Source organism: Psychroserpens sp. BH13MA-6, assembly GCF_052983595.1.
This window is the reverse complement of sequence record NZ_JBRJGE010000006.1, coordinates 1-57,671: the sequence shown is the minus strand read 5'-3', so window position 1 is coordinate 57,671 and position 57,671 is coordinate 1. Positions and strand designations below refer to the sequence as shown.

The 57,671-nt window shown below is 36.7% G+C and carries 44 protein-coding genes (1 of these 44 running past the window's edge); 39 read left to right on the top strand and 5 right to left on the bottom strand.

What is annotated here, in order from left to right; genetic code table 11:
* The 11 genes from ACU8DI_RS12515 to queG form a co-directional block, all read left to right on the top strand.
* Window positions 1-2,892, top strand: the 3' portion of a protein-coding gene (locus ACU8DI_RS12515; protein WP_447113124.1) for a TAT-variant-translocated molybdopterin oxidoreductase. The gene continues 249 nt to the left of window position 1, outside the view; 2,892 of the gene's 3,141 nt are visible here — the last part of the coding sequence; its start codon lies beyond the left edge, outside the window; its stop codon occupies window positions 2,890-2,892.
* A 33-nt stretch (window positions 2,893-2,925) separates the two neighbouring features.
* Complete coding sequence (nrfD, locus tag ACU8DI_RS12510) at window positions 2,926-4,656, top strand: NrfD/PsrC family molybdoenzyme membrane anchor subunit (protein WP_447113123.1); 1,731 nt, start codon at window positions 2,926-2,928, stop codon at window positions 4,654-4,656.
* A 9-nt stretch (window positions 4,657-4,665) separates the two neighbouring features.
* Window positions 4,666-5,196 (top strand): DUF3341 domain-containing protein, encoded by a 531-nt coding sequence (locus ACU8DI_RS12505; RefSeq protein ID WP_447113122.1) that lies wholly within the window; start codon window positions 4,666-4,668, stop codon window positions 5,194-5,196.
* 95 nt (window positions 5,197-5,291) lie between these two features.
* Entirely contained in the window at window positions 5,292-5,873 is a 582-nt protein-coding gene (locus ACU8DI_RS12500; protein WP_447113121.1) for a c-type cytochrome, read from the top strand.
* A gap of 22 nt (window positions 5,874-5,895) precedes the next feature.
* Window positions 5,896-7,284 carry a quinol:cytochrome C oxidoreductase gene (locus tag ACU8DI_RS12495; protein ID WP_447113120.1) on the top strand — a complete coding sequence of 463 codons (1,389 nt, stop codon included), beginning with the start codon at window positions 5,896-5,898 and terminating at the stop codon, window positions 7,282-7,284.
* Window positions 7,285-7,312: 28 nt separating this feature from the next.
* Window positions 7,313-8,374, top strand: coding sequence for a cytochrome c oxidase subunit II (locus ACU8DI_RS12490; protein ID WP_447113119.1), 1,062 nt, complete (start codon window positions 7,313-7,315; stop codon window positions 8,372-8,374).
* 27 nt (window positions 8,375-8,401) lie between these two features.
* Window positions 8,402-10,192 (top strand): cytochrome c oxidase subunit I, encoded by a 1,791-nt coding sequence (locus ACU8DI_RS12485; RefSeq protein WP_447113118.1) that lies wholly within the window; start codon window positions 8,402-8,404, stop codon window positions 10,190-10,192.
* Between the two features lie 69 nt (window positions 10,193-10,261).
* Window positions 10,262-11,284 carry a Holliday junction branch migration DNA helicase RuvB gene (gene ruvB, locus ACU8DI_RS12480; RefSeq protein WP_447113117.1) on the top strand — a complete coding sequence of 341 codons (1,023 nt, stop codon included), beginning with the start codon at window positions 10,262-10,264 and terminating at the stop codon, window positions 11,282-11,284.
* Between the two features lie 45 nt (window positions 11,285-11,329).
* Window positions 11,330-12,661 (top strand): cytochrome P450, encoded by a 1,332-nt coding sequence (locus ACU8DI_RS12475; protein WP_447113116.1) that lies wholly within the window; start codon window positions 11,330-11,332, stop codon window positions 12,659-12,661.
* 147 nt (window positions 12,662-12,808) lie between these two features.
* Window positions 12,809-14,146 carry a cytochrome-c peroxidase gene (locus ACU8DI_RS12470; protein WP_447113115.1) on the top strand — a complete coding sequence of 446 codons (1,338 nt, stop codon included), beginning with the start codon at window positions 12,809-12,811 and terminating at the stop codon, window positions 14,144-14,146.
* A 64-nt stretch (window positions 14,147-14,210) separates the two neighbouring features.
* Window positions 14,211-15,203 (top strand): tRNA epoxyqueuosine(34) reductase QueG, encoded by a 993-nt coding sequence (gene queG / locus ACU8DI_RS12465; RefSeq protein ID WP_447113114.1) that lies wholly within the window; start codon window positions 14,211-14,213, stop codon window positions 15,201-15,203.
* Here queG and ACU8DI_RS12460 read toward each other — a convergent pair.
* Window positions 15,184-16,227: a LacI family DNA-binding transcriptional regulator gene (locus ACU8DI_RS12460; RefSeq protein WP_447113113.1), complete on the bottom strand. Its 1,044-nt coding sequence runs from the start codon at window positions 16,225-16,227 to the stop codon at window positions 15,184-15,186. The genes queG and ACU8DI_RS12460 overlap by 20 nt on opposite strands.
* Before the next feature lie 167 nt (window positions 16,228-16,394).
* Between ACU8DI_RS12460 and ACU8DI_RS12455 the strand changes: the two genes are divergently transcribed.
* The 27 genes from ACU8DI_RS12455 (at window position 16,395) to tsaB (ending at window position 51,377) form a co-directional block, all read left to right on the top strand.
* Complete coding sequence (locus ACU8DI_RS12455) at window positions 16,395-19,028, top strand: TonB-dependent receptor domain-containing protein (RefSeq protein WP_447113112.1); 2,634 nt, start codon at window positions 16,395-16,397, stop codon at window positions 19,026-19,028.
* A gap of 139 nt (window positions 19,029-19,167) precedes the next feature.
* On the top strand, window positions 19,168-20,472 hold the full coding sequence (locus tag ACU8DI_RS12450) for an MFS transporter (RefSeq protein WP_447113111.1): 1,305 nt from the start codon (window positions 19,168-19,170) through the stop codon (window positions 20,470-20,472).
* Window positions 20,465-21,640: a fructofuranosidase/invertase gene (locus ACU8DI_RS12445; protein ID WP_447113110.1), complete on the top strand. Its 1,176-nt coding sequence runs from the start codon at window positions 20,465-20,467 to the stop codon at window positions 21,638-21,640. Before ACU8DI_RS12450 ends, ACU8DI_RS12445 begins: the two co-directional genes overlap by 8 nt.
* Before the next feature lies 1 nt (window position 21,641).
* On the top strand, window positions 21,642-22,589 hold the full coding sequence (locus ACU8DI_RS12440) for a carbohydrate kinase family protein (RefSeq protein ID WP_447113109.1): 948 nt from the start codon (window positions 21,642-21,644) through the stop codon (window positions 22,587-22,589).
* Between the two features lie 129 nt (window positions 22,590-22,718).
* Complete coding sequence (locus tag ACU8DI_RS12435) at window positions 22,719-25,022, top strand: NADP-dependent malic enzyme (RefSeq protein ID WP_447113108.1); 2,304 nt, start codon at window positions 22,719-22,721, stop codon at window positions 25,020-25,022.
* Window positions 25,023-25,079: 57 nt separating this feature from the next.
* Window positions 25,080-25,661: a Holliday junction branch migration protein RuvA gene (gene ruvA / locus ACU8DI_RS12430; protein ID WP_447113107.1), complete on the top strand. Its 582-nt coding sequence runs from the start codon at window positions 25,080-25,082 to the stop codon at window positions 25,659-25,661.
* A gap of 3 nt (window positions 25,662-25,664) precedes the next feature.
* Complete coding sequence (gene sov / locus ACU8DI_RS12425) at window positions 25,665-33,143, top strand: T9SS outer membrane translocon Sov/SprA (RefSeq protein ID WP_447113106.1); 7,479 nt, start codon at window positions 25,665-25,667, stop codon at window positions 33,141-33,143.
* Window positions 33,144-33,204: 61 nt separating this feature from the next.
* On the top strand, window positions 33,205-33,585 hold the full coding sequence (gcvH, locus tag ACU8DI_RS12420) for a glycine cleavage system protein GcvH (protein WP_447113105.1): 381 nt from the start codon (window positions 33,205-33,207) through the stop codon (window positions 33,583-33,585).
* A complete protein-coding gene (locus tag ACU8DI_RS12415) occupies window positions 33,557-33,940 on the top strand; it encodes a VanZ family protein (RefSeq protein WP_447113104.1) in 384 nt (127 codons plus the stop codon). The genes gcvH and ACU8DI_RS12415 overlap by 29 nt, the downstream gene beginning before the upstream one ends.
* A 65-nt stretch (window positions 33,941-34,005) precedes the next feature.
* Window positions 34,006-34,731 (top strand): energy transducer TonB, encoded by a 726-nt coding sequence (locus ACU8DI_RS12410; RefSeq protein WP_447113103.1) that lies wholly within the window; start codon window positions 34,006-34,008, stop codon window positions 34,729-34,731.
* Window positions 34,732-34,847: 116 nt separating this feature from the next.
* A complete protein-coding gene (locus ACU8DI_RS12405) occupies window positions 34,848-35,645 on the top strand; it encodes an energy transducer TonB (RefSeq protein ID WP_447113102.1) in 798 nt (265 codons plus the stop codon).
* Between the two features lie 116 nt (window positions 35,646-35,761).
* Window positions 35,762-37,876, top strand: coding sequence for a gliding motility protein RemB (locus ACU8DI_RS12400; RefSeq protein ID WP_447113101.1), 2,115 nt, complete (start codon window positions 35,762-35,764; stop codon window positions 37,874-37,876).
* Window positions 37,877-38,010: 134 nt separating this feature from the next.
* Entirely contained in the window at window positions 38,011-38,868 is an 858-nt protein-coding gene (gene cyoE, locus ACU8DI_RS12395) for a heme o synthase (RefSeq protein ID WP_447113247.1), read from the top strand.
* Complete coding sequence (locus ACU8DI_RS12390; protein WP_447113100.1) at window positions 38,869-39,450, top strand: cytochrome c oxidase subunit 3; 582 nt, start codon at window positions 38,869-38,871, stop codon at window positions 39,448-39,450.
* A 138-nt stretch (window positions 39,451-39,588) separates the two neighbouring features.
* Complete coding sequence (locus ACU8DI_RS12385) at window positions 39,589-40,587, top strand: cytochrome c oxidase subunit 3 (RefSeq protein ID WP_447113099.1); 999 nt, start codon at window positions 39,589-39,591, stop codon at window positions 40,585-40,587.
* Between the two features lie 19 nt (window positions 40,588-40,606).
* On the top strand, window positions 40,607-41,047 hold the full coding sequence (locus ACU8DI_RS12380) for a cytochrome C oxidase subunit IV family protein (protein ID WP_447113098.1): 441 nt from the start codon (window positions 40,607-40,609) through the stop codon (window positions 41,045-41,047).
* Between the two features lie 67 nt (window positions 41,048-41,114).
* On the top strand, window positions 41,115-41,831 hold the full coding sequence (locus tag ACU8DI_RS12375; protein WP_447113097.1) for a hypothetical protein: 717 nt from the start codon (window positions 41,115-41,117) through the stop codon (window positions 41,829-41,831).
* A gap of 6 nt (window positions 41,832-41,837) precedes the next feature.
* Window positions 41,838-42,596, top strand: a complete 759-nt coding sequence (locus tag ACU8DI_RS12370; RefSeq protein ID WP_447113096.1) for an SCO family protein — start codon at window positions 41,838-41,840, stop codon at window positions 42,594-42,596.
* A gap of 5 nt (window positions 42,597-42,601) precedes the next feature.
* A complete protein-coding gene (locus ACU8DI_RS12365) occupies window positions 42,602-43,150 on the top strand; it encodes a DUF420 domain-containing protein (protein ID WP_447113095.1) in 549 nt (182 codons plus the stop codon).
* Between the two features lie 2 nt (window positions 43,151-43,152).
* Window positions 43,153-43,392: a hypothetical protein gene (locus tag ACU8DI_RS12360; RefSeq protein ID WP_447113094.1), complete on the top strand. Its 240-nt coding sequence runs from the start codon at window positions 43,153-43,155 to the stop codon at window positions 43,390-43,392.
* Between the two features lie 121 nt (window positions 43,393-43,513).
* Entirely contained in the window at window positions 43,514-44,215 is a 702-nt protein-coding gene (locus ACU8DI_RS12355; protein ID WP_447113093.1) for an ABC transporter ATP-binding protein, read from the top strand.
* On the top strand, window positions 44,208-45,452 hold the full coding sequence (locus ACU8DI_RS12350) for an ABC transporter permease (RefSeq protein WP_447113092.1): 1,245 nt from the start codon (window positions 44,208-44,210) through the stop codon (window positions 45,450-45,452). The genes ACU8DI_RS12355 and ACU8DI_RS12350 overlap by 8 nt, the downstream gene beginning before the upstream one ends.
* 1 nt (window position 45,453) lies before the next feature.
* Window positions 45,454-46,713, top strand: a complete 1,260-nt coding sequence (locus ACU8DI_RS12345; RefSeq protein ID WP_447113091.1) for an ABC transporter permease — start codon at window positions 45,454-45,456, stop codon at window positions 46,711-46,713.
* Between the two features lie 22 nt (window positions 46,714-46,735).
* A complete protein-coding gene (locus ACU8DI_RS12340; protein ID WP_447113090.1) occupies window positions 46,736-47,896 on the top strand; it encodes an efflux RND transporter periplasmic adaptor subunit in 1,161 nt (386 codons plus the stop codon).
* A gap of 50 nt (window positions 47,897-47,946) precedes the next feature.
* A complete protein-coding gene (locus ACU8DI_RS12335) occupies window positions 47,947-49,389 on the top strand; it encodes a TolC family protein (protein WP_447113089.1) in 1,443 nt (480 codons plus the stop codon).
* Between the two features lie 3 nt (window positions 49,390-49,392).
* Entirely contained in the window at window positions 49,393-50,691 is a 1,299-nt protein-coding gene (locus ACU8DI_RS12330; protein WP_447113088.1) for an efflux RND transporter periplasmic adaptor subunit, read from the top strand.
* A 14-nt stretch (window positions 50,692-50,705) separates the two neighbouring features.
* Window positions 50,706-51,377, top strand: a complete 672-nt coding sequence (gene tsaB / locus ACU8DI_RS12325) for a tRNA (adenosine(37)-N6)-threonylcarbamoyltransferase complex dimerization subunit type 1 TsaB (protein WP_447113087.1) — start codon at window positions 50,706-50,708, stop codon at window positions 51,375-51,377.
* Here the strand turns inward: tsaB and ACU8DI_RS12320 are convergent.
* From ACU8DI_RS12320 to ACU8DI_RS12305, 4 genes are all read right to left on the bottom strand, one after another.
* The gene (locus ACU8DI_RS12320; protein ID WP_447113086.1) at window positions 51,374-52,186 is read right to left on the bottom strand and encodes a mechanosensitive ion channel family protein; all 813 of its coding nucleotides are present in this window, start codon (window positions 52,184-52,186) and stop codon (window positions 51,374-51,376) included. The two genes, tsaB and ACU8DI_RS12320, sit on opposite strands and share 4 nt — an antisense overlap.
* 110 nt (window positions 52,187-52,296) lie before the next feature.
* Window positions 52,297-53,001 (bottom strand): hypothetical protein, encoded by a 705-nt coding sequence (locus tag ACU8DI_RS12315; RefSeq protein ID WP_447113085.1) that lies wholly within the window; start codon window positions 52,999-53,001, stop codon window positions 52,297-52,299.
* Between the two features lie 191 nt (window positions 53,002-53,192).
* Window positions 53,193-53,393 (bottom strand): dodecin family protein, encoded by a 201-nt coding sequence (locus tag ACU8DI_RS12310; RefSeq protein ID WP_447113084.1) that lies wholly within the window; start codon window positions 53,391-53,393, stop codon window positions 53,193-53,195.
* Between the two features lie 58 nt (window positions 53,394-53,451).
* The gene (locus tag ACU8DI_RS12305) at window positions 53,452-54,357 is read right to left on the bottom strand and encodes a NifU family protein (RefSeq protein WP_447113083.1); all 906 of its coding nucleotides are present in this window, start codon (window positions 54,355-54,357) and stop codon (window positions 53,452-53,454) included.
* A 329-nt stretch (window positions 54,358-54,686) separates the two neighbouring features.
* Between ACU8DI_RS12305 and ACU8DI_RS12300 the strand changes: the two genes are divergently transcribed.
* Window positions 54,687-57,671: choice-of-anchor L domain-containing protein (locus tag ACU8DI_RS12300; protein ID WP_447113082.1), on the top strand; the 2,985-nt coding region annotated here is incomplete at its 3' end.

Sequence of the window (57,671 nt, the reverse complement as noted above, 5' to 3'; positions counted from 1 at the left end):
CAACCAGAATCTATTGTGCCTGGTGTCGCGAACTATTACGCAACGACCATAGCTGATGGATTTGATTTTTCAAGTGTTTTAGTTAAAACACGTGAAGGTCGTCCTATCAAAATTGAAAACAACAACTTAGCAAAAACACACAATGGTGCTAATGCAAGAGTGAACGCTTCTGTTTTAGGATTATATGATAGCTTAAGAGTAAAAGGCCCTATGAAAGGTGGCGATGCCATTTCTTGGGAAACTTTTGATGCTGAAACCAATCAAGCCTTAACAGATGTGATGAACGCTGGAAAAGAGATTGTGTTGTTAACGCAAACTTATGCCAGTCCGTCAACATCTAAATTGATTTCTGAATTCAAAGCGAAGTACGGTAATGTGCGTCATGTCATTTATGATGCTGTTTCAGAATCGGCTGCATTAGATGCTTTTGAAGCCAAATATGGCACACGCGGATTAGCGGATTACGATTTTTCTAAAGCGATGACCATTGTATCAGTAGGAGCAGATTTCCTTGGCGATTGGCAAGGCGGTGGTTTTGATGCTGGGTATGCGCAGGGACGTGTTCCAAAGAACGGAAAAATGTCGCGTCACATTCAGTTTGAATCTAATATGTCTTTGACAGGTTCAAATGCAGATAAACGAGTACCTCTTACTCCAAGTCAACAAAAACAAGCTCTAGCTAAGTTATATAGTATGGTTGTTGGTGGTTCTGTTACGACAGATCTTCCTGCACCAATCAATGAAGCCGTTCAAAAAGCAGCTTCTGAATTAAAAAGAGCTGGAAGTAATGGCGTTTTAGTAACCGGAATTCAGGATGTTAATGCCCAAACAGTAGCTTTAGCCATTAATGAAGCTCTTGGTAGTAAAGCATTTGATGCTTCTAAGCCAATTTTAACAAGACAAGGTAGTAATGCCGCTGTAACAAAGTTGGTCTCAGATATGAAGGCTGGTCGTGTTGGTGGTATCATCATGAGTGGTGTAAATCCGATGTATACCTTGCCTAACGCTTCAGATTTTGCTGAAGGATTAAAGAAAACAGATGTATCCATCGCTTTCTCAATGAAAGCAGATGAAACGGCTTTAGAAGCCCAATATATTGCTGCAGCGCCTCACTATTTAGAATCTTGGGGTGATGTAGAACTTAAAAAAGGACATTACAGTTTAATACAACCAACTATTCGTCCGTTATTCGATACACGCCAATTCCAACAAGCGTTATTAAAGTGGACTGGAAGTGATCAAAACTATCGCGAATATATTAAGGAAACTTGGGGAACAGGTATATTATCTGGTTCAACATTCAATAAGGCCTTACAAGATGGAGTTTATGTAGGAAGTATTGCTACAGAAACTATGGATACGGCCGATACGGTAGCAGCATCTGAAGTTCCTGAAGAATTACAAACGCCTGCTAATTCAGCTGGAAGCGCTGCAAGAGCTTTAGCATCTTCAGCGAAATCTGAAGGGATGGAATTGTCTTTATATACTAAAGTTGGTATGGGAGATGGTCAACAAGCAAATAACCCTTGGTTACAAGAGTTTCCAGATCCTATTACAAGAACCTCATGGGATAACTACATGACGATTTCTTCAGCAGACGCGAAAGACTTAGGTCTCATTAATGAGCATGTAGCAACAGGTGCATTGAATGGTAGTTATGCAGAAGTTACTGTTAATGGTGCGTCTATTACTGTGCCTGTGATTATTCAACCTGGACAAGCGAAAGGTTCCGTTGGAATTGCTTTTGGTTATGGTAGAAGTGCAGGACTGAAAGATGAAATGATGACAGGTGTTAATGCTTATAAATTATATCAAAACTTTAACACCGTACAGAACGTTACGATTAAGAAGGCTGCTGGAATGCATGAATTTGCATGTGTGCAATTGCAGAATACCTTAATGGGACGTGGTGATATTATCAAGGAAACAACACTTGATATTTACAATAAATACGATAAAGAAGACCATAAACATGGTTGGAATAAGACGCCTGTGGTGTCGCTTAATCACGAAGAAACAAAAGTAACTTCTGAGAAAGTTGATTTATGGGATGAGTTTGACCGATCAATTGGACATCACTTTAACCTATCAATTGATTTAAATGCCTGTACAGGATGTGGTGCATGTGTGATAGCTTGTCATGCTGAAAACAATGTACCAGTTGTAGGTAAAGAAGAAATTAGACGTAGCCGTGATATGCACTGGTTGCGAATTGATAGATACTATTCTTCAAATGATACATTTGAAGGTGATAATACGAAGAAAGACGAGTTTTCTGGTCTTTGGGGAGAAAAAGGATCCTTGGATGGGTTTGGTGAATTGGAAAATCCAGCAGACAATCCACAAGTAGCTTTTCAACCTGTGATGTGCCAGCACTGTAACCATGCGCCTTGTGAAACTGTTTGCCCTGTAGCGGCAACATCACATGGTCGTCAAGGTCAAAACCATATGGCTTATAACCGATGTGTCGGTACACGTTATTGTGCAAATAACTGTCCGTATAAAGTGCGTCGTTTCAACTGGTTCTTATATGCTCAAAATGATGAGTTTGATTATCATATGAATGATGATTTAGGGCGTATGGTATTGAACCCAGATGTGACAGTACGTTCACGTGGTGTGATGGAAAAATGTTCTATGTGTATTCAAATGACACAAAAGACTATTCTGGATGCCAAACGTGATGGAAGAGCCATTAAGGATGGTGAATTCCAAACAGCTTGTTCAGCAGCTTGTAGCAGTGGTGCGATGGTGTTTGGAGATATTAATGACAAAGACAGTAAAGTTACAAAGCTTAAAGAAGATGATCGTATGTATCACTTATTAGAGAGTGTAGGTACTAAGCCAAATGTGCAGTATCAAACGAAGGTGAGAAATACAACTGAAGCATAAAAAGAATTAATTAAGAAACAATTATAATAGATTATGGCGTCTCATTACGAAGCACCTATTAGAAGACCCTTAGTTACAGGAGAAAAATCATATCACGATGTATCGGTGGATGTGGCAGCGCCTGTGGAAGGAAAAGCAAATAAATCTTGGTGGATAGTTTTTGGAATTTCACTAGTAGCTTTCCTTTGGGGAATTGGGTGTATTATCTATACAATTTCTACAGGTATTGGAACCTGGGGATTAAACAAGACTGTAGGTTGGGCTTGGGATATTACTAACTTCGTTTGGTGGGTTGGTATTGGTCACGCAGGAACACTGATTTCTGCGGTATTATTACTATTCCGTCAAAAATGGAGAATGGCAATTAACCGTTCTGCAGAAGCAATGACAATTTTCTCAGTAGTGCAAGCAGGTTTGTTCCCAATTATTCACATGGGTCGTCCTTGGCTAGGCTATTGGGTATTGCCAATTCCAAACCAGTTTGGATCATTATGGGTTAACTTTAACTCACCGTTACTTTGGGATGTATTTGCAATTTCAACGTACTTATCAGTGTCATTAGTATTCTGGTGGACTGGTTTGTTACCTGATTTTGCGATGATTCGTGATAGAGCTGTGAAACCTTTCCAAAAGAAAATTTACTCATTATTGAGTTTTGGATGGTCTGGACGTGCCAAAGATTGGCAACGTTTTGAAGAAGTATCATTGGTATTAGCTGGACTAGCAACACCATTAGTACTTTCTGTGCATACCATTGTATCTTTTGACTTCGCCACGTCGGTTATTCCTGGTTGGCATACAACGATTTTCCCACCTTACTTTGTGGCTGGTGCGATTTTCTCCGGATTCGCAATGGTAAATACGCTTCTTATCATCATGAGAAAAGTATGTAGCCTAGAAGATTATATTACAGTACAACATATCGAATTGATGAATATCGTCATTATGATTACGGGTTCTATTGTTGGTGTGGCTTATATTACTGAGTTGTTTATCGCTTGGTATTCTGGTGTGGAATATGAACAATACGCCTTCCTTAACAGAGCAACAGGTCCTTACGCTTGGGCTTACTGGATGATGATGTCTTGTAACGTATTTTCACCTCAATTCATGTGGTTTAAGAAATTAAGAACGAGTATTATGTTCTCATTCTTTATTTCCATAGTAGTGAACGTAGGAATGTGGTTTGAGCGTTTTGTAATTATTGTAACATCATTACATAGAGATTACTTACCATCGTCATGGACGATGTTTCAACCAACCTTTGTTGATATAGGAATTTTTATTGGAACCATCGGATTCTTCTTTGTATTGTTCTTATTATATGCGAGAACATTCCCTGTGATTGCGCAAGCGGAAGTAAAAACCATCTTGAAATCATCAGGTGAGCGTTATAAGAAAATTAGAGAGCGTGGTGATAGCTTAGTTGGAACAGGAGCAGATGCTAGAACATCCGTATTGAAACTTGAAGAAGAAACGACCGCTGTCAAACCAGAGCAAGACAAATCTGAAAAATTAGATAATTTACTGAAGGGTGTTGGTAAATTTGATCCGAACACACAAACGGCCGATGATCTGAAAGTGATCAATGGTATTGGACCGAAAATGGAAGAAGTTCTTAATAGTATCGGAATCTATACCTACGCGCAAGTAAGTAAAATGACAAAAAGAGAATACGACTTGTTAGACGACATTACAGGTTCTTTCCCTGGAAGAGCTGAACGTGATGATTGGTCTGGTCAAGCTAAAAAATTAATAAACTAAAACTAGTACATGGAAGCTTCAAAAGTAATTCACGCTATTTATACAGATGACGATGTTTTAATGGCAGCCGTAAAAAAGGTTAAGTCTGAACGTCATCATATTGAAGAGATATATACCCCTTTTCCAGTACACGGATTAGACAAAGCCATGGGATTGGCACCAACGAGAATAGCTATTGCATCTTTCTTGTACGGTTGTGTTGGTTTAACCGTAGCAATCACGATGATGAATTTCATCATGATTCAAGATTGGCCACAGAATATAGGTGGAAAACCAAGTTTTAGCTACATTGAAAATATGCCCGCTTTCGTACCGATTATGTTTGAGTTAACGGTATTTTTTGCAGCGCATTTAATGGTGATAACGTTCTATTTAAGAAGTAGAATGTGGCCATTCAAAAAAGCTGAAAATCCAGATCCAAGAACAACAGATGACCATTTTTTAATGGAAATTCCAGTTCATGGTAATGAAAACGAATTAACCGATTTGTTAAAAGAAACAGGAGCGGTTGAAATTAATTTAATTGATAAAGCGCATTAACAGTCCAACTAATAAAACAGTTTTGATTTACTTACAAGTAGCATTCAAACTGTTTTAAAATAAGGACTGACAAAAAGATAAATAGACATCTACAAATGAAAAGCTTATTTAAAATAACTATAGTATTGATGGTATTTGCAAGTGTAGTTGCTTGTAAAAAGGATACAAGACCTAACTATCAATTCATGCCTAACATGTACGAACCTGTAAGCTACGAAGCTTATCAAGAAGCACGTATAGAAGTTGATGGAGAAGAATTGTTGTCCAATAACATGGAAGCACAATTACCTGCAGAAGGTTCCATTCCAAGAGGTGGTCATATGCCTTTTGAAATTGAGAACACTCCTGAAGGTTATGACTTGGCTAAGGCAACTTTAACAAGTCCGTTAGACTCTATGCAAATTGATAAAAATAGAGGCGGACAATTGTATGATATATACTGTGGGATTTGTCATGGTAAAAAGGGTGATGGTCAAGGTACGCTTGTAAAACGCGAAAAGATTTTAGGTGTTCCTAGCTATGATGATGCAGGAAGAGCTATCACAGAAGGAAGTATATATCACGTCATTTACTATGGAAAAAATTCCATGGGATCCTACGCGAATCAACTGAATGAAGAAGAACGTTGGCAAGTGACAGATTATGTATTGAAGTTAAAGGCAGATTTAGAAAAATAAGATATTAGTTAAAGATTATATAATGGAATACAAAATTTCAAATAGACTAAGATTAACTGCTATTGTTTTAATGATTGTTGGAGCACTCGGTGTGGGATACGGCTTCGCGACATCCAATAAATCATTTGAAGAAGTAGAGACGATGTTGGCTAATGAATCGCATGGCGGAGGCCACGGAGACACAGCTGGACACGATGCTGAGACGCATGATACTCACGCAAAAACTGAAACACATGCAGATGAAGCACATGGCGAGGCTACTGGTCATGCAGACATGGATGAACATACCAAACACGTGAATCACGTTATGCATTCTGTGCATAGCAGACCTTGGTCTGCTCTTTATGTAGCAGCCTTTTTCTTTTTCATGATTGCCTTAGGCGTACTAGCTTTTTATGCGGTTCAATATGCAGCGCAGGCAGGATGGTCTCCACTGCTTTTGAGAGTTATGGAAGGCATTACATCTTACATGTTACCAGGTGCATTGATCGTGTTGTTAATTGCAGCATTATCTCACTGGATAGGTCATGATGCCATTTTTAATTGGATGAATCCTGATATGGTCAATCCTGATAGTGACAAATTTGATGAGCTTGTTCATGGTAAGAAAGGCTGGTTAAATTTCTGGGGCTTCATTATTAGAGGCTTGATATTTGTTGGAGGATGGTATCTTTACAGACACTTTTCTCGTAAGTTTTCTTTGGCACAGGATAAGGCAGATGACAACAAAAACTTTAAAAAGACTTTTCGTATTTCAGCAGCATTCCTAGTATTTTTCCTTTATACAGAATCTATGATGTCTTGGGATTGGATTATGAGTGTAGACCCACACTGGTTCAGTACACTGTTTGGATGGTATGTATTAGCTGGAATGATGGTATGCGGTATCACGGTAATCGCTATGATTACCATTTATTTGAAATCAAAAGGCCTATTGCCAAAAGTTAACGATAGTCATATTCATGATTTAGCGAAATTTATGTTCGGTTTTAGTATATTTTGGACTTATTTATGGTTCTCTCAATTTATGCTTATCTGGTATTCGAACATTCCAGAAGAGGTAACTTACTTTGTATCCAGATTTGAAGATTACCAGTTGCCATTTTTAGGTATGGTTGCGATGAATTTCGTATTCCCATTGTTGGTATTAATGAATAGTGATTATAAACGTATTCCATGGTTTGTAATCATGGCTGGTATTGTGATTCTAGTAGGTCATTATATTGATATATTCAATATGATTATGCCTGCAACAGTAGGAGATCAATGGTTTATTGGAATTCCTGAAATAGGATCTATCATGCTATTTGCAGGACTATTCATTTTCATAGTCTTTACGGCATTGACTAAGGCGCCATTAGAACCAAAACGTAATCCGTTCATAAAAGAGAGTGAACATTTCCATTATTAATAAGAATATATAAAGAACAGAAACGACAATGACTGCTTTTTTAACAATTATAATAGTACTTTTCATAGCTGTTGCAATTTGGCAAATGGTTAAGATTTTTGATTTGGCTCAAGTAGGGACAACAAATAATCAAGTAGCTACAGATAAAGACAACAGAATTAATGGCTATTTAATGATGGGATTTTTAATCTTCATTTATGCCATCACCATTCTTTCTTTTTGGTATCTAGGCGATTTACCATTGATGTCCAATTCAGCTTCGGAGCATGGATCGGAAATAGATAACTTGATGATTATTTCCATGGTTATCATTTTTATCGTACAAACGTTTACACAGTTTTTATTACACTATTTTGCTTATAAGTACAAAGGTGAAAAAGGACGTAAGGCATTATTTTATGCTGATAACAATACATTAGAGGCTATTTGGACGTTTATTCCTGTGATTGTTTTGGCTGGTCTTATCATCTACGGATTGTTCACTTGGACGAGCATCATGAATATTGACGAAAGCGAAGATCCTATGGTGGTGGAATTATACGCACAACAGTTTAACTGGAAGGCTCGTTATGCAGGTGAAGATAACACCTTGGGTATGGCTAACGTGAGATTAATTGATATTGATCGTGCTAATATCTTAGGTCTTGATGAATCTGATCCTAATGCGGATGATGATGTTATAACGACCGAATTACATTTACCAGTTGGTAAACCCGTCTTATTCAAAATGCGTTCTCAAGATGTGTTACACTCTGCTTACATGCCTCACTTTAGAGCTCAAATGAACTGTGTTCCGGGGATGATTACGCAATTTGGTTTTACACCAACAATTACAACGGCTGAAATGCGTCAAAAAGAAGACATTCAAGAAAAAGTGGCTCATATTAATGAATTGCGACTTGAAAATAAAGAAGAGATAGAAGCTAAGGGTCAAGAATTGAATTATGAATTTGATTATCTATTGCTGTGTAATAAGATTTGTGGAAAATCACATTACAACATGCAAATGAAAATAATTGTTGAAACTCAAGAAGAATATGATGCTTGGATTAAGGAGCAGAAAACATTCAAAAACTCTTTAACTAAATAATAAAGATTTAAAAAAAGAAATTAGATTATGTCAGCACACGCAGATACTCACGCACACGACGACCACGGACATCATCATAAAGAGACTTTTGTAACTAAATACATATTTAGTCAAGATCACAAGATGATTGCCAAGCAATACCTTATAACAGGTACAATCATGGGAGTCATTGGTGTTTTGATGTCAATTATGTTCCGTATGCAAATTGCATGGCCAGAGCAGCCTAATGTGCTTTTTGAAGCACTCTTAGGTAAATGGGCACCAGAAGGTGTTATGGATGCCGATATTTATTTGGCACTCGTAACCATCCATGGTACAATCATGGTATTCTTTGTTTTAACAGCAGGATTAAGTGGTACATTCAGTAACTTATTAATTCCGTTGCAAATTGGTGCTCGTGATATGGCATCTGGGTTCTTAAACATGATTTCGTACTGGTTGTTTTTCCTCTCTAGTGTGATCATGGTCATTTCATTATTTGTGGAAGCTGGACCTGCGGCTGCTGGATGGACAATCTATCCGCCATTAAGTGCCTTGCCTATGGCTCAAGGAGGATCTGGTATGGGTATGACCTTATGGTTGGTATCTATGGCGATATTCATCGCTTCGTCATTATTAGGATCACTAAACTATATCGTAACGGTGATTAATTTACGTACAAAAGGTATGTCCATGACAAGATTGCCATTAACGATTTGGGCATTCTTTGTAACGGCTATTATTGGTGTGGTTTCTTTCCCAGTGTTATTATCAGCAGCATTGCTTTTAATTATGGATAGAAGTTTCGGAACATCCTTCTTTTTATCGGATATATTTATTCAAGGGGAAGTGCTACATTACCAAGGTGGTTCACCAGTATTATTTGAACACTTATTCTGGTTCTTAGGTCACCCTGAAGTGTATATTGTATTGTTACCTGCATTAGGGATAACTTCCGAAATTATTGCTACCAACTCGCGTAAACCAATTTTTGGATATCGTGCTATGGTAATGTCTATACTAGCCATAGCATTCCTTTCTACTATTGTTTGGGGTCACCACATGTTTATTTCAGGTATGAATCCATTTTTGGGATCAGTATTTACATTTACAACCTTATTAATTGCGATTCCATCAGCAGTTAAGGCATTTAACTATATAACCACACTCTGGAAAGGAAACCTTCAGATGAATCCAGCCATGCTGTTTTCAATCGGATTGGTATCAACCTTCATTACCGGAGGACTAACAGGAATCATTTTAGGTGATAGTGCCCTAGATATTAATGTGCATGATACGTATTTCGTAGTGGCGCATTTCCACTTAGTAATGGGTATATCCGCATTGTATGGAATGTTCGCCGGAATTTATCATTGGTTCCCAAGGATGTTTGGTCGCATGATGAACAAGAATCTCGGGTATTTGCATTTTTGGGTCACAGCCATCTGTGCCTATGGGGTATTTTTCCCAATGCACTTTATAGGAATGGCAGGTTTACCTAGACGTTACTATACCAATTCTAACTTCCCGTTATTTGATGACACGGCGAATGCGAATGTAGTGATTACAATGTTCGCAATCATTGGTGGTATTTTCCAATTAGTATTCTTATGGAACTTCTTCTCTTCTATGTTCTACGGAAAGAAATCAGAACAAAACCCATGGAACTCTAACACCTTGGAATGGACAGCACCTGTAAAGCATATGCATGGGAACTGGCCTGGAGAAATTCCTCATGTACATCGTTGGCCATATGATTACAGTAAGCCAGGACATGATGAAGATTTTGTGCCTCAAAACATCCCATTGAAAGATGGAGAAGAAGAATTACAACACTAATTCTCTTATGAAAAATATAGAAAAGCCTTTCGGATAAATCGAAAGGCTTTTTGTTTATATTTGTGTTATATGAACGAAAACCTAGATCCTACAAACGACCAATTTTCTCCTGAAGAACTGGATGTTGAAAAGAAATTAAGACCCTTGTCCTTTGATGATTTTACGGGTCAGGATCAAGTCTTGGAAAATCTTCAGATATTTGTTCAAGCGGCAAACGGTAGAGATGAGGCCTTAGATCATACCTTGTTTCATGGACCTCCTGGTTTAGGTAAGACAACCTTGGCCCATATATTGGCTTGCGAGCTCAATGTTGGGATTAAAGTAACTTCTGGTCCCGTTTTAGATAAGCCTGGCGATTTGGCTGGATTATTGACTAATTTAGATGAACGTGATGTCTTGTTTATTGATGAAATTCATCGATTGAGCCCAATCGTTGAGGAGTATTTGTATTCAGCGATGGAAGATTATAAGATCGACATCATGATTGAGACCGGTCCGAATGCTAGAACGGTTCAAATTAACTTAAATCCGTTTACCTTAGTTGGAGCTACGACGCGCTCCGGACTTCTCACCTCACCTATGCGTGCCCGTTTTGGAATTCAAAGTCGTCTACAATATTATAATACGGAGTTACTCACTACCATTGTACAACGTAGTGCATCCATTTTAAATGTTCCTATATCCATGGAAGCTGCTGTTGAGATCGCTGGAAGAAGTCGTGGCACACCAAGAATAGCCAATGCGCTTTTACGTCGAGTTCGTGATTTCGCTCAAATAAAAGGGAATGGCAGTATTGATATCAAAATTGCAAGGTTTGCTTTGGAAGCACTGAACGTGGACGCTCACGGATTAGACGAAATGGATAACAAAATATTAGCGACCATCATCGATAAATTTAAAGGTGGTCCCGTAGGAATTACCACATTGGCGACTGCTGTAAGTGAAAGTGCTGAAACCATTGAAGAAGTATATGAACCTTTCCTGATACAGCAAGGGTTTATCATGCGGACTCCAAGAGGACGAGAGGTTACTGAACAAGCTTACAAACATTTAGGGAAAGTCAAAGGCCCTATTCAAGGTGGCTTATTTTAGGAAACTGTAAAATCTTTTTTAGGGTTATTTCAAGAGTCAAAAACTATGCAAAACACGAAAGAAATACCAACGGTTCCCTTATCAAGATTCTTAAAGCACTCTCTCAATATTTTAAAAAACCCGCTACCATTTCATCATGACAATTTCACGAAGCTTGGTGATAGTTTTAAACTCAAAATAGGGTTTCGTTCTTCAGTCTTTTTTTCAAGGGATGCTGGTTTAGCTGAATACGTCCTTCAGAAGCATCAAAAAAATTATGTCAAATCTAAAATTCAAACGGAAGATTTGGTCAAATATGTTGGTAAAGGTTTGCTTACTTCTGAAGGTGAGCATTGGAAGAGACAACGAAAATTAATTCAACCAGCTTTTCATAAAAAACAGCTGAAACAATTATTGACATCCATCCAAAATGCCATACTAACAGAATACCAAAGCATCTCTATTAACGAAAGCATTGATATATTTCCTGTGTTCAATGATCTCGCATTTCAAACAGTAGTAAAGTCCTTATTCAGCAGTCATATCGAACAAGATAAAATCAATCGATTGCAATATATCACTGAGACGGCACAAAAAATGTTAGTAAAAGAATTACGCCAGCCGTATTTAGGTTGGTGGTTTAAATCTAGTGGTAAGATTAAAGCGCACATGCAACTTACTCAGGAGGCAAGAGACATTTTAAAACAAATAGTAAATGAGAGAAGAGCTTCAAATATAAAGGCTAATGATTTATTAGATATGCTGTTGGAAGCTAGGTACGACGATGGTAACGCTATGGACGAAGAGCAGTTGATTGATGAAATATTGATTCTGTTTACGGCAGGTCATGAAACCACGTCGAATGCATTGACCTTTACTTGTCAGCTTTTAGCCTTGCATCCAGAGTGGCAAGAGTCTATTTATCAGGAAACGAAACAGCTTAAAAGTCAAGGGCTTGATACAATGGCATCGATTATGGCATCAAAAGCATGTCAGCAAGTTCTCGAAGAGTCTATGCGATTGTATCCACCTGCCTATTTTATAGATCGTGTCAATATATCGGATGATGATTTTAACGGGATGCAATTTAAGGCAGGTTCTAATCTATTGTTTTCTATTTATGAGATCCATCGTCACCCAAAATTATGGGCGCAACCCAACCAATTTATGCCTCAAAGATTCGCTGATGGTGAACGTCAATTTTCGTCGCAGTATTTTCCGTTTGGTGCTGGCCCAAGAAAGTGTATTGGTAATAACTTTGCGATGTTCGAAATGATTATGGCTATTAATGAGTTGGTTTCTCAATTTAAATTTAAACCAAATTTTAATACCATAGAAATAACACCACTTATCACATTAAAGCCGAAAAATGCACAGATCACATTTCAAAAACGTTAAAAACTAAAGAAGGAATGACATGATGTTATTCATCTAACTTTCTTGTATCATCAAGTTTTCTAAACCGATAAAAGCGGTGTTTATCTATTTTTTTTACTGGTTGATTTTAAATTTTCTACTTTCCACATCAAACCTAACTCAATCAAAATGAAAAGTTTATCATGGCCATTAGCGCTTTTATTAACCTTGTTCTTTCTGACGTCTTGTGCCTCAGATGATGATTACGTACAAGTTCCTAGTCAGAGTTTACTAGAAGACAGACTTATAGAGCTTTACGGTTCCAAGGCGGCCTTAATTTTGCCAACTACCAACGATCTAAGTTTAATTCCAAGCGATTTTAACAATCCAATTACTGAAGAAAAGGTAGCCTTAGGGAAACTGCTGTTTCACGAAACGGGTCTGGCCACCAACCCCAATATGGAAGGTGGTATGAACACCTATTCTTGTGCAAGCTGTCATCATGCTGATGCCGGATTTCAAAGTGGAATCATTCAAGGGATTGGTGAAGGCGGAACAGGTTTTGGACTTCATGGTGAAGGGCGAATTAAAGATGCACTTTATCTAGATGCAGACTTAGATGTACAACCTATTAGATCACCTAGTGTTCTTAATGTGGCGTATCAAGATGTCATGCTGTGGAACGGACAGTTTGGAGGTGTTGGAACCAATGAAGGTACTGAGGCTGTATGGACTGTTGGAACGCCTAAAGAAACGAATACCTTAGGGTTTGAAGGTGTAGAAACACAAGCTATTGCTGGTATTGATGTACACCGATTGGTAATTGATTATGATTTTATTTTTAATTCGGAATACAAAGAATTATTTGACGCGGCTTTTCCAGGCACTGAACCTGAAGAGTGTTACACAAAAATAAATGCGGCTTTAGCCATTGCAGCCTACGAAAGGACCTTACTTCCTAATCAAGCGCCTTTCCAACGTTGGTTGAATGGCGATGAAGCGGCTATGGATGCCGATCAAATTGAAGGTGCTCGTTTGTTTTTTGATGAAGCTAAATGCTTTACATGTCATTCAGGTCCTGGACTCAACGGTATGGACTTTCACGCACTCGGTATGAAGGATCTAGAAGGTGAGAATGTGTTTAATGCAATTGATGATGCCACCAAACGAGGACGAGGAGGATTTACAGGCAACCCAGAAGATGATTACAAGTTTAAAACACCACAATTGTATAATTTAAAGGATGTAGGCTTTTTTGGTCACGGTGGAAGTTTTCAAACTGTACGAGATGTGGTTGAATATAAAAATAATGCTGTTAAAGAAAATACAAGCGTACCAGAAATTGCCTTATCTTCAGAGTTTACACCTTTAAATTTAACAGAAGATCAAATAGACCTCATTACTTTATTTTTGGAAACAGCGCTCTATGACAATAATCTGCAACGCTATGCTCCCGAAAGTTTACCTACTGGTATGTGCTTTCCAAATGCAGATGCGCAGTCATCAGCAGATATGGGTTGCAATTAATTTCAAAAATCAAATTCATTGGAATAAAATATCTCAAGTTTAATGAATATGTTTAAATTTGAGTGTGAACAGAACCGAACAAACAATACTTATCAAAACCGAAGCGCAACGCCTCGGTTTTTTGTCTTGTGGTATCAGTAAAGCAGCATTCTTAGAAGTGGAAGCACCACGACTTGAAAAGTGGCTTAAGAATCATGCGCATGGTGAAATGCATTACATGGAAAATCATTTTGATAAGCGCCTGGATCCCACAAAATTGGTGNATCATGCGCATGGTGAAATGCATTACATGGAAAATCATTTTGATAAGCGCCTGGATCCCACAAAATTGGTGGAAGGTTCAAAAAGTGTGGTGTCTTTACTATTAAATTATTTTCCATCTGAGATTCAAAATTCAGATAGTTATAAACTTTCAAAATATGCCTATGGTACAGACTACCATTTCGTTATCAAAGATAAACTTAAGCAACTCCTCAACTTTATAAAAGACGAAATAGGCGATGTGCACGGCAGAGCATTTGTAGATTCTGCACCTGTGTTAGATAAGGCTTGGGCGGCAAAATCAGGCTTGGGATGGATAGGTAAGCACAGTAATTTACTCACTCAAAAAGTTGGTTCTTTTTATTTTATCGCAGAATTAATTATCGATTTAGAATTGGATTATGACCATCCGGTTACGGATCATTGCGGCTCCTGTACAGCTTGTATTGATGCATGTCCCACACAAGCGATTACTGAACCATATGTGGTAGATGGTAGTAAATGCATTTCTTATTTTACAATAGAATTGAAGGAAAATATTCCTTCAGAATTTAAAGGGCAATTTGACGATTGGATGTTTGGTTGTGATGTGTGCCAGGATGTTTGTCCGTGGAATCGTTTTTCTAAGTCACACAATGAGCCTTTATTTAATCCGCATCCAGAATTATTAGCGATGTCGAAAAAAGATTGGGAAGAGATTACCAAGGACACCTTTAATAAAGTCTTTAAAAAATCAGCGGTTAAACGAACAAAGTTTGAGGGGCTAACCCGCAATATTAAGTTTTTACAAGATTAGTTTTTGTTGAATTCCTTTTGATGAGACCAGTATCTAATTCTATGATTTTAGGATGAAATTCTTTTCCTTTTTTTATAGCTTTTAACTCTTTGTGTAATTGCTTAAAAGCCATTTTACCCATTTGATATCCAGGTTGATCAATTGTTGATAGTGACGGTGTAATTGCAGATGACATAAACCAGTTACTAAATCCAACAATAGAAATATCTTCAGGGATTTTAACACCGCGTTGATTAAATTCTGTGATGGCTCCAATAGCGACCATGTCTGTATTGATAAATATACCATCTACATCATCATGGTCTTCCAACAATTGCGCTGCATTCTGTTTCCCTTCTTCAAAACTCATATCGCTACAATCACAGATATATACTAAAGTGGGATCGTAAGGTAAATTATTATCTAATAATGCTTTTTTATATCCCAAAAATCGGTCAATTGAATTTTGTGGAAGCAACGGACCTCTGAAATGGGCAATACGTCTGCAACCAGTATCTATGAGATGTTGTGTGGCTGTATAGGCTGCTTTTCTATCGTCAATAATCACTTTAGAACAATTGACGATTTTAGCTATTTTATCGAACATAACAATAGGCTTGTCCTGAGCTATCACGTCTGTAATATGTTTAAAATCAGACGTGCCATTGGCGAGAGATATTAAAATACCATCGACATGCTTACTGAGCAATAAATCGATTTGTTTTTTTTCGAGTTCATAGGATTCATTGGATTGTAAAATAATAACCAAATAGCCTTTTTTTTCGGCTTGTGCTATGATGCCTTTAATGACTGTGGAAAAAAAATGATGGACAACTTCTGGAATAATAACACCAATGGTTTTAGATTCTCGTGTTCTTAAATTTACGGCAAATGAATTGGGTCTATAGTTTAATTGAGCAGCAGTCTCTCGCACTTGACGTCGGGTTTTTTTACTCACGTCAGGATAATCTTTTAAAGCCTTTGATACTGTAGTTATTGAAATATTTAAGGTTTCAGCAATTTGTTTTAAGGTTACTGGCTTCACATTTTTAGGATTTAGTACTTAAAATTACAAATTAAAATCACAAATCGAAAACGTTTTCGGCAAATCGATAACGTTTTCGATTTGTTTTTAATGATTTTTTACAGCAATAACTATAGATTAGCTAAAAATTAACCAAAATAATTGTCAAATTATTAAAATAGACGAAAATGATTACAACTAAAAAATGTTACAGTTTATTACTTCTACTATGGTTGTCTGTATCTACTATTGTTGCTCAGTCTTCAATTTCTGGAAAAATAACGGATACAAGTGGGATGCCTCTAGGAGGTGTTAATGTAATTCTTAATGGCACCACTCAAGGAGCCGTTTCAGATTTTGATGGAAACTACACGATTACAAATGTAGAGGATGGCACCTATATCATTAATGCGACATACCTCGGGTATGCTAAATTTAGTGAAAGCGTGACTGTTAGCGGAAACAACATCACTGTAGATATCCAAATGAACGAAGATGCCGAATCTTTAGATCAAATTATTGTCACGGGTGTTACAAATCCGAAGTCGCGTATTGAATCTAGTGTATCGGTCACAACGATTCAACCAAAAATTATTGAACAATCTGCACCGAGAACAACCGCAGAAATATTCAGAACCATACCTGGTATTCGCTCTGAGTCTTCTGGAGGTGAGGGTAATTCAAATATTGCCGTACGTGGTGTGCCAGTATCATCTGGTGGATCCAAATATGTGCAACTACAAGAAGATGGTTTGCCTGTTTTATTATTTGGTGATATGTCATTTGCTACTGCAGATATTTTTACACGTTATGATTCTAACATCGCAAGAATTGAAGCAATTAGAGGTGGTTCTGCATCAACTTTATCTTCAAATTCACCTGGTGCTATTATCAACTTAATTAGTAAAACAGGTAAGATCGAAGGTGGTTCTATGGCTACATCTTTCGGTTTGGATTATAGTAATTTTAGAACGGATTTCGATTATGGAGCTCCTATAGGTGAAGGTCTTTATTTCCATATGGGTGGTTTTTACAGAGTTGGGGAAGGCATACGAGATGCTGGATATACTGCTAATAATGGCGGACAATTCAAGTTTAATATTACTAAAGAATTTGAACAAGGTTATTTAAGATTATCTGCTAAACATTTAAATGATAGAGCTATTGCTTATTTGCCTAACCCTATAAAGGTTACAGGGACTAATGCAGATCCGAATTTTGAAAATGTTCCTAATTTCGATGCGAATAATCAAACATTACATACACCATACTTATCTCAAAATGTTGGGCTTGGTGAAAGTGGTCAATTAAGACGATCTGATGTTAGTGACGGAATGAACCCTATTTCTACTTCAATAGGCATGGAAGCTGCTATTGATCTCGGTGAAGGATACAAGATTAAAAATAATGGAAGATTTTCTTTCAATAAGGGAGGGTTTAATTCGCCTTTTCCAGCAAGTGTATCAACTGCTTCCGATTTCTTAGCTGGTGATTTCGCAACAGGTAATGGTTACGATTCTTTGGTTTATGCTAATGGCGATGGTGCCGTCAATGGTAATTCATTAATAGCACCTGTGGTATTATTTGATACACAATTAAACAATTTCAACAACTTTATGAATGATATTCGTTTAACGAAATCTTTTGATAAATTAGACGTCACAGTGGGATATTTTAAAGGAATTCAAAATGTGTCGATGTCTTGGCTATGGAATTCCTATTTGTTAGAAGCTTCAGGTGATGATGCTCGATTAATAGATGCTCTAGACGCTTCTGGAAACCCTCTATCCGTTAATGGATTGGTTGGGTATGGTGCCGCATTTTTTGGAAACTGCTGTCAACGTAGCTACGATACCCGATACAACACGTCTGCTCCTTATTTAGCTTTGGCTTTTGAGGCTTCAGAGAAGTTAAATTTTGACGCTAGTATTCGCTATGATAAGGGACAAGTAGATGGCTCTTTTGCAGGGCCAGTGACTTCTCAATACGATGTCAATAATGACGGTCAGATTTCTTTACCAGAGCAAACCGTACAGTCCATTGATTTGGCCAATCCTACAACAGTAGATTATGATTATGATTATGTATCCTTTTCTGTAGGTGTGAACTATTTATTAAAAGATAACGAAGCTTTATTTGCTCGTTACAGTAGAGGTGGTGCCGCAAAAGCAGATCGAATTTTATTCGCAGGCTTAGATTATACCAATAGTGATCGAATTAACGCTTTAGATTTTATTAATCAAGCAGAAATTGGCTATAAGAGAGGATTTGAAAAAGGATCAATTTACGCTACATTCTTCTATGCAAAAACTGTAGAAGAAGGAGGTTTTGAAGCCACATCTAATAGTATCATTGAAAATGATTACAAATCTTTAGGGATTGAAATTGAAGGGACTTATCGATTTAATGAAGATTTTGATGTACGCGGTGGATTAACATTCACTGATGCACAAATAGACTCAGGCGATAACGAGGGTAATACACCAAGAAGACAACCTGATTTTATCTATAATTTAATCCCGACTTATAATTTTGGTAAAACTAATCAAAATGCTTTTGGATTGAGTTTTATTGGACAAAGCAAAGCATATGCGCAAGATTCAAATGAATTAGTCTTACCTGGATTTGTAATTGTTAATAGTTTCATTAATATAGGTATTACTGATAATTTAAATGCAAACCTATCTGCTAATAACGTTTTTGATACTTTAGGAATTACAGAATCTGAAGAAGGTAGTATTGTAGAAGGGCAAACCAATTATTTAAGAGTTAGACCAGTGCCAGGTCGTTCTATATCGCTTGGCTTGAACTATAGTTTTTAATAAATTTTAAGTGTTAACAAAATTTATTGAGTTTTAAATTGATTTGAGTTTAAGAGTCAATGCTTCAATTTGGCATTGACTCTTTTTAACTAATTTTTCAAGTAATTTAGCTACATTAACCACTAAGAAATAGGCTACAATGTTATTAAAACCAAAATTGAGCTTTTGGCAAATCCTAAACATGAATGTTGGTTTTTTCGGAATTCAATATAGTTTTGGGTTACAACAAAGTGCCGTGACACCTATCTATGATTTCTTGGGCGCAAGCCCAGATCAAATTCCAATTTTACATCTTGCTGGTCCAGTGACAGGCCTTTTGGTACAACCTATAATTGGTGCATTAAGTGATAAAACATGGAGCCCAAAATTTGGTAGACGAAAACCTTATTTTCTTATTGGAGCCATTTTATGTAGCTTAACGTTATTAGCATTTCCATTTAGTAGTTCTTTATGGATGGCAGCTGGCTTGTTATGGATTTTGGATGCTGGAAATAATACAGCGATGGAACCCTACAGAGCTTTAATAGCAGATAAGTTAGATGAAGAGCAACAGCCACTAGGCTTTCAAATGCAAAGCTTCTTTACAGGTTTAGGTCAGGTTTTAGCCAATTTATCCTTGTTTATTTTTCCCCTAATCTTTATTGGATCTACAGGAGCTTTACCAACATGGGTTTATGCCTCCTTTTTCTTAGGTGCCTTCTGTTCAATAGCCTCCATATTATGGAGTATTAGTAAAACAAAAGAAATTCCACCCACGACTGAAGAATTAGCAAAGTTAAAAAGTGAAAAGCGCAGTCTAATCGGACCATTGATAGAAATATTTTCAGCCATAAAGGACATGCCAAAAGTGATGTGGCAATTAGCTTTAGTCTATCTCTTTCAATGGTATGCCTTATTCTGTTATTGGCAGAATTCTTCAAAAAGTGTAGCGCTCTCAGTTTGGAAGGCTACACCAGAAAATACCGAGGCTTACAGTGAAGCCGTGAGTTGGACTGGCTTAGTAAATGGCTGGTATAATGTGGTCACTTTTCTCGTGGCTTTTGCTTTGGTCGGTTTCGCAAAAAAATTCAGTCCTAAAAAAGTGCACGCCTTTTGTTTATGCATTGCTGCTATTGGCTTTTTAGCGTTTCCTCATATTGAAAATAAAAACTTATTATTTTTTGCCATCACTGGTTTTGGAATCGGTTGGGCAAGTATGATGGGTATCCCTTACTTGATAGTGGTATCAGATATTCCTAAAGAGCGTTATGGTGTTTATATGGGTATTATTAACATGATGATTGTGATTCCAATGATTTTACAAACCTTATCGTTTGGCTATATTTTGAAGAATTTCTTAAACAACGATCCTCGTCAAGCTATAACTTTTGCAGGTGTCTTGTTGCTTATTAGTATGTTTTTTACGCTACGAATAAAATCGAATAAAATGGATCAGGGTGAATAACTTAAATTACAACAAATCGATAGAATTATTATTGAAATGTTCTTCTGAAGCTGGCTTTTTAGCCAGTGCTCAAGATATTTCTAATTATAAAAGGGTCTGGGCTCGTGATGGTGTTATTTGTGGCTTAGCAGCTTTGGCTTCTGAAAATGATGAACTTATAAAGACCTTCGAAAAGACTTTAGAAACTTTAGCAACTCATCAACACCGTATTGGCACTATTCCTTCTAATGTCTCTATTAAAAATGATCAAGTTGATGTGAGTTACGGTGGATTGGCAGGTAGAGTGGATGCCATTACGTGGTTTGTAATAGGTGTTTGCCAATTTGCCTATTACAAAAACGACCCATCTCACGTTCAAAAATATAAGTCTCACATCGATAAATGCTTGACGCTTTTAGAAGCTTGGGAGTTTAACAATAAACATTTAATGTATGTGCCTTTATCAGGTAACTGGGCCGATGAATACATTGCAGATGGGTATGTTTTATATGATCAATTACTACGTGTTTGGGCATTAAAAAGCTACAATCGTTTCATAAACGATAACGACATCAACAACAAAATTGATAATATCATAAAGCAAATCGAAGTTAATTTTTTTCCTAATGCTGAGGGTGAAAAGTTTCATGAGCGCGCTTATAACGAGGTCGAATTTAAATCGTATCTGCCCTGTTCATTCTCCCCATCAGGTTACAAAATACAGTTTGATGCTTTTGCCAATGCACTAGCCTTAATTTTAAACATAGGTGATGAGGATTTTCAAAAGCAACAACTAAATTATGCTTTTGATCTAGCTTCAAATACCAAATTAGGTCTAGTACCATCATTTTGGCCACCAATTACTCCAGAAGATGAACATTGGAGTTTACTCAAAAACAATTGTAAATATGAATTCAGAAACTATCCGTTTGAATTCCATAATGGTGGAAGTTGGGCGATGGTTAACGGTTTTTTAGGTATTGCCTTATATCGTAAACATGAAATACAAAAAACTGATGTTCTTTTAGAAAAGATACATCATGCTAATGAAATAGAAGATTTTTCATTTTATGAAAATTTCAACACAAAAACACGTGAACCCAATGGCGTGCCATATTGCGCATGGAGCGCAGCTTCGGCCGTTTTATTGCATCAAACAAGGTATAATAATTTTAAAGTTTTAATTTAAATTGAAACCAATAGATATCATAAGTATAGGAGAGGTGCTCATCGACTTTATCGGTCATGAGGTGAATACCTCTATCAACAGAACTAAAAACTATCATCGTTTTTTAGGTGGTTCACCAACCAACGTGGCTGTTAATGCCTCTCGACTAGGATTAAGATCGCTCCTTGTAGCTTCATGTGGTCACGATGGATTTGGCGATTATATTGTTCGAAAATTAAAAAAAAATAACGTGGAAACCTCTTGTATCAAAAGATGTTCCATCGAACCTACATCAGTAATATTTGTATCAAAATCTACCGAGACCCCAGAATTTATTCCATTTAGACAAGCAGATTGCAAGATTACTGAAGATCAATTAAAGGATGAGCTGTTGGTACAAGCAAAAATCTTTCATACGACTTGTTTCGCTTTAAGTAAAAACCCAGCGCGTGATACTATTTTAAAGCGCTCATTAAAAGCTAAAGAATTGGGATTGACATTGAGTATCGATATCAATTTTTCAGAAAAAATTTGGTCTGATAGAGAAGAAGCAAAACAAATTCTCAAAGCATATTTGACGAATGACCCGTTAGTTAAGTTAAGTGAAGACGATTGTTATAGGCTTTTTGCAGAAACGAAATCTGAAGACTTTATTTTTGACTATTTCCATAATTTAGGAGCGACGACAATATGCTTAACAAAAGGTAAAAATGGCGTAGTTGTTTCAGACCTAAACGAGGGCATGTATTTTCAGAAAGCAATCGAGATTGAAAACATTAAGGATGCTACTGGTGCAGGCGATGCATTTTGGACAGGATTCCTTTATGCACAAATTAATAATAAGGGATTGATGGAAAGTATTACCATTGCTCAAAAACTAGCGTCTATTAAATTACAAAATGTAGGTCGACTTCCAGATAATTTTGATATCCATCATATGATTTTGGAGTTAGATAGTAAAAGAAATTAATATCAAGCTATCGCCTGCTTTCTTGATTTAAGGTGGTTGTTATCTTCTGCTATTTTTTTATTTTCTTAACACCTTTCTCATAAAACACGTACCTTTGTAATTCAATGTTATAAATCGTAAAATCTGTTTATGAGTAAGCAAAGCAAACGTCGAGAAGCCTTAGTTTATCACGCCAAACCAACGCCTGGAAAAATACAAGTAGTACCCACAAAAAAATATGCGACGCAAAGAGATTTGTCATTAGCGTATTCACCTGGTGTGGCTGAGCCTTGTTTGGAAATTGAAAAGGATAAAAACAATGCTTATAAATACACAGCTAAAGGAAATCTTGTGGCCGTTATTTCAAACGGAACCGCTGTTTTAGGTCTGGGAAATATTGGTCCTGAGGCGTCAAAACCTGTGATGGAAGGTAAAGGCTTGTTGTTTAAGATTTTTGCAGATATCGATGTATTTGATATTGAAGTGGATACGGAAGATATTGATACGTTTATTGAAACCGTCAAAAATATAGCACCAACTTTCGGTGGTATTAATTTAGAAGATATCAAAGCGCCTGAAGCTTTTGAAATTGAACGTCGTCTTAAAGAAGAGTTAGATATTCCGGTGATGCATGACGACCAACATGGAACAGCGATTATTTCTGCAGCCGCTTTATTAAACGCTTTAGAACTTGCTGAAAAAAAGATTGATGAGGTAAAGATTGTTATTAGTGGCGCAGGTGCTGCCGCTATTTCATGTTCACGACTCTACCAAGCCTGTGGCGCTAAAAGAGAAAATATGGTCATGTTAGATAGTAAGGGAGTTATTCGCAAGGATCGAGAGAACCTCACTACCGAAAAAGCTGAATTTGCCACTGATCGTAAAATAGACACTTTAGAAGAAGCTATGAACGATGCCGATGTATTTATCGGTTTATCTATGGCTGATATAGTCAACCCGAAGATGTTGGAATCTATGGCTGTGAATCCGATCGTCTTTGCTATGGCTAATCCAGATCCAGAAATTCCTTATGATGTCGCTATTGCTACCAGAAAAGACATTATCATGGCAACAGGACGTAGTGATCATCCAAATCAAGTTAATAATGTGTTAGGGTTCCCTTTTATATTTAGAGGCGCCTTAGATGTGCGTTCTACCAAAATAAATGAGGCCATGAAAATGGCAGCTGTTCATGCCTTGGCAAAATTGGCAAAAGAACCAGTGCCTGAACAAGTGAACATCGCTTATGGAGAAACACGACTTACGTTTGGTAGAGACTATATTATTCCAAAGCCTTTTGATCCAAGGTTAATTGCTGAAGTCCCTCCAGCTGTAGCGAAAGCAGCGATGGAAAGTGGTGTGGCTAAAGAGCCTATTGAAGATTGGGATAAATACCGTGATGAGTTGTTGGAGCGATTAGGCTCTGATAACAAAATTGTAAGACTCCTTCTCAATAGAGCAAAATTAAATCCAAAACGTGTCGTATTTGCTGAAGCAGATCAATTAGATGTGTTGAAGGCGGCTCAGATTGTTTATGACGAAGGAATTGCAGTGCCTATTCTCCTTGGTAGAAGAGACGTGATTTTGAACCTGATGGAAGAAATTGAATTTGAAGCCGAGGTCGAAATTATTGATCCAAAATCTGATGAGGAGGAAGAGCGTAAAAACAAGTATGCTAAAGTGTATTGGGATCAAAGAAAACGTAAAGGTGTTACTTTATACTCTGCTGAAAAAATTATGCGTGAGCGTAATTATTTTGCTGCGATGATGGTCAATTTGGGAGATGCCGATGCCTTGGTCTCTGGGTATTCTAGAAGTTACCCATCGGTCGTAAAACCTATGCTTGAGTTAATCGGTTTAGCTCCAGGATCAACAAGAGTGGCTACAACCAATGTGATGATGACGCAACGCGGACCCATGTTCTTGAGTGATACATCTATCAATATCAATCCATCAGCAAATGATTTAACACGAATTGCTCAGATGACAGCTGGTGTGGTCAAAATGTTTGGAATGGAACCAGTCATGGCCATGATCTCTTATTCAAATTTTGGGTCTTCCAAAAATCAAACAGCGATCAAAGTAAGAGAGGCCGTAGACTATTTACATAAACGTCATCCCGATTTAGTTGTGGATGGTGAATTGCAAACAGATTTTGCGCTCAATAAGGAAATGCTTCAAGATATTTTTCCGTTTTCAAAGCTAGCAGGACGGAAAGTGAACACCCTTATATTTCCAAATTTGGAATCGGCTAATATTACGTATAAGTTACTGAAAGAGCTCAATAAAGCAGATTCTATTGGACCCATCATGATGGGTATGAAAAAACCTGTACACATTCTCCAATTGGATGCGAGTGTTGATGAAATTGTAAATATGACGGCTATAGCTGTTATTGATGCACAACAAAAAGAAAAAAGAGACGCCAATAAGCGTGATGCTTTAGCTAAATAATCACCTTTGAAATGTAAATAATTTTATTACATTTGAGTTTTTAACCAAAGTGAGTAAATGATTACGCATATTCAAGGTAAATTGGTAGAAAAGAATCCAACAGATGTGGTTATTGATTGCAATGGTGTTGGTTATCTTCTTAATATATCACTTCATACATTTTCTCAGATTCCAGATAGTGAAGCACTCAAATTATACTCACATTTAATTGTCCGAGAGGATTCCCATACGCTTTATGGCTTCTCTTCGATTGCCGAACGTGAAATTTTCAAACTTTTATTATCGGTTAGTGGCATCGGTGCCAATACAGCCAGAACCATGTTATCTTCGTTGTCACCACAAGAAGTCAAAGAAGGTATCGCACATGGAGATGTGGCTTTGATTCAGTCTATAAAAGGTATTGGAGCAAAAACGGCCGCTCGTGTCATATTAGATTTAAAGGATAAAATTCTGAAAGTATACGATATTGATGAAGTTTCTGTTAATAAAAACAATACGAATAAAGATGAAGCGTTATCTGCTTTAGAAGTTTTAGGATTTGCTAAAAAGCAGTCCGAACGCGTTGTGGATAAAATTGTATCACTTCAACCTGATGCAACTCCAGAATTCATTATTAAAGAAGCTTTAAAAAAATTATAAAACTTGATCACAACTAACTTTACGATATCAAAATCTTCAACTCGCTTTTTATTTATCCTTGTTCTGGTATTGGTCAGTAACATAAGTTTTGCTCAGACGACTAACCCAACAACACAAGATTCGACTAAAACCGGTTTTTCATTAGGAAGAATCAATATACCTAATCCACAAAGTATCGTTTCTAAATATACGTATGATCCTATCACAGATCGTTATATTTATACAGAGACGGTAGGCAACTTTAATATTAATTATCCCATCATTCTAACGCCTGAAGAATACCAAAGGTTAGTGCTTTTAGAGCAACAACGCATGTATTACAAGCAAAAAGTGGATGCAGCGGAAGGTAAAAAGGATGGAACTGAAGATGAACAAAGAAACCTTCTCCCTGAATTTTATGTGAACTCTGGGTTTTTCGAAACACTTTTTGGAGGAAATACCATTGAAGTAATTCCTCAAGGTTCCGTTGAAATGGATTTAGGTGTCCTATTTACAAAACAAGACAATCCTACATTCTCACCGAGAAATCGCAGTAATTTTACATTTGATTTTGATCAACGTATCAGTTTGAGCTTATTGGGGAAAGTAGGAACACGTTTACAAGTAACGGCTAATTACGATACGGAATCTACATTTGATTTTCAAAATTTAGTAAAGCTTGAATACACACCAACGGAAGATGATATTGTAAGAAAAATCGAAGTTGGTAACGTCAGTATGCCTTTAAATAGCTCGCTTATAACAGGTGCTCAAAGTTTATTTGGTGTTAAAACAGAGTTGCAGTTTGGAAAAACAAGAGTCACAGCTATTTTCTCTGAACAACAATCACAATCGCAATCGGTGGTGGCTCAAGGCGGTGGAACCCTAGAAGAATTTGAGTTTTTTATACGTGATTATGATGAGAATAGACACTACTTCTTAGCACAATATTTTAGAGATACTTATGATGAAGCGATGCTTCGCTATCCATTTATAAATAATAATATTCAAATCACCAGAATTGAAGTTTGGGTGACCAACAGAAGTAACCAAACTGAAAATGTTAGAAATATTGTAGCACTCCAAGATTTGGGTGAATTTGAACGTATCGGACTAGGCGCTCCTGGAGATCCACCACCTGCAGGATTTATTAATGTTGCAGATGGTTCGCCTTTGCCAGACAATGGAAACAATGCTTTTGACCCAACCAATATTGGTAATGCAGGCTCCTTCTTGTCACCCAGTGTGCGTGATATTACAACGGCTGAACAAGGTATCTTAACCCCAGCCAATGAAGGATTTGATTTTGGTAAACTCGAGAATGCTAAAAAATTAGAGGAAGGTAGAGATTACAAACTCAATACCCAGTTAGGTTACATATCCTTAAATCAACGTTTGTTAAACGATGAAATTGTGGCAGTTGCTTTTCAGTATACCGTTGGAGGTGAAGTCTATCAAGTTGGTGAATTCGCCAATGGCGGAGTGAATTCTACTGCTACTAATGATGATAATGATGGTGATGGTATTCCGAATGTGGCAGATGTGGATGTCAATGGCGATGGTGTCGCTGATAACGGCACGGATACAGATGGTGATGGGATTAATGATCAAACTGATTCCGACGTTGATGGCGATGGTCTTATAGACAATGGACCTGATGTCAATGGTGATGGAATTAATGATAGCTTTGTGGTTGCTGTTGGGTCAACGCAGAGTCTTGTGGTTAAAATGTTGAAGAGTCCTATTACGGATGTGAATGAACCTATATGGGATTTGATGATGAAAAACATCTACGATACAGGTGCGTTTCAATTGGATCAAGAAGATTTTAAACTGAATATTTTTTATACAGAAGCCTCACCTTTGAATTATATTTCTCCGGTGGAAGGGACGCCTTTTCCTGTATTTGATAATAACTCGCCATTTGATACCACCGATGACGGTGAGATTATAGACACACCTTTGATCCGATTATTTCATTTGGATAGATTAAATTTTAATAATGACCCTCAAGCTGGTGGTGATGGCTTTTTTGATTTTGTACAAGGCCAAACCGTATTAACAGAGAACGGAAAAATCATCTTCACAAAAGTGGAACCTTTCGGGCGTTATTTATTTGATATCCTCGATACGGATGGTAGTGCTAATAATGACGCACAATACGAACAAGATACCTATGACAATGCTAACCAAGAAAAGTATGTCTACGATATCTTGTATAAACAAACAAAAACAGCCGCTTTAGACGAAGCTGAAAAGAATAAATTTCAAATAAAAGGACGCTATAAATCCTCTGGTGGTGATGGGATTCCTCTTGGAGCCTTTAATGTGCCGAGAGGTTCGGTAGTAGTTACCGCTGGTGGTCGACAATTGGTGGAAGGTCAAGATTATACGGTAAATTATCAGATTGGACGCGTTTATATTATCGATGAAGCCTTGAAATCTTCAAATATTCCTATCAATGTTTCTGTAGAAAACAATGCTGTTTTTGGGCAACAAACCAGACGTTTTACAGGTGTCAATGTGGAACATCAATTCAATGAAAACTTTGTGTTAGGAGCTACCGTTTTAAATTTAAGTGAACGTCCTATCACACAAAAAGCCAATTATAATACCGAGCCGATTAATAATACGATTTTCGGTTTTAATGGGAACTATTCTACTGAAGTACCTTTCTTTACACGTTTGGTGAACAAGCTACCTAATATAGATACGGATGCACCTTCTAACTTATCCGTGAGAGGTGAATTTGCGTATTTAGCACCAGGAGCTCCGAAAGGAACTGATTTCAACAATGAAGCCACGGCTTACGTCGATGATTTTGAAGGCACTCAAGGAGCTATTGATTTATTGTCGCCACAAGCCTGGTTCTTATCGAGTAGACCTCGAACAATTAATGGTGCGCAAGAGACAGATCCAGTAAATGGACCTGGTATTCAAAACGGTTTTGATCGCGCTTTTCTCAATTGGTACTCTATCGATCCTATTTTTTATAGTAGCCAACGACCTGGTGATATTAGTGATGAGGATGTTTCAAATTTGTATACAAGACGCGTCTTTATAGATGAGGTATTCCCAGAATTAGATATCGCCCAAGGACAATCAACCGTTATTAATACCTTAGATTTAGCTTACTATCCAACAGAAAGAGGACCATATAATTTCCAGACCACAGGTATCGATATTGCCACAGGAACATTAACGAACCCTCAAAACAGTTGGGCCGGAATCACAAGACAAATTACATCTACTGATTTTGAACAGGCCAACGTAGAATACATCGAATTTTGGATTCAAGATCCATTTCTAGATGACGAAGATGGATCTAACCAAGGTGGTAAATTGTTTTTTAACCTTGGAAATATTTCTGAAGATATTATAAAAGATGGAAAGAAGCAATATGAAAATGGGCTTCCTGAAGACGGTGATATAAGTGCTTTATCTGAAACTTCTTATGGTACGGTTGTGCCAAATAACCAATCTTTAATATATACCTTTTCAACTGGTGGAGATCAACGTGCCAATCAGGATGTAGGTTATGATGGTTATGATGATTCTGAAGAAACGTCTTCTGATAATCCTGCACTACAACCGTTCTACAATGCTTACGCAGGACTTGAAGATCCAGCAAATGATAATTATACATATTACCTAAATACAGAAGGTAATATTTTTGAACGTTATAAAAAGTATAATGGACTTGAAGGAAACTCTCCTGATGTCTTTACAGATACCAATCGTGGTTCCACACCGCAACCTGATATAGAAGATATCAATAGGGATAACACTATGAATACTATCGATAGCTATTTTCAATATGAAATAGATATCACACCTGCTTCTCTAAATGAAGCCAACCCACTAATTAACGATGTTAAACCGCGTACGGTAACCCTCCCAAATGGTCAAAGTAGAGATGTGACTTGGTATCAGTTTAGAATTCCTATCGGTGATGGGCCAAGTAGAACCGCCATTGGTGGGATTTCAGATATTAGATCTGTTCGTTTCGCACGTATGTTCTTAGAAGATTTTACGGAATTTACAGTGTTGCGTTTCGCGACTCTTGATTTGGTGAGAAGTGATTGGAGACGTTATAAGTTAGCACTAGATGATGAGCCAAATAATGATGGTGATAATACGGAATTTAGTGTGGGTGTAGTTGGATTACAACAAAATGATGGGAATTACGTATTGCCTCCAGGTGTGGTGCTTGAGCAATTGAACAATAACAATAATATCATTCGTCAAAATGAACAGTCGCTTCAAGTTGAGGTGTGTGAATTAGAACCCGAAGATTCTAGAGGTGTTTTTAAAAATATTAATGTAGACATGCGTCAGTATAATAAACTGCGAATGTTTATCCATGCTCAAGAAGGAGAAACGGGTACTTTAGGAGATGGCGAATTGGTAGGTTTCATCAGAATGGGTAACGACTTTACTCAAAACTATTATCAGATAGAAGTACCGCTGAGGGTCTCAACTGGGTTTGCAGCCGCAAGTGATGTGTGGCCGGAAGACAATGAAATAAATATTGAATTGAGTGTGCTTGAGCAAATAAAGTCCATCGGGATCAGCGAAGGAACTTTAGCCAATATAGATCCGACATTTTATGATCTCATCAATGGTGAATTAACACCAGTGTCAGAATTTGATCCACATACCCTTGGGCAACAACGTGTTGCTATTAAAGGAAATCCCAACTTTGGAGACGTGAGAGTATTGATGGTTGGACTTAAAAACCCAGGAAATAATGGGATGAATGTTTGTGGTGAAGTCTGGTTTAATGAATTGCGTTTATCAGATTTGGATAATGAAGGTGGCTGGGCCGCTGTTGCTGCAATGGATGCGAATTTTGCTGATTTTGCTAATGTGAGTGCAACGGGAAGAAAGAGTACCATTGGATTTGGTTCTGTTGAACAACGTCCAAATGAACGTAGTCGAGAGGATGTGGAACAATACGATGTGGTTACTAACTTGAACCTTGGACAATTATTACCTAAAAAATGGGGCATACAATTACCATTTAACTATGCGGTTGGTGAACAAATTATTACGCCAGAGTACGATGAGTTCTACAGGGATATCAAATTGCAGACCCAATTGGATAATAACACGAATCAGGATTCTATTTTGAACGTCAATGAAAATTATACCAAGCGGAAAAGCATCAATTTTATCGGAGTGAGAAAGAATCGGACGACCGATAAAAAACCACGTTTCTATGATGTGGAAAACTTGACATTTAATTATTCCTATAATAAGGAAGAACGTCGGGATTTTGAAATTGAACGTTCATTGACTCAAAATATTAGAGCTGGTGTTAATTACAACTATAGTTTTGAACCAAAATCTATCGAACCTTTTAAGAAAAATGATTCTTTATTTAAAAGCAAGTACTTTAAAATTCTCAAAGATTTCAACTTTAATCCGATTCCTACAAGTTTTTCGGTAAATACAGATATCATACGACAATTCAATAAACAAAAATTTAGGGAAGTTGATTTAACAGGCGACAATATTGGTTTAGAAGAATTATTCCGAAGAAATTATAATTTTAACACGCAATACGCGATTAACTACAATTTGACCAAGGCATTGAGCTTGAATTTTACAGCTGCCAATACCAATATTGTCAGGAATTATTTTGTGGATGACGTGCTCAATGGACGCCAAGACCCTAATTTAGATGTATGGGATGGATTCTTCGATTTAGGAGATCCTAATATTCAAAACCAACAGTTACAGGTCAACTATGAAATTCCGTTGTATAAGATTCCTACGTTGAGTTTTATGAGAGCAACCTACTCTTACACAGGCGATTTTCAGTGGCAAAAAGGATCTGATTTAAATAATAACCTACCGATTGAAAATGAAGATGGCACGTTTACATCTTATAATCTCGGAAATAGTATACAGAACGCGAACACTCATAACATCAACACGACGTTTAATATGGAGACGCTCTACAAGTACGTAGGCCTCACCAAAAAACGGGTGGGAAGAGGTAGTAGAACAGCGACACCAGCTGGCCTTGGTAAAGATGGAAAACCGAATGAGAATGCGGGTAGAAACAATGCTCAAAATACCAAGAGTGGTGGGAACAAAATTTTAAATGGTGCTATCGACTTATTAACGAGTGTGAAGCGTGTTCAAATTAATTATACAGAAAACAATGGATCGTATTTACCTGGTTATTTAAAAACGCCTGGTTTTATTGGGACCTTCAAACCTACCTTGGGATATACCTTCGGAAGCCAGAGGGATATACGAGATCTGGCAGCAAGAAACGGTTGGTTAACAGTGTTTCCTAATTTTAACCAGCAGTATAGCGAAACAACGAACAAAGTCTTAGACCTGTCTGCTGATGTTGAATTAATCAAAGATCTTAATATCGATTTAACTGGAGGTCGTGTTTATTCAGAAAATTTGACACAGAACTTTAATACCACAGATACCAATGGCGATGGATTTAGTGATGAGTACAATAGACTGATTACGAATTCCTTCGGAAACTTTAATATTTCAACCGCATTAATTAAAACAGCTTTTAGTCCGAGTGACGAAAATCAATCAGCGGCTTTCGATGATTTTAGATCGAATCGATTATTAGTGGCAAGACGTTTAGCAAGAAACTATTATGGAAACAACAACTTTGCTGTTGATGGTGAAGGCTATCCACTTGGTTTTGGAAAAAATAGTCAAGCAGTATTATTACCAGCCTTTTTAGCAGCTTATCAAGGCGCTAATCCAGATAAAATTAGTTTATCTGCGTTTAGGGATATTCCAATTCCAAATTGGCAGTTAAAATACACCGGTTTTATGAAGATGAAATGGTTTAAGAAAAACTTCAAGCGTTTCTCCATTACGCATGGCTATCGTTCGTCATACACCATCAATCAATTTAGAACAAATCTGGATTTAGATCCAACGTTATTACAGCCAGGTCAACCTTACGAAAACCAAAACCCAGATGTGCTAGATCAATCTGGTAATTTAAAGAGCCGAACTGTTTTCAGTAATATCAATTTGGAGGAACAATTTAGTCCGTTATTTCGCTTAGATTTTGAAATGAAAAATTCTGTAAAAATACTTGCTGAAATGCGTAAAGACAGAATTTTATCACTGAGTTTTGACAATAACCTTTTAACAGAAATCCAGGGGAAAGAATATATCTTAGGCTTAGGTTATCGAATTAAAGATTTAAGAATTAGATCCAAATTAGCGGGTCCGAAACAGGTTATAAAAAGTGATTTAAACATGAAAGCCGATGTTTCCGTTAGGAATAATAAAACCATTATTAGGTATCTTGATATTGATAATAATCAAATTACACAGGGTCAGACTATTTGGGGATTGAAATACACGGCAGATTATGCTTTTACAAAAAACTTAACGGCGATTTTTTACTTTGACTACACGTTCTCAGAATACGAAATCTCTACGGCTTTCCCACAAACAACCATTAGATCTGGGTTTACATTGCGATACAATTTTGGCAATTAAATAGTAATTAAAGTCGAAAAAAATTACATTTGCAAGAACACATTAATTTTTAGTTTACAAGATGAATATACCATCAGATTTAAAATACACCAAAGACCACGAATGGGTTAAAATAGAAGGTGACACAGCTACCGTTGGCATTACAGATTTTGCACAAGGCGAATTAGGAGATATCGTTTATGTAGAAGTTGAAACCGTCGATGAAACTTTAGATGTAGAAGAGATCTTCGGAACTGTAGAGGCGGTAAAGACTGTTTCTGATTTGTTTTTACCACTTTCTGGTGAAATTATTGAATTCAATGAGAGTCTTGAAGATGAACCTGAAAAGGTAAATACAGATCCTTATGGTGACGGTTGGATGATAAAAATCAAATTTTCTGATGCATCAGAAATAGACAATCTTTTGTCCGCAGATGATTATAAAGCTCTTATTGTTGCTTAAAAAATGGGCACTGCCCATTGTTATTTTTTACACAATAACACTTACAATTGCCAGCTTAATTAATATCGGGCGCGTTCCTGATTTGGGATCAAACTTTGACGATAAAATTTATCATGTCATAGCCTATTTTATATTGACGATACTCTTGTTTAACTATCTCAATAAGCAGCAAATCAGTCATGTCTTGCTTAAAACAGGTGTAATTGTCATTATTTATGGCATTATTATTGAGGTATTACAATACATACTCACATCTTACAGAACATTGGATTTTTATGATGCGATGGCAAATACATTTGGTGTGATCTTGGCAATTATTGCTATTAAGTTTAGCAATAAACTAAAGTTAAAATAAATTAATAGCTTGCTTATTTAACAAATATTTGGTTAATTTAGCATTCAGAAAAACCTTTTAAGCACATGGAACCTAAGAAAAGTACGAAAGCAGATGTCAGTAGGAATAGTTCTCTCTATTTCGCTGTTGGTCTTGCCCTCATGTTAACGCTCACTTATTTGACGATTAATTACAAGTCCTATGATAAGAGTGCGATAGATATTGGGCAATTAGATTTAGATGCATTGGATGAAGAAGAAATTCCAATCACACAGCAGGAATTAGTGCCACCACCTCCACCACCTCCACCACCAGTAGTACCGGAGGAAATTGAAATCGTGGAAGATGAAAAAGAGATTGAAGAAACGGTTATCGAGTCTACCGAAACGGATCAAGAAGAGGAAATTGTTGAAGTTGAAGAAATTGAGGTAGAAGAAGTGGAAGAAGATATTGAAGTTCCATTTTCCGTTATTGAAAATGTACCAATTTTCCCAGGCTGTGAAAATGAAAAAGGTAATAATGCTAAAAAGCAATGTATGTCTGATAAAATCAGCAAATTTGTGAACAGAAAGTTTAATACGGATTTAGCAGGTGATTTAGGTTTATCAGGAAGACAACGTATTAACGTTATCTTTAAAATAGATAAAACTGGTAATATTATAGGTGTTCAGGCAAGAGCGCCACATCCAGGTTTGGAGAAAGAGGCGAAACGAGTTATTAACTTATTGCCAAAGATGAAACCAGGAAAACAAAGAGGTAAGGCTGTGACAGTGCCATATTCTTTACCTATTTTATTCCAAGTGCAGGATTAAACATCAAGACATATCCAAAATAATTTCAAAATCCCATCTAAATAATTAGATGGGATTTTTACTTTGGTATGCTTATTGTGATTTTATCATAATATTAACATTAAAAATTAAATATTATGAAAGATTTTAAAAAATCGCACGATATTGCTGGTCAGAGCAATAAATCAGTGCAAAAATCACAAAAGCATGATGCAAATTTACAAAAAAACTCCTCGTTGTATTTTCAAATTGGTTTAATTCTTTGTTTGTTGGCGACCTACGGCATGTTCGAAATGCAATTCGAAACAAAACAATTGGCGGATGCCACACTGAAACCATTAGAGCCTGAAAACAACACATTCGTCATGCCTACTTTTGTCGTGGAACCAGAGGCACCAAAGGTAGAACCTGTAAAACGAGTACGCCAACAAGTTATCACGCCAAAAATAAAAATCGTTAAAGATGATGTGGTAATTCCACCAGTTGATTTGGTGCCTACACCAACACCAGTGTCCGACCCTGTGAAACCTTCTGTAGTTGACACGCCAAAAGCACCTGAAGATGATGACTTAAAAAAACCATTTAACTTAGGAGAGGTGGAAATTGTCCCAATTTACCCAGGATGCGAAGATGAAAAAAGTAATGCAGGGCGCATTAAGTGTATGAATGAAAAAATAGGTAAGTTAATACAAAGAAAGTTTGATACAGATCTTGCAAGTGAACTAGGCTTGAGTGGAAGACAAAAAATTAATGTGCAATTTAAAATTAATGAAAAAGGAGAGATCGTTGAAATCCTTTCTAGAGCACCACACCCAAGTCTTGAAAGAGAGGCTAAGCGTGTGACCAATAAAATTCCACAAATGAAACCAGGTTTACAACAGCACAAACCCGTTTCCGTTATTTACAATTTACCGATTGTATTCCAAGTAAAATAATAAGAGGTTGACATGAAATTTCCTAAGACGGTCGCAATTCGTTTGTGACCGTCTTTTATGTCGTGCGCATTTTGAAAAAAATAGTATCTTTCGGCAATTAATGTTGCCTTTGCTATATGAAGAAATGCTGCTTACTGATACTCTTGTTTGTTCTTGGTTCCGTTACTGCACAAGAGACGTCTAATTTTGAAAAGTCTCCAATTTATCCAGGTTGTGAATCGCAACCCATAGAAAGTTTAAAGTCTTGTTTTAACAATCAAATAAACACCCATATTTATAATACTTTTAAAGTCCCTCAAATCGCTTTGGACGATACTTACAACGGAGAGGTTAAAGTACTTTTTGAAGTGGATAAATCGGGAGCTATTTCAGTGCTTTACATTGATGCCGTTTATGATGAGTTAAAAACAGAGACGCATCGCGTTTTTGAAGCATTACCGAAAGTTACTCCTGGGACTTATAACGGTAAGCCTACATATTTCCAGTATTCCTTAGGAATTAAAATTCCGTTAGTGAATCCTGCTGAAATCACATTGGAAAGTCAAAAAAAGGATGTTTTAGACATGTCTTCTGTCACTGACTTAAATGCCGATGTTAGTGAAGAATATGATAATGTAGACAAGAACATTGTCAAATATGAGCAATTGGAGTATAGTAGCCAATTAAATATTCCGTTTACGCACAATTATTATGCGCGTTTTGGTCAAGCCATGAATGGTCTTGGTACCAATAGTCATACAGCAGCGAAACCTTTTATGTATGATGAGGTGGCCGATTATTATGATTTTAAAGCAGAAAAGGAAGCGCTTGTTAAAGAAAGTGATGGCTGGTGGCAAAGGAAATTATGGAATGAACATTTGGTTGAAGTTCAAGGAAAGGATTATTGGTTTACGGTAGATCCTGCTTTCGATCTTCAAGTGGGTAAGGATACTGAAGCAGATTTCAATTCTACTTTTAATAATACTCGAGGCATATATATACAAGGTGGCTTCGGAACTAAATTTAATTATTCGGCTTCAGTGTATGAAAGTCAAGGTCGATTCGCACAATATTTCAATGCTTATGCGGAATCTTTAAAGGCGTTCGGACCCGATCCTGCAATTGTTCCAGGTCGTGGTATTGCAAAACGATTCAAAAAGAATGCTTATGATTATCCAGTTGCTGAAGGCTATTTATCTTATACGCCAGCAAAATTTTTGAATGTCCAATTTGGTCATGGAAAGAATTTTATTGGTGATGGTTACCGTTCATTATTGCAAAGTGATGTGGCGAGTCCATATCCATACTTGAAACTAAATACGAAATTCTGGAAAATTAAATATACCAATACATGGATGTGGCTCAGAGATGTGCGTCCTGAGGTGACCGTTGACGGTGCGTTTCTTACCAAATATATCGCGAATCATTACTTGAGTTGGAATGTCTCTAAACGATTAAATGTAGGACTTTTTGAATCGGTTATGTGGATTAATTCTAACGACAGAGGTTTCGACATCAATTATTTAAATCCAGTTATTTTTTATAGAGCTATTGAGTTCGCTACAGGACCAGACGCAGGGAATGCTATCTTGGGTGCTTCAGCGAAATATAAATGGAATAATAAAGTGAATATTTATGGTCAGTTCATTTTAGATGAATTTTCAATTAATGATATTACTGGAGGAAATAAAAGTTGGAAGAACAAATTCGGCTATCAAATTGGAATGAAATACTATGATGCCTTTAAAGTAGATAACTTAATGTTGCAATTGGAGTATAATAGAGTGCGTCCGTTCACTTATTCCCATAATTCCATCGTCCTTAATTATGCTCATAACAATCAGCCTATGGCGCATCTTTGGGGTGCTAATTTCAGTGAGGCGATTATGATAGGACGCTATACTTATAAGCGCTGGTTTGCAGATGCTAAATTCATCTTTGGAAAGCGAGGTTTCGATTTTAACGATGGCACTGACAACTTAAATTATGGCGGAAATATCTTTCGCACTGAAAACGATAGAAATGCGAGTACGGGAATTACAGTTGGTCAAGGAAATACAACAAATGTATTCCAAGCAGATTTGCAAGGAGGCTACATTGTGAACCCTGTTACCAATTTGCGCTTATTTACAAATATCACCTTCAGGAATTTTAATCCTCAAGCAGAAACGCCTGCTGTTTTAAAATCAAATACGACATGGTTTACTTTGGGTATCAGAACCGATTTATTCAATTGGTATAATGATTTCTGAGTTTTGACAGAATCCTAAGCCTTGATATTTATTTCTTATTAGAATTGCCCAAACGCATTTTTCAGAGTATCTTTGCAGTCGCAACAAAATCATGTACATTGAGTACGGCAAATACATCTGTTCCAAAGGCCTCCATGATTTCCGATTTTAAGGAAATTACTAAGATAAGACTATCTGTAAGTGTCGTGTTTTCAGCATTGGCAGGATATCTGCTCGGAGCTGTTCACGTCGATATTTACATTTTAATTTTATTGGCCTTCGGTGGTTATTTTATGGTTGGTGCTTCCAATGCATTCAATCAGATTATTGAAAAAGATTTAGACGCTTTGATGGATCGTACTAAAAATCGCCCTGTACCTGGTGGTAGAATGAGCGTGCGATCGGCATTTATTATTGCAACAATTTTTACGATACTCGGTATTACGGTTCTCTACATTATCAATGAAAGAACTGCTATGTATGGTGCAATTTCCATATTTCTATATACCTGTGTTTATACGCCTCTAAAAACTAAAACACCTTTAGCTGTTTTTGTAGGCGCTATTCCAGGAGCTATTCCGTTCATGTTAGGCTGGGTGGCAGCAAGGAATGATTTTGGCATTGAACCAGGTACCTTGTTCGCGTTACAGTTTTTCTGGCAATTCCCACACTTCTGGGCCATCGGATGGTTTTTGTTTGAAGATTATGAAAAAGGTGGATTTTACATGTTGCCAACGAGAAAGCGTGATAAAGGAACAGCAGTTCAGACTATTATGTATACCATTTGGACCATTATAATATCAATTATTCCGGTAATTGGGGTTACTGGAGATTTGAAACTATCAATAGTGGCAGCAATTATTGTGTTTGCCCTTGGTTTGTTCATGCTTTATTATGCGTTTGAATTGTTTAAAAAGCGAACATCGAAAGCAGCGAAGCAACTGATGTTGTCGAGTGTTACTTATATCACATTGTTGCAAATCGTATATGTTATAGATAAATTTTTAAGATAAATGGATTTAACTGAAGGTACATTAGAGGAAAAGAACAAAAGAGCCAAACACATGATGTTGTGGTTTGGAATTATCTCCTTGATTATGTCATTTGCTGGATTAACGAGTGCAGTTTTGGTAAGTAGAAAACGAGAAGACTGGTTGCAAAACTTTGAAATGCCTGATGCGTTCTTAATGAGTTGTATCATTATTGTTGCTAGTAGTGTGACTTTTATAATTGCTAAAAGAGCATTAAAAGCTAATAATCGAGGATTAACAACAGCGATGTTGTTGGTGACTTTTGGATTGGGAATTTGGTTTATTATAAGTCAGTTTCAAGGCTTTAAAGAAATAGTCGAGTCAGGGTATTATTTTACAGGAGAAACATCAAATGTGACCATGAGTTTTATTTATATTATAGCCTTTGTGCATATCTTGCATGTGGTGGCGGGACTCTTGTCGCTTTTGATAGTAATTTATAATCATTTTAAACAAAAATACACAGCAACCGAAATGCTAGGTCTAGAACTCTCTGCAACCTTTTGGCATTTTGTAGATATACTGTGGATATTCTTGTTTTTGTTTTTGACATTTTTTGTCTGATATTTTGAAGAAAATTAAAAGCACAAAGCCTTTATGCTGTCTGCAAAAGATACCTATATTCAATTTTTGGAAACGGATGTTTTTTTAGATAGATAAAATGATTATTTTTGTGCAACTTTTAACAACTAAATGCTTTATATGGATACTACAGTAGCAAATACTGGAACAGAAGGCAAGGCCTGGGGTGGAGGAACGCAACCACTAAAAGCCAGTTATGGTAAAATGATGATGTGGTTTTTTATCGTATCAGATGCCTTGACGTTTTCTGGATTTTTAGCAGCTTACGGATTTTCAAGATTTAAGTTTATAGGTTCTTGGCCAATTGCCGATGAGGTTTTTACACACGTACCATTTTTTCATGGGAATTATCCAATGATATACGTTGCTTTTATGACTTTCATCTTAATTATGTCGTCTGTGACAATGGTATTAGCGGTTGATGCAGGACATCATATGAATAAGGCCAAAGTAACGCTTTATATGTTTTTAACCATTATTGGTGGATTGATTTTCGTAGGCTCACAGGCTTGGGAATGGGGAACGTTCATTAAAGGTGATTATGGTGCTATTCAAACGAAAGGTGGTAACATCCTACAGTTCGGAAAATATGAAACCGTTGATGGTGAAGAAGTGTTCAAACGCGTCGCTGTAAGTGATATTGCGATTGATGCCCATGGTGAACGTGTGGCTCATGAACGTAAAAACGGACTTTGGTTTGTTGATGAAGGGACATTGCCTGCTTATACCGTAGATGAAGTTTATAATGGCTTGATGGCTAACTCAGATGTTTTAGTGAGAACTCAAGACATAAATGAAGACGGTCATAAGACGGTGTTATCAAGAGAAGAATCTTTAAGTCAAATAAAAAATCACGGAAAATTAGTGGTGCAAGGTGCAAACCTTCATGTGAACGAATATGGAACATCTCTTTTCGCTGACTTCTTTTTCTTTATCACTGGATTCCACGGGTTCCACGTATTTTCTGGAGTAGTTATCAATATCATTATATTTTTCAACGTGATATTAGGAACTTATGAACGAAGAAAAAGTTATGAAATGGTAGAAAAAGTTGGGCTGTATTGGCACTTTGTCGATCTCGTATGGGTATTCGTATTTACCTTCTTCTACCTAGTTTAATTTATTTATTATTCAAAACATGGCACACGCACATAAATTAGAGATTTTTAGAGGTTTAGTGAAATTTAAATCTAATACACAAAAAATATGGGGTGTATTGATTTTCTTGACCATAGTTACCGCTATTGAAGTCGTACTTGGTATCTATAAACCACATGGATTAATGAGTCCTATGATGACACCATTTGAAGGTGGATTCATGGCAACTCTTGGAAATATTATATTTTCGCCGATCATTTATATGAAGACCTTAAATTTGATCTTCATCTTGCTAACAATTGTCAAGGCGTATTATATCACTTGGGATTTTATGCACATGAGAGATGAAACGAAAGCCTTGAGACGTATGGTCGTTTGGACAGGTGTGTTTTTAATATGTTATTTAGTATTCATCTTGTTACAAGAAGGAGGCTATATAGAAGGTGTTTATTCTAATGGCTATGTTAAAAGAGATTTTTAACATTAACACAACAATATAAAGTATATAAAAGACGGTTTTTTTAAGCCGTCTTTTTTATTTTTGCAGTATGGAAAAAAGCAACATTAAACGCAACATAGTTCTTGGTATTTTATTCTTTTTACCAGTGGCATTCTTGCTGATGTTGTATCCGTCAACTCACAATTATGATCCTCTTGACATTGTGGATGAGCAGGTGTCCGAATTACAGTTTTTTGAAACATCTTCCGAAGAAAACATACTGTTAAAAGACCATATTACAATTGTAGGATTTCTTGGAACACAACCAATAGACCATGCCATTGCTGCTTCAAACTTAAAAGAATTGGTTTACGATAAGTTTAAAGGGTTCAAAACCTTTCAAATCGTTATCGTTCTTCCAAAAGGTGCAGAGTCCAGTGCGGAATTATTACAGAAGGAAATCAATAATTATGATGACATGCGTTTTTGGCACTATGTCTTTGGCGAACCCAATGACGTTAAGACGGTTTTTAATAGCTTGAAAAGCGAAGAGCCTTTAGATGACCAGTTGTTTACAGATCACATATTTATCGTAGATAAGGATTTAAAGCAGCGCGGACGTCTGGATGACCGCGAAGACAAGGAGATTGACAAAAATGAAGCAATTTACCCTCTGTATGCATATGATTGTATCGAGGTAGCTGAAATAAAAAATAAAATGAGCGATGATCTTAGAATTTTATTTACAGAATACCGTCAAAAGCGTAAAGGTAAATTTGATTCATCCACAAGACGTTCTGAAGATATCAATACTTCTAAAAATTAATTGACTATGAACTCCAAGAAAACAAATTATTCTTATATCGGTATTGCTTTCATCTTGCTCGTTTTTGGAATTATTTTTATTCCAAGAATTGTAGATCGATTAAAGGCTGGGGATGTGTCACGATCCGAAGGTAGAAGTCAAGATGTGTCAACGAAATCTAAAGGCTATACGTCAGATTTGATGTTTCTAGAAATCAATGGTGTCCCTAAAAAAGTACCACCGTTTTCCTTTGTAAATCAAAATGGCGATACCATTAGCAATAAGGATTATGACGGAAAGGTGTATGTGGTTGAGTTTTTCTTTACGACATGCCCAACTATTTGTCCGCGAATGAACAGAAATTTAGTGCAAATTCAAAATACTTTTTCTGACTTTGAAGATTTTGGTGTTGCTTCTTTTACCATAAACCCTGAATACGATACGGTAGAAGTTTTAAAAACGTATGCCGACAATTATGGTATTACCAATCCTAATTGGCATTTAATGACTGGAGATCAAGAAGCTATTTATGCCTTGGCAAATGTAGGCTTTAATATATATGCAGGTGAAAACCCTGAAGTTGAAGGAGGATTTGAACATTCGGGGAATTTTGCGCTCATTGACAAAAATGGATTTATGCGATCTAGAAAAGATGATTTTGGCAACCCAAAAATATTTTATAAAGGCATTGTGAGCGAAGATGAAAAAATGGATGAAGACGGTGAAATGGAGGAAATAAGTATCTTAAAGGAAGATATAGCAAAATTGTTAAAAGAAGAAAACTAAGTGCCATGATAGATAATAATTCTACAGCTGAAGAAAAAAAGTATAACAAGTGGATTGTGGCCCTTTCAGTGATCATTCCACTTGCCGTTGCTGCGTTATTTGGAGTTAATTTGAGAGCACTCGGCTTTGATGTGGAGCCATTAAGAGTATTGCCTCCTATATATGCAACAATCAATGGTGTCACAGCGTTAGTGCTATTAACTGCACTTTGGGCTATCAAAAACAAGAAAAGAAAGCTCCATGAAAATTTGATGAAGTTTGCAATAGCGCTTTCAGTAGCTTTTCTGGTGATGTATGTGGCGTATCATATGACAAGTGATTCGACAAAATATGGTGGTGAAGGTCTCGTTAAATACATATACTACTTTATTTTAATTACCCATATTTTATTGTCCATTGTCGTGATTCCATTTGTGCTGATCACTTATGTACGGGCGATTACAAATAATTTTGAACGACATAAGAAAATTGCACGAATCACCTTTCCAATCTGGTTATATGTTGCTGTTACAGGTGTGATAGTGTATCTTATGATATCGCCATATTACGCTTAACAATGAAGCAAAGGATTGTCACATGGTCTTTAATGTTTTTTGTCTGCTTGAAATCAGTTGGACAATGCGCTATGTGTAGAGCTGTATTGGAGAGTGAAGAGGGCCAATCCACTGCGGAAGGAGTCAATGATGGCATCATGTATTTAATGGCGATTCCCTATATTTTAGTATTTGGAATAGGCGTATTAATTTATTGGAACTACTTCCGTAGAAACAAAAATGTGTCTAAAGATAGTGCGTAAGTGTAACATTTACGATTGTTAAGCGTCTTCTAAATAGCAATCAAAATCAAATTCTTAACAAATACTTAGCATAATCCATTTCAGGTTTTAGTTAAGTTTGTAAGTATTAACCATCCGCGCTATGATTCAAATCAAAGATTTGCATAAATCTTACCATATGGGAAGCAATTCGCTTCACGTCCTTAAGGGAATTAATTTCGATGTAAAAGAAGGGGAATTAGTCTCTATTATGGGGTCTTCTGGTTCTGGAAAATCTACCTTACTTAATATACTAGGAATGTTGGATGAAGCCGATAGTGGGAGTTATATTCTTGACAATGTTCCTATTAAGAATTTGAATGAAAGAATAGCCGCAAAGTATCGCAATGAATTCCTCGGATTTATTTTTCAATCCTTCAATTTAATTAATTACAAAAGTGCCCTGGATAATGTTTCCATGCCATTGTATTATAAAGGTATTAAAAGAAAGGAGCGTACAGAGCGCGCCATGCACTATCTAGAAAAGGTAGGTTTGGGAGAATGGTCACATCACCTACCTAGTGAATTATCAGGAGGTCAAAAGCAAAGAGTGGCTATTGCAAGAGCGCTAGCAAGTGACCCAAAAGTCTTGTTAGCAGATGAGCCAACAGGTGCATTGGATACCAAAACATCTTATGAAGTCATGGATCTCATTCAAGGTATAAATGATGAAGGTAAAACAATTTTGGTTGTGACGCATGAGCATGATATTGCGCAAATGACCAAACGAATCGTGAACTTGAAAGATGGTGTCATTATTGATGATAGTCGTGTAGAACAAGTAAGAGCTTCACAACATGTTTGATTTAGAGCGTTGGCAAGAAATATTCGAAACCTTAAGCAAGAACAAATTGCGAACGATCTTAACTGGAATTTCAGTAGCATCGGGTATATTTATTCTTGTCATTTTATTGGGATTTAGTAAGGGTATTGAGAATGGTGTTAAATCACAGTTCGAACAGGACGCAACCAATGAAATTTCTATATGGACTGGTGTCACTACTAAAGGGTATAAGGGTCTCAATCCCGGACGTTACATACAGCTAAAAAACTCCAGTTTCGATGCCGTAGAAAATAAGTATGACGATTATTTAGAATACCGAAGCAAAGATTACATGATTTGGGGAGGAACGGTATCCTATAACAATGAAACTGGGAATTATCGCGTTCGAGGTACATTACCGGATAATCAGTTTATTGAAAATGCCGATATAGGTTCAGGTCGTTTTATAAGTCAGTCGGATATTGACGGACGAAAGAAAGTCGCAGTGATTGGTAATAAAATGAAAACAGACCTCTTTAAAGGTGAAGACCCTATTGATAAGAACGTCCAAATTTTTGGGATGAATTTTAAAGTAGTGGGTGTTTATTTTGATCCAGGTGGAGACCGAGAGGAAAGTCAAGTGTATATTCCCGTTACAACGGCTCAGAAAGTCTTTAATGCAGGAGAGAATATAAGAAACATGTCCTTTACTGTAAAGATGGCTGATAATTTTGATAAAGCAGTAGCCATGTCAACAGCTATTTCAGAAGGTATTGAGCAACAACTTAAGGAAATTCATACCGTAGCACCAGATGATATGAGTGCGGTTCGTGTGAATAACACCTTAGAAGAAGCTCAAAAAATTTATTCTTTAGTCGCCACGATTCAAGCCGTATTTTGGTTTGTAGGAATCGGGACAATCATTGCGGGAATTGTAGGTGTGGGTAATATCATGCTTATTATTGTCAAGGAGCGCACAAAAGAAATTGGTATTCGAAAGGCTCTGGGAGCTTTACCGATGTCTATCGTTGGTATGATTATACAAGAAGCCGTTTTTGTAACGATGTTAGCTGGACTTTTCGGACTTATCGCAGGATTAGGACTTCTGGAACTTTTTGGTCCACAGATAGAAAGTGATTTCATTAAGTATCCTCAAGTTAATTTTAATATTGCTTTAATTACTGTGTTTTTATTAGTGCTTGCAGGAACTGTAGCAGGATTTATTCCTGCTTATCGTGCAGCTCAGATTAAACCAATTGTAGCATTAAGAGACGAGTAATATGTTTAGCAGAGATCGTTGGAACGAAATATTAGAAGCCTTAAATGCCAATAAGTTTAGAACTTTTTTAACGGCTTTTGGCGTATTTTGGGGTATTACCATCTTAGTGTTGCTACTAGCGTTAACAAACGGTTTAAAAAATGGCGTCACCAAGGATTTTGGCGACTTTGCTACAAACTCCATGTTTATGTGGACGCAAGGCACCTCAAAACCCTATAAAGGGTTGCCAAAAGGCCGATATTTTAATTATAAAATTGGTGATGTCGCTGCCATTAAATCAGAATTTCCTAATATAAAATACGTATCACCAAGAAATCAATTGGGTGGTTTTAGAGGTAACAACAACGTTATAAGAGGAACAAAAACTGGTGCGTTTGAAATTTATGGTGATTATCCGGAATATATTAAACAGCAACCAATGGATATTCTACAAGGCCGATTTATAAGCTATTCCGACATTGAAGCTAAGCGCAAGGTTTGTGTGGTTGGCTCAGGCGTAGTTAGAGGGCTTTATGATAAAGATGAAGACGTTCTAGGAACTTATATAAAAATAAATGGTGTTAATTTTATGGTGGTTGGTACGTTCAAAATGAGTAACAGCCAAGGGGACGGAGAACAAGAAGCAAGCACTATTTATATTCCTTTTACCACCTTCGGACAAGCCTTTAATAGAGGTGAAAATGTTGGATGGATGGCAATTACTGCTGTGGATGGTGTGTCCATCACATCGTTAAAGCAGCAAATTTTTGATTTAATGAAATCCAGACATAAAGTACACCCAGAAGATGAACGTGCTATTGGTCATTTCGACCTTTCAGAACAATTTCAACGTGTTAATGGATTGTTTTCCATTTTAACTTTAGTGGGCTATTTTGTGGGTGCTTTAGTCCTCATGTCAGGAATTATTGGCATTAGTAATATTATGCTTATTGTCGTCAAAGAACGAACTAAAGAAATTGGTGTTAGACGTGCCTTAGGTGCCACACCATGGACTATCAAATCACAAATTTTACAGGAAAGTCTTATCCTTACTATTTTATCTGGTATGGTCGGTATTTCATTTGCTGCATTCGCTATATGGATCATGAATACCATTTTGGATAATGTTGGTCCTGTTGAGAATTTTGCAAACCCAAGTGTTAGCATGCAAGTGGTATTTACCGCATTAATAATTCTGGTAGTTTCCGGTGTGTTAGCCGGATTAATTCCAGCCAATAGTGCCACAAAAATGAAACCAGTAGACGCACTTAGAATCGAATAAACTTTATTTTAACCTTTAACCAATGAAAAGAACTAGAACCGTAATTTTATTAATATTAATTGTCGTCGTATTTGGCGGAGCGTTATATTACTTATGGAAAAAGAATCAGGAAGACCCTGTAACCTATACTTCTGAAAGTCCGTCAGAACAAACTATTGTTGTAAAAACGGTGGCCACTGGGAGTATCGTTCCTAAAGAAGAAATATTGATTAAGCCAAATATTTCAGGCGTGGTTGAAGAAGTTTTTATTGAAGCTGGTGAATATGTGAAGCAAGGGGATTTGATTGCTCAAATTAGAGTCATACCAAACGTTTCTAATTTAACGAGTGCTAAGAACAATATAGCCTCTAATAGAAATGCCTTACAAACAGCGGAAATAAACTATCAGACGCAAAAAACCATTTATGATCGACAAAAAGAACTTTTTGAGAAAGGAGTCATAGCGGCAAACGAGTTTGATCAAGTGAACAATACCTACTTGCAAGCTAAACAGCGTGTTGAGCAGGCTAGAATTGACGTTACGCAGTCAAGACAAAACTACGATATCATTAAAACAGGTACGACTTCTGGACTAGGAAATGCGGCACAAACACAAGTGCGTGCGACGGTTTCAGGTATGGTGCTAGATGTGCCAGTAAAGGCCGGAAATCAAGTTATTGAGGCCAATAATTTTAATGAAGGAACTTCTATAGCATCATTGGCGGATATCAAAAAAATGATTTTTGAAGGTAAAGTGGATGAAAGTGAAGTTGGAAAGATTAAAGAAGGACTGCCATTAGAAATTACAATAGGAGCCATAGAAGATCAAAAGTTCGATGCCGTGCTAGATTATATAGCGCCAAAAGGTATTGCCGAAAATGGTGCTATTCAATTTGAAATAAAAGGCTCATTAAAGTCCATTGATTCTACATTTATTAGAGCTGGATTGAGTGCGAATGCTTCTATTATATTAGATAAAGCTGAAAATGTACTAGCCATAAAGGAAGCATTGGTGCAATACGATAAGGAAACTAAAAAGCCTTATGTTGAATTGGAAGTTGGAGATCAGCAGTACGAAAGAAGAGATGTTGAGCTTGGCATCAGCGACGGTATTTTTGTTGAGGTCAAAAGCGGCATTACCAAGGATGATAAAATCAAGGTTTGGAATCAAATTCAAGGCGTTCCGAAATACGCACAACAATAATTTCAATTTTATTGTAACACTTTAACAATTAAAGAGACATATAGATACTTATGAAAAAAATAGTAAGCATATTTATCCTTATAGCATCGCTTAGTAGTTATGCTCAAAATAAAAAATGGACACTTATAGAATGCGTGCAATACGCTTTGGACAATAATATTTCAGTTAAACAAAGCGCCTTGGATTATGAAACTGCTGAAATTGATAAACTCACAGCAGTTGGTAATTTCTTACCAAGTTTAAACGCTTCTGGTGGTGTGTCAGAAAATACAGGTCTTAGTTTTAACCCTGTTACTAATAATGCACAAACCACAACCTTCCTATCGGTTACTGGACGAGTCAATGTAGGCTACACTTTATTTGATGGATTGAGAAACTATCGCACGTTACAAAGGGCAGAAATATCACGACTTGCTAGTCAATATAGATTGGATAAGATGAAAGATGATATCTCGCTTTTCGTGGCCAATGGTTACCTTCAGGTGATTCAAAACAAGGCCAATCTAGAAGTGTTGAAATCTCAAAACGAGGTAACTCAAGAACAAATTGATCGTACACAACAATTAGTAGATGCTGGATCTTTACCAAGAGGAGATTTGTTAGAAATAAAAGCAACAGATGCGAGTGAAAAGCAAGCGATTATTAACGCTGAAAATAATATTCAGATTTCACTGATTAGTTTAGCACAATTGCTACTCATCAAGGATTATGAGAATTTTGATATTGAAGATGAAGGCTATGACATTATAGATGCTGGTATAGCAGAAAAAAGTGTGGATGAAATCTTATCAAAAGCAAAAGAAACACGTTCTGAAATTAAGATTGCTGAACAAAATGTAGAGTTGGCTAAAAAAGATTTACAAATTTCAAAAGGGGCTTACTTACCTACTCTTTCGGCGTTTTTTGGATACGATACAAGGTATACAAATGCCACGTCATTTATCAATCAAGTGGATCCAGATAACCCAACCGTAACACAGCAAATAGGAACTGTAGAAGGAACTGGACAGGCAGTTATTGGAGAGTTTCCAAATACATTTGCGGTTGAAGTAGGCGCAGATCCATTTTTTGACCAGTTGTATCAAAATGATGGAATCTCTTACGGTCTACAGTTAAATATCCCGATATTTAATGGCTTTTCAACTAAAGCAAACGTCAAAAGAAATAAAATCAATTTAGAACGAAGTAAACTGCAGTTAGAACAAGCTGAATTGGATTTAGAGTCGACGGTTTATCAAGCGTATGTTGATGCTAAAGGTTCTCTAAAATCTTATGAAGCGGCAGAGTTAGCTTTAGAATCGCAGCAATTGGCTTATGACTACGCTAAAGAACGTTACGATGTAGGCTTGACGAATGCCTTTGATTTCAGTCAATCAAAACTAAGATACGACAATGCTCGAATTGAATTAAATAGAGCAAAGTATGATTATATTTTTAAGTTGAAGGTACTCGAGTTATATTTCGGAATACCAGCAACAGAGTTAAAGTTTTAAACCATGACTAAAAGAACAAAAATTATTATCGCAGTCATTATTGTTGTCCTATTAGCATTAGTTGTAGGTAGTAAAATGGGTCTGTTTGGTAAAAAAGGTAACTTTAAGGAAGTTGAGACCAAGAAAGTAGCACTGATAGATATTGTAGAAACGGTATCGGCTACTGGAAAAATTCAGCCAGAGGTTGAGGTTAAAATTTCAAGTGAGGTGTCTGGAGAAATTTTGGATTTGCCGTTTAAAGAAGGTCAACAAGTAAAGAAAGGTGATCTATTGGTTCGTGTGAATCCGGATTTAATTCAATCTGCTGTAAACAGGTCACAAGCTTCTTATCAAAATGTGAGAGCAGGTCTTGAGCAAGCAGAAGCGTCTTTAAGAGAGGCAAAGGCAAATTACGACAGAAGTAAAGCTTTATTTGAGCGTGGTGTTATTTCCAAAGCTGATTGGGATCGAGCGGTTGCAGCCTATGAAACCGCGCAGGCTTCAAAAAGTTCAGCATACTATAATGTACAAAGTGCTGCTGCTTCAGTGAATGAAGCTAAGGACAACTTAAGTCGAACAACTATTTATGCGCCAATGAGCGGAACGATATCTCTGTTGAATGTTGAATTAGGAGAGCGTGTTGTGGGTACGCAACAGATGGCTGGTACTGAAATTTTAAGAGTTGCCAACTTGAATAACATGGAGGTGGAAGTGGATGTGAATGAAAATGATATTGTTAAAGTTCAAATAGGTGATTCTACGATTGTCGAAGTAGATGCCTATCTCAAAAAGGAGTTTAAAGGCGTAGTTACAGAGATAGCCAACTCCGCTGCTGGGACACTCACCGCTGATCAAGTAACGAATTTTAGAGTGAAAGTGAGAATTTTGGAAGAATCTTATCAAGATTTACTTGAAGGTAAGCCAGAAGATTATTCGCCATTCAGACCAGGAATGACGGCTACAGTAGACATCATTACTGATAAGCGTGACAAAACAGTTGCTGTACCTATAAGTTCTATCGTGATTAAAGAAGACACATCATCTGTGAAGAAAAGCTATCAGCCTAAGAATTCAGAAAGTGTTCAAACGGAAAGTGAAGAAAAATTTGAATGTGTGTATGTGAATAACGAAGGCGTTGCTAAATTGAAAGTTGTCAAAACGGGTATTCAGGATGATTCGAACATAGAAATTATCTCTGGCTTAGAAGAAGGCGATGAGATTATTACAGGACCATATAGTATGGTGTCAAGAAATTTGAAGTCAGGTGATAAAGTCCAGATAAAGGATACGCAGTCCAAAAAAGAAGTTACTACAGAAGAATAAATCTCGCTATGAGTATGTGCTATATTTTAAGTATAGAAACATCAACAACCAACTGTTCAGTCTCTCTATCAAAAAATGGAGAGACTTTAGTTTTGCATGAGGATAATAATGTCAATTATTCTCATGCTGAATCTTTGCACGTTTTTATAGACCAAGTACTTCAGGAAGCCCAATTAGAGTCTTCCGATTTAAATGCTATTGCAGTTAGTAAAGGACCAGGTTCATATACGGGTCTTCGCATAGGTGTTTCCGCAGCGAAAGGTCTGTGTTATGCGCTCGATATACCTTTGATTTCTGTATCTACATTAGATGCCTTGGCCCATCAAGTTACATGTGATACTGGTGTCATTGTTCCGATGTTAGATGCGAGACGTTTGGAGGTGTATTCTGCCATTTTTGATTCCAATTATGCTATGTTAAGAGGTATTGAAGCTCAAATTTTGGACGCCCAATCATTTGCTAGTTATTTGGAAGAGGGCAAGGTGTATTTTATTGGCAATGGTGTGGAGAAAACAAAAACCCTGATTCAACATCCTCATGCTATTTTTGTTGAAGGAAAATTACCGTCGGCAAATGACATGAGTGCTTTAGCCTTTCAAAAGTATCAAAAAAGCGACACCGAAGATGTCGCTTATTTTGAGCCTTTTTATCTCAAAGACTTTATTGCGTTAAAACCCAAGTATTAACCTTCTTTATGTATTTCGACGCTATGAGGATAAGGAATATCGATTCCTGCGGCATCTAATGCTTCCTTCGTTTGTTCAGTTATATCAAAATAAACGGTCCAATAGTCTTCCGCTTTACACCATGGTCTAACTACAAAGTTAATAGAGCTATCTGCAAGTTCTGTTAAAGCAATAGTTGGAGCTGGGTCTTTTAATATTAATGGGTGCGCCTCAACAACTTGCTTAAAGACGTCTTTTGTTTGTTTGATATCAGAATCATAACCAACGCCAAAAACGAGATCAACTCTACGCGTACCTTCCGTGGTGTAGTTGACAATATTACCATTTGACAAGGCGGCATTTGGAATGATAATTTCTTTGTTGGATAAACCCGTTAGCTTCGTTGTAAAAATTTCTATTTCCTTTACAACACCTATTTCGCCTTGAGCTTCAATAAGATCGCCAATTTTTATAGGTTTAAAAATCATGAGCAATACACCACCAGCAAAATTAGCTAACGAACCTTGAAGGGCTAAACCTATCGCTAAACCTGCGGCAGCGATTACTGCAGCAAATGAGGTGGTTTCAACGCCAACAGTTCCTAGAACAACAATGATTAGAATGATTTTAAGGATCCAGTTGATAAGATTGAGCAAGAACTTCTTGAGACTAGGATCATATTCCTTTTTATCCATGGTTTTTCTCAAACCTTTTACCAATGATTTAACGACCCAAGATCCGATAATCCATATAGCAATAGCTGCCAATACTTTTGGTCCAAATTCTATTAAAAGTTCATATCCTTTGTCTATCCATTTTTGCAAATCCATATTTTAATGTTTTGATGATTAATACAATACAAATTTAAAATAAAAACCTTGAACGCTCGAATAGATCGAGAAACATTCAAGATTTCAAAAAGTACTTTTAAAAAGTGGTTTTAAAGTGTATTGATATAATCTACGAGTTGAATGAGGTCTTCTTCCTTTGAAGTTTTAATTCTATTTTTTTTGATAAACGTTTTGATATCGCCTTCATGCTTCGGAAATAAACTTGCTAACTCTTTCTTATTACTAGGAACTTCTATAGCATTGTCAGTACCTATTTTTAAATAATAGGTATCACTCAATCTCTTGAATTCTGCTGGTTTGTTTTTGTCATAACTAGATTTGGCAATTACTTCCTCTTTGAAAACTATGGTCTCTTTTTTTAACAAAGAAACACGGTTGGTGCTAACTAAGTTTACGAAGAAATCTCTTTTTTGATTATTATTTTCATCAATATAATTATAAGATTGGTAGGTCTTTCCATCCTTCATAAATTCGATGATAAAATCATTAGTATCGATTAATAAAGCTCTGGTGATATTGCTATTAGAATCAACATCTTTAATCTCCATATCACCATTATAGGCATTGTATCTCGCCAGAAATAAATTGTTTTCTTTCTGGTTCAAGACCTTTATTGGCAGAAAGACGTCATTAATGTAGGCACTTCCTTGAGCATTGATGTCTTTGTTGATTTCTGTAACATTTCTAGCTTTAATTTGATTGACAAATCTAGAGCCATCAATTAAAGGATTTTGAGCTTGTGAATAAAAGAAACTCAAGGTGATTAAAAATAATGGTAAAATATAATGTTTCATAGCTTATTGTTTTAATTTAAAGATAAGGAAATTGAAAGTTTCTGCAAATCTACAAGAATTATTAACTTTAATTTTAACGAATTCAAGGAGATTTAAAGATTATCAAAAGGAGTCAACTGAGACTTTTCTTCAATGAAAATAAAAAAGGCACTTCAAGTGAGGTGCCTTTGTATCAGGTTAATTTTTTGATTTTATTTCACTTCAAATGTTAATTTCACATTAACTCTAAATTCAGTAACATCACCATCCTTAACGATGGCACTCTGTTCTTTTACGTAAACTGATTTTATGTTATCAACACTTTTAGAGGCATGTTTAACCGCTTTTCTGGTAGCGTCCTCCCAACTTTTATCGGAATTAGATAAAACTTCAATTACTTTCAATACTGCCATTTTAATTTATTTTAAATTATACTTAAGTGAATCTTAAAGATACTAATAAAATTGATAATTATCCATTAATGGCTTCCACAGTTTCTACTTTATCACGTAACATCTCCTTGAGCATATTCTCAATCCCATTTTTTAAAGTAAACGTTGAGGACGGACACCCACTGCAAGCGCCTTGCAAAATTACTTGAACCTTTTTGGTGCTGGCGTCGTAAGATTGAAATTCGATATTACCACCATCACTTGCAACTGCTGGCTTCACGTATTCTTCTAGGATATTTATAATTTCTTTCGAAATATCATCTCTTTGTTCGAATTGTTCGTTTAAGTAACGCTCACTCTTTTTTGCAACTTCCGGTGCGTTCGCATTTATAATTTCCTTGCCGTTTTCGATATAGGACCTGATGAATTCACGAAGTTCCATGGTGATATCATTCCAGTCGGCTACATCAAATTTAGTGATTGACACAAAATTTTCATCAATAAACACACCCTTTACAAATGGGAAATGGAATAACTCACTCGCTAAAGGTGAACTTTTCGCATCGTCTATAGACGTGAATTCATAAGAATGAGTCACAAGTTTTTTATTCGCAACGAACTTTAGCACAGATGGGTTGGGTGTACTTTCCGCATATACAGTGACTGGAATTTTTTGAGAAGAAACTTCGGTGGTCTCAATGACGATACCGCCATTATTTAAATATTCTTGTATTTGTCCAGCTACTTTATTTTGAACGTCACTCCACGAAACAATATTGTAACGTTCAATGGCGACGAAATGGCTTGAGATATATACTTTTTTAACGAATGGTAGGTAGAATAATTGTTGTGCCAAAGGTGAAGCACTAGCCTCATCAATGTTATTGAATTCGAAACTTTGATGTTGTGTAATAAAATGATTTGTTTCAAACTTTAGGATACTAGGATTACTGGTTTCCTTTATTGAGATAGAATATGTTTCCATTGTTTTTTTTGCAAAAATACAGAACAATTACTTTATATCGCATCTTTTAAGAAGTTGATTAGGATGTCTCAGATGTTAGGCCTCTTAAAATAATTTCATTTTTTTGGAGTTATCTTTAAGTATCAGACAGTCGGATATACTGTTAAACTCTCATTTTTAAAACAATTTAGAAGATGTAATTACTTAATTTTTATTAAATTTCGCTTTTATTAAGAAAAACCTTCCTATAACTGAATTATATCAGCCGCATCATTTACAATTATGTAGCTTTTTGAGGTCATAGATAAGATGTTTTATTGATAAATGTTAAACCATTACTCTAGATCACTATGAAGAAGCTTTACATTCTTTTTATTTTTCTGACTTTCAATGCGTTTTCGCAAGATCTGAATATGCAAAGCGGGAGTTTTAACAGATGTGCTCCTGATAAATTTTTTGATTCTGGTGGGCCTGGAGGTGCGTATTCTAGTAATGAAAATTTAGTAACTACGATTTGCGCTGAAAATGCTGGCGAGTTTATTATATTAGATTTTATTGAATTTAGTACACAACTTAATGTAGATGTTTTAACGCTTTATGATGGGCCAGACACATCTGCTCCTGTTATTGGTTCATATTCAGGAGTTGCAGGTCCAGGGTTGGTCATAGCATCGGATACTAATACTAGTGGTTGTATTACCATTGAGTTTGTTTCGGATGGCTCTGGTACTATCACAGGCTGGGAAGCAGATATTATTTGTGCGGTCCCATGTCAAACAATTACACCTTCAGTGGATAGTACAGTACCAGCAGCCAATGCCTCTGGTTTCGTTCAAGCGAATGTAGGTGACCCAATTACGTTTAATGGAAGTGCGACATTTTCGACAGATGGAACTGGCGCAACTTATGAGTGGATTTTTGGTGATGGTGCTTCAGATGTAGGTGCGACCGTAAATCATACTTATGCCTCTGCAGGGACTTATACAGTCACACTCATTGTGACCGATGCTAATCCGGTAGGTTGTTCCGATACTACGACGATAACCGTTTATATTGTTGGTGAAAATATTGTTGTAGATCAAACTACATTTACTGTTGAAGAGTTGGTGCGGGATGTTTTAATTAATAGTGAATGTGCGCAAGTTAGTAATATCACATCATCCACAGGTACGGATTTCGGAGATGACAATGGTATCGGTTATTTTGTGAACGATGGAACCATATTCCCATTTACCGATGGGATACTTCTAACATCTGGTGATGCCAGTCGCGCAAGAGGACCAAATGATAATGCCTTAAGTGATGGTGGAGGTGCGTGGCCAGGTGATGCTGAACTTGATGCTGCCGTTGGGATTAATTCCAATAATGCCTCGATAATTGAATTTGACTTCGTACCGTTGGCAGATAATATTAGCTTCGATTTTTTAATGGCTTCGGAAGAATATAACGGAAGTACGGGAGGAACATTTGAATGTACGTTTTCTGATGCTTTTGCATTTTTATTAACCGATGCCAGTGGAAATACGACCAACTTGGCTGTGCTACCTGGTACCACAACACCAATTTTAGTCACGAATATTCATCCCGCGAATCCAGGGTGCGCTGCTATTAATGAACAATATTTTGGTGGTTATACGAATGATTTTAATGGACCGAATTCACCACCAATGAGCTTTGATGGAAGAACGGCTGTCTTTACAGCGCAATCTCCTGTTATTCCTGGTGATACTTATAATATTAAACTCGTAATAGCTGATGCATCGGATACAGCATTGGATTCAGGTGTATTCATTAAAGCTGGAAGTTTTAATCTAGGTGGTGATTTGGGAGATGATATTACCATTATGGCTGGAACTGCAGAATGTGGTGGTGAGACCATCACTTTAGACACTCAAGCTGCTGCCGCGAATCATGTATGGTACAAAGATGGTGTGGTGATTGCTGGGGAAACTAGTTCTACTTTAGATGTTACTGAAGATGGGGTATATACTGTGGATGTCGTTTTTTCTGGAAATTGTCAAGCATCTGATTCTGTTCTTGTAGAATTTAAACCTAGTCCTGTAGCTAATACACCACCTAATTTGAATATTTGTAGTGCTTCAGGTTTTGGAGATTTTACCCTGACTGATAATGATGTTGAGGTTCTAGGAGGGCAAAATCCGGATGATTTTCTAATCAGTTATCATTTTACAGAACAGGATGCTATCGATAATGCTAATCCGCTATTTAGTCCTTACACCAATGTCGCGAATCCGCAACCTATTTACGTGAGAATTGCTGATCTGACACAAGAGTGTTTCGACACCACGTCTTTTAATTTGGAAGTCACAGACTTAACTATAAATTCGGTGTTAACACCAATGCAATTATGTGATACTAATGCAGATGGCTTTGCTTCGTTTCCGTTATTTGATACGAATACAGAAGTCATTGGCACCTTAGACCCATCAACCGTGTCTGTCACTTATCACTTTTCTGCAGATGATGCTGTAAGTGGTGACAACCCTTTATTAGTACCTTACACGAATGTTGTTCCCGACTTTCAAACGATTCATGTAAGAGTACAGGATAATGACAATGTTGACTGTTACAACACTACCACATTGGACTTAATTGTAAATGAATTACCTGTACCAATAACGCCAACGCCATTAGAGGTTTGTGATGATAACAATGATGGTTTTGCAGCTTTCGATTTAACCACAAAAGACGCGGAAATATTAGGGTCACAAACAGGTATAACCGTCACTTATCATGAAAGTCCAGCGGATGCAAATTCTGGTGATAACCCGCAATCAAGTCCCTACACAAATATTGATCCTGATTTTCAAACACTTTATGTGAGATTGGAAGACGATGCCACAGGCTGTGTAAATACAGTTGAAATGCTGCTCATCGTTAACCCTCTGCCAAATGTTGGAAATGCTGGAGTTGTTTCTAATTATGAATTATGTGATTATAATTTACCTGGGGATGAACAAGAGATTTTTGATCTTTCTACTAAAGACTCAGAGGCAATAAATGGACAAACAGGTGTATCTATTTCTTATCACTTGAATGAAGACGATGCAGAGGACGGAATGAGTCCGTTACCTACAAATTATGCAAATACCAGTAACCCGCAAACCATATACATTAATATAACCAATACCACTACGGGTTGTGTGAATGTGGGAAGTTTTCAATTAATTGTCAACCCTTTACCAGCTTTAGTTCCTCCAACGGCATTAGAGGTTTGTGACGATGGGACTCCAGATGGGGTTACGAGTATTGATTTAAGTTTAAAGAATGTAGAGGTTACGGGAAATAACCCGAACTATTCAGTGAGTTATCAT

Bases quoted from the DNA above. Each gene is read 5' to 3' on its own strand.
- nrfD (WP_447113123.1), top strand. From the start codon at position 2,926: ATGGCGTCTCATTACGAAGCACCTATTAGAAGACCCTTAGTTACAGGA.
- ACU8DI_RS12505 (WP_447113122.1), top strand. From the start codon at position 4,666: ATGGAAGCTTCAAAAGTAATTCACGCTATTTATACAGATGACGATGTT.
- ACU8DI_RS12500 (WP_447113121.1), top strand. From the start codon at position 5,292: ATGAAAAGCTTATTTAAAATAACTATAGTATTGATGGTATTTGCAAGT.
- ACU8DI_RS12495 (WP_447113120.1), top strand. From the start codon at position 5,896: ATGGAATACAAAATTTCAAATAGACTAAGATTAACTGCTATTGTTTTA.
- ACU8DI_RS12490 (WP_447113119.1), top strand. From the start codon at position 7,313: ATGACTGCTTTTTTAACAATTATAATAGTACTTTTCATAGCTGTTGCA.
- ACU8DI_RS12485 (WP_447113118.1), top strand. From the start codon at position 8,402: ATGTCAGCACACGCAGATACTCACGCACACGACGACCACGGACATCAT.
- ruvB (WP_447113117.1), top strand. From the start codon at position 10,262: ATGAACGAAAACCTAGATCCTACAAACGACCAATTTTCTCCTGAAGAA.
- ACU8DI_RS12475 (WP_447113116.1), top strand. From the start codon at position 11,330: ATGCAAAACACGAAAGAAATACCAACGGTTCCCTTATCAAGATTCTTA.
- ACU8DI_RS12470 (WP_447113115.1), top strand. From the start codon at position 12,809: ATGAAAAGTTTATCATGGCCATTAGCGCTTTTATTAACCTTGTTCTTT.
- ACU8DI_RS12455 (WP_447113112.1), top strand. From the start codon at position 16,395: ATGATTACAACTAAAAAATGTTACAGTTTATTACTTCTACTATGGTTG.
- ACU8DI_RS12450 (WP_447113111.1), top strand. From the start codon at position 19,168: ATGTTATTAAAACCAAAATTGAGCTTTTGGCAAATCCTAAACATGAAT.
- ACU8DI_RS12435 (WP_447113108.1), top strand. From the start codon at position 22,719: ATGAGTAAGCAAAGCAAACGTCGAGAAGCCTTAGTTTATCACGCCAAA.
- ruvA (WP_447113107.1), top strand. From the start codon at position 25,080: ATGATTACGCATATTCAAGGTAAATTGGTAGAAAAGAATCCAACAGAT.
- gcvH (WP_447113105.1), top strand. From the start codon at position 33,205: ATGAATATACCATCAGATTTAAAATACACCAAAGACCACGAATGGGTT.
- ACU8DI_RS12415 (WP_447113104.1), top strand. From the start codon at position 33,557: ATGATTATAAAGCTCTTATTGTTGCTTAAAAAATGGGCACTGCCCATT.
- ACU8DI_RS12410 (WP_447113103.1), top strand. From the start codon at position 34,006: ATGGAACCTAAGAAAAGTACGAAAGCAGATGTCAGTAGGAATAGTTCT.
- ACU8DI_RS12405 (WP_447113102.1), top strand. From the start codon at position 34,848: ATGAAAGATTTTAAAAAATCGCACGATATTGCTGGTCAGAGCAATAAA.
- ACU8DI_RS12400 (WP_447113101.1), top strand. From the start codon at position 35,762: ATGAAGAAATGCTGCTTACTGATACTCTTGTTTGTTCTTGGTTCCGTT.
- cyoE (WP_447113247.1), top strand. From the start codon at position 38,011: ATGATTTCCGATTTTAAGGAAATTACTAAGATAAGACTATCTGTAAGT.
- ACU8DI_RS12390 (WP_447113100.1), top strand. From the start codon at position 38,869: ATGGATTTAACTGAAGGTACATTAGAGGAAAAGAACAAAAGAGCCAAA.
- ACU8DI_RS12385 (WP_447113099.1), top strand. From the start codon at position 39,589: ATGGATACTACAGTAGCAAATACTGGAACAGAAGGCAAGGCCTGGGGT.
- ACU8DI_RS12380 (WP_447113098.1), top strand. From the start codon at position 40,607: ATGGCACACGCACATAAATTAGAGATTTTTAGAGGTTTAGTGAAATTT.
- ACU8DI_RS12375 (WP_447113097.1), top strand. From the start codon at position 41,115: ATGGAAAAAAGCAACATTAAACGCAACATAGTTCTTGGTATTTTATTC.
- ACU8DI_RS12370 (WP_447113096.1), top strand. From the start codon at position 41,838: ATGAACTCCAAGAAAACAAATTATTCTTATATCGGTATTGCTTTCATC.
- ACU8DI_RS12365 (WP_447113095.1), top strand. From the start codon at position 42,602: ATGATAGATAATAATTCTACAGCTGAAGAAAAAAAGTATAACAAGTGG.
- ACU8DI_RS12360 (WP_447113094.1), top strand. From the start codon at position 43,153: ATGAAGCAAAGGATTGTCACATGGTCTTTAATGTTTTTTGTCTGCTTG.
- ACU8DI_RS12355 (WP_447113093.1), top strand. From the start codon at position 43,514: ATGATTCAAATCAAAGATTTGCATAAATCTTACCATATGGGAAGCAAT.
- ACU8DI_RS12350 (WP_447113092.1), top strand. From the start codon at position 44,208: ATGTTTGATTTAGAGCGTTGGCAAGAAATATTCGAAACCTTAAGCAAG.
- ACU8DI_RS12345 (WP_447113091.1), top strand. From the start codon at position 45,454: ATGTTTAGCAGAGATCGTTGGAACGAAATATTAGAAGCCTTAAATGCC.
- ACU8DI_RS12340 (WP_447113090.1), top strand. From the start codon at position 46,736: ATGAAAAGAACTAGAACCGTAATTTTATTAATATTAATTGTCGTCGTA.
- ACU8DI_RS12335 (WP_447113089.1), top strand. From the start codon at position 47,947: ATGAAAAAAATAGTAAGCATATTTATCCTTATAGCATCGCTTAGTAGT.
- ACU8DI_RS12330 (WP_447113088.1), top strand. From the start codon at position 49,393: ATGACTAAAAGAACAAAAATTATTATCGCAGTCATTATTGTTGTCCTA.
- tsaB (WP_447113087.1), top strand. From the start codon at position 50,706: ATGTGCTATATTTTAAGTATAGAAACATCAACAACCAACTGTTCAGTC.
- ACU8DI_RS12320 (WP_447113086.1), bottom strand. From the start codon at position 52,186: ATGGATTTGCAAAAATGGATAGACAAAGGATATGAACTTTTAATAGAA.
- ACU8DI_RS12315 (WP_447113085.1), bottom strand. From the start codon at position 53,001: ATGAAACATTATATTTTACCATTATTTTTAATCACCTTGAGTTTCTTT.
- ACU8DI_RS12310 (WP_447113084.1), bottom strand. From the start codon at position 53,393: ATGGCAGTATTGAAAGTAATTGAAGTTTTATCTAATTCCGATAAAAGT.
- ACU8DI_RS12305 (WP_447113083.1), bottom strand. From the start codon at position 54,357: ATGGAAACATATTCTATCTCAATAAAGGAAACCAGTAATCCTAGTATC.